The organism is Empedobacter sp. UBA6745 (assembly GCF_002453775.1).
GTDB classification, from domain to species: Bacteria; Bacteroidota; Bacteroidia; order Flavobacteriales; family Weeksellaceae; genus Empedobacter; species Empedobacter falsenii_C.
Genome location: NZ_DKHL01000008.1, coordinates 115344 through 173014, shown reverse-complemented (window position 1 = coordinate 173014; position 57671 = coordinate 115344). Strand labels below are relative to the sequence as shown.

Annotated in this window: 60 protein-coding genes (2 of these 60 cut by a window edge); 34 read left to right on the top strand and 26 right to left on the bottom strand. The window is 29.5% G+C overall.

Translation table 11 applies throughout. The annotated features are described in order from the left end of the window. The 4 genes from B4H69_RS04000 to B4H69_RS03985 all read left to right on the top strand — a co-directional run. Positions 1-1214, top strand: partial view of a dihydrolipoamide acetyltransferase family protein gene (locus B4H69_RS04000; protein WP_180905819.1) — the 3' portion only. 106 nt of this gene lie to the left of the window's left edge; 1214 of the gene's 1320 nt are visible here — the last part of the coding sequence; its start codon lies off the left edge, out of view; it ends in the stop codon at positions 1212-1214. Between the two features lie 95 nt (positions 1215-1309). Next, the gene (locus B4H69_RS03995; protein ID WP_185655194.1) at positions 1310-2506 is read left to right on the top strand and encodes a helix-turn-helix domain-containing protein; all 1197 of its coding nucleotides are present in this window, start codon (positions 1310-1312) and stop codon (positions 2504-2506) included. Beyond that, complete coding sequence (locus B4H69_RS03990; protein WP_180905821.1) at positions 2499-3593, top strand: hypothetical protein; 1095 nt, start codon at positions 2499-2501, stop codon at positions 3591-3593. Before B4H69_RS03995 ends, B4H69_RS03990 begins: the two co-directional genes overlap by 8 nt. 136 nt (positions 3594-3729) lie before the next feature. Then, entirely contained in the window at positions 3730-5766 is a 2037-nt protein-coding gene (locus B4H69_RS03985; RefSeq protein WP_180905822.1) for a T9SS type A sorting domain-containing protein, read from the top strand. Between the two features lie 39 nt (positions 5767-5805). Here the strand turns inward: B4H69_RS03985 and B4H69_RS03980 are convergent, their stop codons facing one another. Further along, positions 5806-6381, bottom strand: coding sequence for a DUF3575 domain-containing protein (locus tag B4H69_RS03980; RefSeq protein WP_038331077.1), 576 nt, complete (start codon positions 6379-6381; stop codon positions 5806-5808). Positions 6382-6481: 100 nt separating this feature from the next. On the opposite strand from B4H69_RS03980, the gene B4H69_RS03975 reads away from it, so the two are divergent. Beyond that, positions 6482-6997, top strand: a complete 516-nt coding sequence (locus B4H69_RS03975) for a hypothetical protein (RefSeq protein ID WP_052217481.1) — start codon at positions 6482-6484, stop codon at positions 6995-6997. Here the strand turns inward: B4H69_RS03975 and B4H69_RS03970 are convergent. The 3 genes from B4H69_RS03970 to B4H69_RS03960 all read right to left on the bottom strand — a co-directional run bounded on the left by B4H69_RS03970 (position 6969) and on the right by B4H69_RS03960 (position 9590). Continuing rightward, complete coding sequence (locus tag B4H69_RS03970) at positions 6969-7451, bottom strand: hypothetical protein (protein WP_280045503.1); 483 nt, start codon at positions 7449-7451, stop codon at positions 6969-6971. The genes B4H69_RS03975 and B4H69_RS03970 overlap by 29 nt on opposite strands. A 66-nt stretch (positions 7452-7517) precedes the next feature. Then, on the bottom strand, positions 7518-7967 hold the full coding sequence (locus B4H69_RS03965) for a hypothetical protein (protein ID WP_280045504.1): 450 nt from the start codon (positions 7965-7967) through the stop codon (positions 7518-7520). Between the two features lie 105 nt (positions 7968-8072). Beyond that, a complete protein-coding gene (locus B4H69_RS03960) occupies positions 8073-9590 on the bottom strand; it encodes a Do family serine endopeptidase (protein WP_280045505.1) in 1518 nt (505 codons plus the stop codon). A 161-nt stretch (positions 9591-9751) separates the two neighbouring features. Between B4H69_RS03960 and dapF the strand changes: the two genes are divergently transcribed. The 3 genes from dapF to B4H69_RS03945 are packed head-to-tail and all read left to right on the top strand — an operon-like array spanning position 9752 to position 12985. Further along, positions 9752-10528, top strand: a complete 777-nt coding sequence (dapF, locus tag B4H69_RS03955) for a diaminopimelate epimerase (protein WP_115001951.1) — start codon at positions 9752-9754, stop codon at positions 10526-10528. A 4-nt stretch (positions 10529-10532) separates the two neighbouring features. Next, positions 10533-11555 carry an endolytic transglycosylase MltG gene (mltG, locus tag B4H69_RS03950; protein ID WP_114998867.1) on the top strand — a complete coding sequence of 341 codons (1023 nt, stop codon included), beginning with the start codon at positions 10533-10535 and terminating at the stop codon, positions 11553-11555. A 29-nt stretch (positions 11556-11584) separates the two neighbouring features. Further along, positions 11585-12985, top strand: a complete 1401-nt coding sequence (locus tag B4H69_RS03945; RefSeq protein WP_291092805.1) for an FAD-dependent oxidoreductase — start codon at positions 11585-11587, stop codon at positions 12983-12985. Positions 12986-13025: 40 nt separating this feature from the next. Here the strand turns inward: B4H69_RS03945 and B4H69_RS03940 are convergent, their stop codons facing one another. The 11 genes from B4H69_RS03940 to panB form a co-directional block, all read right to left on the bottom strand. Then, a complete protein-coding gene (locus B4H69_RS03940; RefSeq protein ID WP_038331085.1) occupies positions 13026-15047 on the bottom strand; it encodes a hypothetical protein in 2022 nt (673 codons plus the stop codon). A 93-nt stretch (positions 15048-15140) separates the two neighbouring features. Beyond that, positions 15141-17888: a TonB-dependent receptor gene (locus B4H69_RS03935; protein WP_038331086.1), complete on the bottom strand. Its 2748-nt coding sequence runs from the start codon at positions 17886-17888 to the stop codon at positions 15141-15143. Positions 17889-17984: 96 nt separating this feature from the next. Continuing rightward, the gene (locus tag B4H69_RS03930; RefSeq protein WP_291092801.1) at positions 17985-18761 is read right to left on the bottom strand and encodes a GLPGLI family protein; all 777 of its coding nucleotides are present in this window, start codon (positions 18759-18761) and stop codon (positions 17985-17987) included. Between the two features lie 140 nt (positions 18762-18901). Further along, positions 18902-19504, bottom strand: coding sequence for a bifunctional nicotinamidase/pyrazinamidase (gene pncA, locus B4H69_RS03925; protein ID WP_280035291.1), 603 nt, complete (start codon positions 19502-19504; stop codon positions 18902-18904). Between the two features lie 98 nt (positions 19505-19602). Then, a complete protein-coding gene (locus B4H69_RS03920; protein WP_291092799.1) occupies positions 19603-20388 on the bottom strand; it encodes a GLPGLI family protein in 786 nt (261 codons plus the stop codon). 70 nt (positions 20389-20458) lie between these two features. Next, positions 20459-21241, bottom strand: coding sequence for a GLPGLI family protein (locus tag B4H69_RS03915; RefSeq protein WP_291092797.1), 783 nt, complete (start codon positions 21239-21241; stop codon positions 20459-20461). 107 nt (positions 21242-21348) lie between these two features. After that, positions 21349-22341 (bottom strand): glycosyltransferase family 2 protein, encoded by a 993-nt coding sequence (locus B4H69_RS03910; protein WP_291092795.1) that lies wholly within the window; start codon positions 22339-22341, stop codon positions 21349-21351. A gap of 12 nt (positions 22342-22353) precedes the next feature. Continuing rightward, complete coding sequence (locus tag B4H69_RS03905; RefSeq protein WP_114998882.1) at positions 22354-23214, bottom strand: lysophospholipid acyltransferase family protein; 861 nt, start codon at positions 23212-23214, stop codon at positions 22354-22356. A gap of 24 nt (positions 23215-23238) precedes the next feature. Then, a complete protein-coding gene (locus tag B4H69_RS03900; protein ID WP_114998884.1) occupies positions 23239-23922 on the bottom strand; it encodes an RluA family pseudouridine synthase in 684 nt (227 codons plus the stop codon). Between the two features lie 57 nt (positions 23923-23979). Further along, positions 23980-24339, bottom strand: coding sequence for a four helix bundle protein (locus tag B4H69_RS03895; protein ID WP_291092793.1), 360 nt, complete (start codon positions 24337-24339; stop codon positions 23980-23982). A gap of 93 nt (positions 24340-24432) precedes the next feature. Further along, positions 24433-25248, bottom strand: coding sequence for a 3-methyl-2-oxobutanoate hydroxymethyltransferase (panB, locus tag B4H69_RS03890; protein ID WP_125349417.1), 816 nt, complete (start codon positions 25246-25248; stop codon positions 24433-24435). A gap of 247 nt (positions 25249-25495) precedes the next feature. Here panB and B4H69_RS03885 point away from each other — a divergent pair, with 247 nt between their 5' ends. The 9 genes from B4H69_RS03885 (at position 25496) to B4H69_RS03845 (ending at position 34513) form a co-directional block, all read left to right on the top strand. Beyond that, positions 25496-26662, top strand: coding sequence for a nucleotide sugar dehydrogenase (locus B4H69_RS03885; protein ID WP_286479103.1), 1167 nt, complete (start codon positions 25496-25498; stop codon positions 26660-26662). Positions 26663-26683: 21 nt separating this feature from the next. Beyond that, complete coding sequence (gene rfbB, locus B4H69_RS03880; RefSeq protein ID WP_280049739.1) at positions 26684-27730, top strand: dTDP-glucose 4,6-dehydratase; 1047 nt, start codon at positions 26684-26686, stop codon at positions 27728-27730. 67 nt (positions 27731-27797) lie between these two features. Next, positions 27798-28643, top strand: coding sequence for an ABC transporter permease (locus B4H69_RS03875; RefSeq protein ID WP_114998892.1), 846 nt, complete (start codon positions 27798-27800; stop codon positions 28641-28643). Position 28644: 1 nt separating this feature from the next. Continuing rightward, a complete protein-coding gene (locus B4H69_RS03870) occupies positions 28645-29826 on the top strand; it encodes a polysaccharide ABC transporter ATP-binding protein (protein WP_114998894.1) in 1182 nt (393 codons plus the stop codon). A gap of 17 nt (positions 29827-29843) precedes the next feature. Continuing rightward, positions 29844-30662 (top strand): FkbM family methyltransferase, encoded by an 819-nt coding sequence (locus B4H69_RS03865; RefSeq protein ID WP_114998895.1) that lies wholly within the window; start codon positions 29844-29846, stop codon positions 30660-30662. After that, on the top strand, positions 30659-31732 hold the full coding sequence (locus B4H69_RS03860; RefSeq protein WP_291092788.1) for a glycoside hydrolase family 99-like domain-containing protein: 1074 nt from the start codon (positions 30659-30661) through the stop codon (positions 31730-31732). Before B4H69_RS03865 ends, B4H69_RS03860 begins: the two co-directional genes overlap by 4 nt. After that, positions 31732-32649, top strand: a complete 918-nt coding sequence (locus tag B4H69_RS03855; RefSeq protein ID WP_125349410.1) for a glycosyltransferase family 2 protein — start codon at positions 31732-31734, stop codon at positions 32647-32649. The genes B4H69_RS03860 and B4H69_RS03855 overlap by 1 nt, the downstream gene beginning before the upstream one ends. A 2-nt stretch (positions 32650-32651) precedes the next feature. After that, positions 32652-33665 (top strand): putative nucleotide-diphospho-sugar transferase, encoded by a 1014-nt coding sequence (locus tag B4H69_RS03850; RefSeq protein ID WP_291092786.1) that lies wholly within the window; start codon positions 32652-32654, stop codon positions 33663-33665. An 8-nt stretch (positions 33666-33673) separates the two neighbouring features. Further along, positions 33674-34513 carry a glycosyltransferase gene (locus B4H69_RS03845; RefSeq protein ID WP_291092784.1) on the top strand — a complete coding sequence of 280 codons (840 nt, stop codon included), beginning with the start codon at positions 33674-33676 and terminating at the stop codon, positions 34511-34513. Between the two features lie 82 nt (positions 34514-34595). Here B4H69_RS03845 and B4H69_RS03840 read toward each other — a convergent pair whose 3' ends face one another. Continuing rightward, entirely contained in the window at positions 34596-34886 is a 291-nt protein-coding gene (locus tag B4H69_RS03840) for a helix-turn-helix transcriptional regulator (protein WP_291092782.1), read from the bottom strand. 174 nt (positions 34887-35060) lie between these two features. Beyond that, the gene (locus tag B4H69_RS03835; RefSeq protein ID WP_291092780.1) at positions 35061-35702 is read right to left on the bottom strand and encodes a DUF6266 family protein; all 642 of its coding nucleotides are present in this window, start codon (positions 35700-35702) and stop codon (positions 35061-35063) included. Positions 35703-35972: 270 nt separating this feature from the next. Here B4H69_RS03835 and B4H69_RS03830 point away from each other — a divergent pair, with 270 nt between their 5' ends. The 12 genes from B4H69_RS03830 (at position 35973) to B4H69_RS03775 (ending at position 44981) form a co-directional block, all read left to right on the top strand. Then, positions 35973-36830 carry a glycosyltransferase family 2 protein gene (locus tag B4H69_RS03830; protein WP_291092778.1) on the top strand — a complete coding sequence of 286 codons (858 nt, stop codon included), beginning with the start codon at positions 35973-35975 and terminating at the stop codon, positions 36828-36830. Positions 36831-36839: 9 nt separating this feature from the next. Continuing rightward, positions 36840-37772 (top strand): glycosyltransferase family 2 protein, encoded by a 933-nt coding sequence (locus B4H69_RS03825; RefSeq protein ID WP_180905847.1) that lies wholly within the window; start codon positions 36840-36842, stop codon positions 37770-37772. Beyond that, a complete protein-coding gene (locus tag B4H69_RS03820) occupies positions 37765-38244 on the top strand; it encodes a glycosyltransferase family 2 protein (RefSeq protein ID WP_291092775.1) in 480 nt (159 codons plus the stop codon). The genes B4H69_RS03825 and B4H69_RS03820 overlap by 8 nt, the downstream gene beginning before the upstream one ends. A gap of 59 nt (positions 38245-38303) precedes the next feature. Then, on the top strand, positions 38304-38591 hold the full coding sequence (locus B4H69_RS03815) for a hypothetical protein (RefSeq protein WP_291092773.1): 288 nt from the start codon (positions 38304-38306) through the stop codon (positions 38589-38591). Between the two features lies 1 nt (position 38592). Further along, a complete protein-coding gene (locus B4H69_RS03810; RefSeq protein WP_291092770.1) occupies positions 38593-39159 on the top strand; it encodes a glycosyltransferase family 2 protein in 567 nt (188 codons plus the stop codon). 73 nt (positions 39160-39232) lie between these two features. Next, complete coding sequence (locus B4H69_RS03805; RefSeq protein WP_291092767.1) at positions 39233-39559, top strand: hypothetical protein; 327 nt, start codon at positions 39233-39235, stop codon at positions 39557-39559. Positions 39560-39561: 2 nt separating this feature from the next. Next, positions 39562-40752 carry a hypothetical protein gene (locus B4H69_RS03800; RefSeq protein WP_180905850.1) on the top strand — a complete coding sequence of 397 codons (1191 nt, stop codon included), beginning with the start codon at positions 39562-39564 and terminating at the stop codon, positions 40750-40752. Continuing rightward, entirely contained in the window at positions 40749-41537 is a 789-nt protein-coding gene (locus tag B4H69_RS03795) for a glycosyltransferase family 32 protein (RefSeq protein WP_038331106.1), read from the top strand. The genes B4H69_RS03800 and B4H69_RS03795 overlap by 4 nt, the downstream gene beginning before the upstream one ends. Continuing rightward, positions 41537-42586: a non-hydrolyzing UDP-N-acetylglucosamine 2-epimerase gene (wecB, locus tag B4H69_RS03790; RefSeq protein WP_180905851.1), complete on the top strand. Its 1050-nt coding sequence runs from the start codon at positions 41537-41539 to the stop codon at positions 42584-42586. The genes B4H69_RS03795 and wecB overlap by 1 nt, the downstream gene beginning before the upstream one ends. Further along, the gene (locus tag B4H69_RS03785; RefSeq protein WP_180905852.1) at positions 42583-43251 is read left to right on the top strand and encodes an NAD-dependent epimerase/dehydratase family protein; all 669 of its coding nucleotides are present in this window, start codon (positions 42583-42585) and stop codon (positions 43249-43251) included. Before wecB ends, B4H69_RS03785 begins: the two co-directional genes overlap by 4 nt. Next, a complete protein-coding gene (locus B4H69_RS03780; protein WP_180905853.1) occupies positions 43252-44130 on the top strand; it encodes a glycosyltransferase family 2 protein in 879 nt (292 codons plus the stop codon). Beyond that, positions 44127-44981 carry a glycosyltransferase gene (locus B4H69_RS03775; RefSeq protein ID WP_052217492.1) on the top strand — a complete coding sequence of 285 codons (855 nt, stop codon included), beginning with the start codon at positions 44127-44129 and terminating at the stop codon, positions 44979-44981. The genes B4H69_RS03780 and B4H69_RS03775 overlap by 4 nt, the downstream gene beginning before the upstream one ends. Here the strand turns inward: B4H69_RS03775 and B4H69_RS03770 are convergent. After that, complete coding sequence (locus B4H69_RS03770) at positions 44959-45918, bottom strand: glycosyltransferase family 32 protein (RefSeq protein ID WP_180905854.1); 960 nt, start codon at positions 45916-45918, stop codon at positions 44959-44961. The genes B4H69_RS03775 and B4H69_RS03770 overlap by 23 nt on opposite strands. Further along, positions 45908-46909, bottom strand: coding sequence for a glycosyltransferase (locus B4H69_RS03765; RefSeq protein ID WP_180905855.1), 1002 nt, complete (start codon positions 46907-46909; stop codon positions 45908-45910). The genes B4H69_RS03770 and B4H69_RS03765 overlap by 11 nt, the downstream gene beginning before the upstream one ends. A 128-nt stretch (positions 46910-47037) precedes the next feature. On the opposite strand from B4H69_RS03765, the gene glf reads away from it, so the two are divergent. Genes glf through B4H69_RS03750 form a run of 3 tightly spaced genes read left to right on the top strand, consistent with a single transcriptional unit; the run spans position 47038 to position 50063 of the window. After that, complete coding sequence (glf, locus tag B4H69_RS03760) at positions 47038-48150, top strand: UDP-galactopyranose mutase (RefSeq protein ID WP_180905856.1); 1113 nt, start codon at positions 47038-47040, stop codon at positions 48148-48150. Between the two features lie 3 nt (positions 48151-48153). Next, a complete protein-coding gene (locus B4H69_RS03755) occupies positions 48154-49047 on the top strand; it encodes a glycosyltransferase family 2 protein (protein WP_180905857.1) in 894 nt (297 codons plus the stop codon). Next, positions 49047-50063 (top strand): glycosyltransferase family 2 protein, encoded by a 1017-nt coding sequence (locus B4H69_RS03750; RefSeq protein ID WP_180905858.1) that lies wholly within the window; start codon positions 49047-49049, stop codon positions 50061-50063. The genes B4H69_RS03755 and B4H69_RS03750 overlap by 1 nt, the downstream gene beginning before the upstream one ends. Before the next feature lie 60 nt (positions 50064-50123). On the opposite strand, the gene B4H69_RS03745 is transcribed toward B4H69_RS03750, so the two are convergent. The 6 genes from B4H69_RS03745 to nusB form a co-directional block, all read right to left on the bottom strand. Next, entirely contained in the window at positions 50124-50819 is a 696-nt protein-coding gene (locus B4H69_RS03745) for a response regulator transcription factor (RefSeq protein WP_019974263.1), read from the bottom strand. A gap of 4 nt (positions 50820-50823) precedes the next feature. Further along, positions 50824-52377, bottom strand: a complete 1554-nt coding sequence (locus tag B4H69_RS03740; RefSeq protein WP_038331121.1) for a sensor histidine kinase — start codon at positions 52375-52377, stop codon at positions 50824-50826. A 72-nt stretch (positions 52378-52449) separates the two neighbouring features. Beyond that, a complete protein-coding gene (coaE, locus tag B4H69_RS03735) occupies positions 52450-53052 on the bottom strand; it encodes a dephospho-CoA kinase (RefSeq protein ID WP_180905859.1) in 603 nt (200 codons plus the stop codon). Positions 53053-53122: 70 nt separating this feature from the next. Beyond that, positions 53123-53479, bottom strand: a complete 357-nt coding sequence (gene yajC, locus B4H69_RS03730) for a preprotein translocase subunit YajC (RefSeq protein ID WP_125350678.1) — start codon at positions 53477-53479, stop codon at positions 53123-53125. 24 nt (positions 53480-53503) lie between these two features. Then, complete coding sequence (locus B4H69_RS03725) at positions 53504-53995, bottom strand: DUF1573 domain-containing protein (RefSeq protein ID WP_114998927.1); 492 nt, start codon at positions 53993-53995, stop codon at positions 53504-53506. Between the two features lie 44 nt (positions 53996-54039). Then, on the bottom strand, positions 54040-55062 hold the full coding sequence (gene nusB / locus B4H69_RS03720; RefSeq protein WP_260442839.1) for a transcription antitermination factor NusB: 1023 nt from the start codon (positions 55060-55062) through the stop codon (positions 54040-54042). Between nusB and B4H69_RS03715 the strand changes: the two genes are divergently transcribed. Both B4H69_RS03715 and B4H69_RS03710 read left to right on the top strand, forming a co-directional pair. Continuing rightward, complete coding sequence (locus B4H69_RS03715; protein ID WP_180905861.1) at positions 55053-56810, top strand: ABC transporter ATP-binding protein; 1758 nt, start codon at positions 55053-55055, stop codon at positions 56808-56810. The two genes, nusB and B4H69_RS03715, sit on opposite strands and share 10 nt — an antisense overlap. A 117-nt stretch (positions 56811-56927) precedes the next feature. Then, positions 56928-57308 carry a PUR family DNA/RNA-binding protein gene (locus B4H69_RS03710; RefSeq protein WP_114998930.1) on the top strand — a complete coding sequence of 127 codons (381 nt, stop codon included), beginning with the start codon at positions 56928-56930 and terminating at the stop codon, positions 57306-57308. A gap of 56 nt (positions 57309-57364) precedes the next feature. Here the strand turns inward: B4H69_RS03710 and B4H69_RS03705 are convergent, their stop codons facing one another. Beyond that, on the bottom strand, positions 57365-57671 hold the 3' portion of the coding sequence (locus tag B4H69_RS03705) for a hypothetical protein (RefSeq protein ID WP_286474944.1). 215 nt of this gene lie beyond the right edge of the window; the window shows 307 of its 522 coding nt (coding positions 216-522); its start codon lies beyond the right edge, outside the window; the stop codon is at positions 57365-57367.

Genomic DNA, 57671 nt, shown 5'->3' with positions numbered 1-57671 from the left:
CGGTTGTAGAAATCGCAACAGATAAAGTAGATTCTGATGTTCCTTCGCCAGTTGCAGGAGTTTTAAAAGAAATCTTAGTTCCGGTAGATGGAATTGCAAAAGTAGGTGAGCCTATCGCAATTTTGTCTGTTGATGGAGTTGTAGAACAAGCTGATTCGGTAGAAGAAGTAGATACAAGTAGCGATCAGGAAATTGCAGATGCAGCAAAATCTATCGAAGCTGAAGTTGCAACAATCAAAACTGAAACGGTTATTACTTCGTCTGATGATAAATTTTATTCTCCTTTAGTAAAATCTATTGCGAAAGAAGAAGGTGTTTCTCAGGCTGAGTTAGATCAAATTTCAGGTTCTGGAAAAGACGGACGTGTAACGAAAGATGATATTTTGGATTTCGTTAAAAATAGAGGAAATCAACCAGCGAAAACAGTTGTTACGACTTCTGTTGCTGCACCAGTTGCTCAACCTCAAGCACCGCAAGTGCAATCTGCGCCAATTTCTGTTGGTGAAGGAGATGAAATTATCGAAATGGATAGAATGCGTAAAATTATTGCGCAAAATATGCTACAAGCAAAACAAATTGCTCCTCACGTAACGTCTTTCGTAGAAGTTGATATGACGAATATTGTGTTGTGGAGAGATAAAAATAAAAATGAGTTTCAGAAGAAACATGGTGAGAAAATTACGTTTATGCCAATTTTTATCGAAGCTGTAGCAAAAGCAATTCAAGATTTCCCAATGATTAATGTTTCGGTTGATGGAGATAAAATCATCAAAAAGAAAAATATAAATATTGGAATGGCAGCAGCTTTACCAAGTGGAAATTTAATTGTTCCTGTTATCAAAAATGCAGATCAATTTAATTTAGCAGGTTTAGCTTCTCAGGTTAATGATTTAGCAAATCGTTCTCGTAACAATAAATTGAAACCAGCAGAAATCCAAGGAGGAACGTATACAATTACAAATATTGGATCTTTCGGAAATACATTAGGAACGCCAATTATTCCTCAACCACAAGTGGCTATTTTAGCTGTTGGGGCAATCGTGAAAAAACCTGCTGTTATCGAAACTCCACAGGGAGATATGATTGCAATTCGTCACAAAATGTACTTATCTCATGCTTACGATCACCGTGTTGTAGATGGCGCTTTAGGAGGTATGTTTGTAAAACGTGTTGCAGAATATCTTGAGGCTTTTGATATGAATACGCCTGTGTAATATTAGAATCATAAAAAAACGTATATAACATCTTAAAAACTCTGATTAAGTCAGAGTTTTTTTTATTTTTACAATTAGGTTTAGTTGTAATGAAGATGAGATTTATCTATCTACTTGTTTTATTTTTTTCTGTATACTGTTTTTCTCAAGATGTTGAGGAGAATAATGCTTTCTATAAAGAAGCTGTGGAGAAATTAAAAATAGATAATTCTAAAAGTATAAAGATATATGAATACTTGATTAACAATTCTGCAAACACCATTCAAAAATTAAATTATCAACTCGATTTAGTAAAAATAAAAGTATACGTTTCTAAAGATACAGAGGCTTTAGATATTTTTTTCGCGATTGAACCAGAAGTTTTAGCATCAAATAATCAAGAATTGAAAGATCGATACTATCTTATAGGATCAGATTTATTTTATTATTTAGGGTTTAAGGAAGAATCGAAGAAACTGTTAAATAAAGTCAAAACAAAAGATAGTACTTGGATAAATGATACTAGAAACAAGTTTATTAATCTTAAATATGATTTATCTTTTAGTCCAATTATATCTAAAAAAATAAATAATTTGAACGAAGCAAATGCTACGATTGACAGTTTGCAGATTGCAAATGAAGTTGAACGATTTATTTTGTTAAAAAGAATTCAAAATTATTTTTTATCTACTAATTCTTTTAAAGAATATGCGATTTATACGAGTCAATTAAATGAATTAGCAGAGCATTTGAATGTTGAAAAGAAAACAACTCAAAATTATTTAGTCAATAAACTTATTGATCAACAAAAATTTCAAAAAGAGATTAAAGAAAAACATTTAAAAACAGCTTCTGTTGTTTTATCTATTGTATTTATATTAATCATTATAACGTTGATTTTTTATAAGAAAAAGAAGCGAATTGAAGAAAATATAGTTAAAACAAATCTAATTTCTGATAAAGTTGAAAGCGAAATTTTAATGAAATTAGAAAATTTTGAGAAAAATAAAGGTTTTCTAAATCCTACGATCACGATTTCAATTTTAGCCAAAGATTTAGATACAAATATTAAGTATTTATCATCTATTTTAAATAATGTAAAACAGAAAAGTTTTAATAATTACATTAATGAATTGCGCATAGATTACATCGTAAAAATATTAAAAGAAGATAAAAAATTTCGGTTATATAAAATTAGTCATTTAGCTAAAGAAAGCGGCTTTATATCTCAGAGTAGTTTTACCACTTTTTTTAAATTAGTAACAGGTGTTACACCTTCTGTTTTTATAAAAAATTTAAATGAAGATGAATAATATAATTTTAACCTTACTTTTTTTATTCGGAACTTCTTTCAGTTTTGCTCAGAAATCAGATAGTGTGAGAATTGCATACGATTATGTTTATTTTAATCCGCAAAAAGCGATTGAAATGGCAAATCGTATTATAAAAACTTCAGAAAATAAAGACGATCAAATTACTGCTCGATTAATCAAAACAAATGCATATAGCTCTTTAGATGATACTTATAATGCGTTGAAATACGCATTTGAAACATATGATTATGTTAAAAAAGAGAAAGATACTTTTAATGAAGCTAGAATTTTAGGAAGAATAGGTGAGCTTTTTCAATTGTATGGATTTAATACTCAATCTCGCTATTATCTCGAAAAATCTGAAAATTTAATTCTTTCGAAAGAATTTTCTGAAGAAAAAAGACCAATGTATTTAGGGAATATTTACGGGATAAAAGGAAATGGATATAAAGATGATTTAGATTGCGATTTTGCTTTAAAATATTACGATAAATCGATCAAATCTTATAAGAGTAGAGAATTAAATCAAAGTACATTAAACAATTTAGCGTTAGTTTATATTGAGAAATCAAATTGTTTAATTGATAAATCGATCTTAGATTCTGCTACATTGTACTTAGATGAAGCTTTTTTTGTTATAAAAAAGAATAATCTAAAAGAATATGATCAGTCTGCCAAAACGAGCTTGGCAAGGATTTATCAAGCAAAAAAAGATTATACATATTCCAATCAACTTTTGAAAGAAGTTTTAAAAGAAATAAAAGCTTCGGAACCTATTAGTGTAAATTTGTATGTATATAGAATTTTGGCACAAAACGCTTTTTATCAACAAGATTATATTGCTTACAAAAAATATATAGATTATATCAAAAAAATAAATTTGCAATTGGAAAAAAGTAATCAAGAAGCAAAAGAGAAAAGCCTAAATTTTTTGTTATATAAAGATCAAGGATTCTGGTATAACTTATCTTTTTTTAAACTACCATTAGTCTTATTACTTGTCATTATTTTTTTACTATTTCTAAAAAATAGTAGAAATCAGAATTTTTTAAATTTAAAATCTATTTTCAGAAATAATAAAGGTTAATTTGCTTATTATTAGTTAATTATATTGTTTTTAGTGTTGATGAATTTAAGTAAAATTCATTTAAATTAGAGCTAATTCAATTTCATATTCAATAATTATTTTTTTCATTTGAAAAAATTAAATAACACATTGAATTATGAAGAAGACTTTTATTCTATTGGCAACAATTTTTGGGTTATGCTCAACTACTTATGCGCAAACAATTTTCGAAAAATCGAATACAACTCTTATAAAAAATAATAAATCTAAGTCAAATTCTTTAGATAAATTAAATAGAAGTTTTGATTGGACAACTCATAATAGAGGAAAAGATGCAAATGCTTTTGCTAATTTTGAGGAAACAGCAGGACTAAATACTAAAAATGGATCTGAAAAAAATACTTTAACTCCTTTCGGAAGTATAAATGCACAACGATGGACCTATGGAACAAATGTAGATACAAATGAAACTGTAATGTTTTCTATTGATTCTAAATACGGAGCAAATGCATCTTTAACTTTTAAGACATACACAGATGACCTAAAAGTTGATAAACAGTTTACAATTAGTATTCCAGAATCAGCTAATAGAGCAGAACCTATTGGAGATTTTTCTTCTAAAATACTTGATAATAACAACAAATTGATTGTAGCTGTATATGTTCACTTTTTCGAAGGAGGACAAGGGCCAGCTTTTCAAAAACATCAAATTTGGTTTGTAAATGAATCTGGAGAAATATTAAATAAAGTTGATGCATCTTCGGCTGAAATTTTAAAAGATTCTAAAGGAAAACTTAACGTCTATACTTATCATAGTGACGAAGATTATGTTACTGTAAAAAAAGTAGATTTAAATAATAGTACAAATACTTTAGAATATAAAGTTCCTTTTGATTTAGTAAATTTCTACGTAGGACTTCCATTAGCACATAAAAATTTGAATGGAAAAGATTATTTAGTTTTTTCTCATTATACAGAAAAGTTATTAGATAATAGTACATTAGAATTTAATACAAATGCAAAATTTGCTTTGGATTTTATAGATGCTGAAACTTTTAAATTAGAGAAGACATATAATTTACCAGTGATAGGATTTGATGAAGAAAATCCGTACACAATTCCAATGACTACTTTTGGATTGTTTTATAATACAGATAAATATGACATTTCTTCTAATGTTTATAATGCAGATAGTAAGTTAGAGTTTACTTATGGTGCTTTATTTTATGATATGCCTAATGATCGCGAATGGTTTAATTATTATGTTGTAAATGAGGATGGAACAGTTCTTAAAACATTGAATGAAGATATCGCAAATGGAGGTATAGAAACCGGGATTGAATTAACTGAATTAGCAAATCAAAAAGATCAAGTTGTTATGCTGATTGATAACGGTGAAGGAATATCTAACATCAAGGTTTATAATTTGCCTGAACTAGAATTAGCTCAAGATTTTCCAGCAGTTCATAATGATGATTTATTGTCTTTAAATTTTAATAGAATTGCGAATGGTAATACATTCAACTATGTCGTAGGACTTAATTTTGGTGAAGTAGAAGGAGATAAGGCATTTGGTATTGTAAAACATTATGATACGAAAGGTGTAGAAGTAAAAAAAGTAAGATTACCTATAACTTTGGAAACAGAATTGTTCGCCCCTTTCCTTAATGCATTAACTTTGAATCCAACTATTGTTAACGATGACGATAAAATTGAATATGTGTATGCTTATCAAGATAGAGTAAATAATAAGGCTGCAAATACTTATAGTATTGCACAAGATGAGAATAATCTTTTAGCAAGTTTCTCTGGAAGAACTGAAAAAGGAAATATTACAATGTCTGGTTATGGAACAAAAAGAAATGGAGAATATGACCGTTTGTATGTTTATTATGGAAGCGATTATTCTGCTACATCATTTATAACAGATTTCTATAAATTTCCTTTTGAAAGTTTAGCAGTTAATGATATTCAAAAAAATAAACAATCAATAAAATATTTGAGTAATGTAAAAGAAATCCGAGTTGATTATGAATACGCAACATATCAAGTATTTAATATGAACGGTAATTTAATTTCTTCAGGAAATTCTTCTAAAACAATTTTTACAAACGGATGGAATAAAGGAGTTTATATCATCAAAACGTTAGACAAGCAAGGTAAAGCTAATACAGCAAAAATCTTAGTTTTCTAATTCTAATTAACACTAATTATGAAAGAAATCCAACTAATTTTAGTTGGATTTTTTTCGTTTAAATTTATAAGTTAGCATTACACCGCCTTTGTACAGAATCCATTCACCACTTTTGTTAAATGATTTCGCAGAATCATATCTTCCGAAATTAGGAGAGTCTTCTTTATAATAACCTTTGTAATTTCCTTGTGAATGCCCTCCACCAACAAAAACATCTAATCCCCAATGTTCGTTGATCTTAACTTGATAACCAATTGTAGCACCAGTTAAAATTGCTACTCCTCTTTGGTATTTATCAGTGTTCCAATAATTCCATTTTTGAATATCAAAGAAACCGACTCCAATGTTTGGACCTATATAAAATTTACTAAAAGATTTATCAAAGTAATACCTACCTTCACCAAAAGCCATATACATTTGTAAATGATTTCCTGCAAATGATTTCCAAGGAGAGATAAATCCGTCAGCTTGTAAAGTTATTCTATCTGTAAGTGCATGCTCTACACCAAGATTTATCATTGCAAGAGGCATAGTTAAGGCATTTGCTTTGATTTGTGTTTCGCCTTTTTGAGCAAAGATTGTGGCGGGAAATAACAACCAAATTAATTTATTCATTCGTAATTTTTATCAGTTTGCTAGGCTAAGGTAAAAAAAGCAGTTTATTTATATGTTAATTCAAGCTTTTTTATAACTTTACTTAACATTTAAGTACATTATGGCACCAATCATATCAATCCTAATTATATTTTTGATTTTCGGAATTTTTGTTTCGATATTCTTTGTTATTGCCGTATCTGATGCGAAAGTCAGAGAGAAAAATGAACAACATACACTGAAAAGTTTACCAGATCAGGTAGACTTAAAAGCTGTTGTACGTTACAATATTGGACGTCCGCAAGGGAGATTTCTTAAAATGAAATCTTTTCAGGGAAGTGGTGTATTATATGTACAAGGAGATCAATTAATTTTCAAAGATATTTTGGGCAATGAAGATCATATTTTTGATTTGAAAACATGCAAATTATCTTGGGTTGAGAACAAGATTAATGGGATTACAAACGCTTTTAAAGTTGCTGATCACGAAGCAATTATTTTCTTTTATATCGATAAAGGTGTCTTTATTTTTAATGCGATTGAAGAAAATGCGTCGACTTCAGATTTATATATTCGTCTGAAAGAATTGCGTAAAAGTATTAGAAATGCTAAAAAAGCTGAGTCGGCAAGTGAATAGTTAATCCAGCTCGGAAACCGCTCATATCTTTAAAATTCTTATTTTCTCTAAACTCGAAAGAATAACCAGCATTTAACTCTACAATGCTCAAAACTGCAATACCAGCTTTTGGAGTAATTGTCCATGGAGAAACTTCGGCGCGAATAACATAAAAAGCAGAGCTAAAATTTGAACTATAAGGATCACCTGGATTGTTGTGAAAATTGAACATATATCCAGCTCCAACTTCAGGAATTACACGAAATTTATCTTTCATATAACCCAAATTTGCATTGGCGCTAAACGTCAAAATATTGTTGTTATCTTGTACTAAGAACAAATCTGTTCCAACTTTTCCGTAATTTCCATTCCAATATTCATAACCAAGATTAATCGTAAAATAATCGGTTAAGTTTCGTTGTGCTTTCGCTTGAAAACTAATGATAAAAACAAAGATTGCGATGAACTTTTTCATGTGATAAAATTAATGAATTATTTAGTTTTCTTCCAAAAAAATAAATTTTCGTCGTTTTTACTTTCTCTAATTCCAATTGAAAGGAATATTAATTCCAGCAGAAAATTGAAAACCTTTTATCGGTTTGAAATTATCTTTTTCATTAATTTTAAATCCATATCCAATTCCAAAATCGATCAAAGTCATAAATGTTAATCCAACTTTTGGAGTAATGGTATAAGGAGTAAATTCGCTTTCCACAAAAGGAAAAATGTATGATCCACTCGAAGCAAGAAATCCTGTAACGCCAATTTCTGGAATGACATGGAAATTATCTCGCATATAAGCCATGTTGACGTTGGCGTCTATTCGTGGAGTAAGAAATGTGTCCCCTAATCCAAATGTGTAAAACAGACCTAGTTTGGCAAAGTTCCCAGATTGATTAGAATAACTTCCTGAAACGCCAAATAAGTTTTGACTGAATGCAAAAGAGGAGAATAAAAGAATGAAGATTGTACTGATTTTCTTTAAAGTCATACGTTTGGTTTTGAAATTAAACTTAGTGTAAAGATAAATAGCTACAACTTATCTTGTTGTAGCTATTTATAATGATTTATTAAAATTTAAAATCGACTCAAAATTTTAATCCATCGTGAATCCTTTTGTATAGATTCGTCCGTAATAATCTGCAAATTTAATTGATACGCGTCCTTTATAATTTTTTAAGATTTTCTCGATATCGTCTTGTGAACTAACATTTTTATCATTAATCGATAAGATAATAAATTCTTCTTGAACACCTGCTGCAGCTAATTTTCCTGCATTATCAAGATGTTTTACCATCACACCATAATTAATTCCGAAACTATCTTTTTGACGTTCTGTTAATGGCTCAAATTCTGCACCAAGAACTTCAGTTGGCGTTAAGTCAGATTTGCTTCTCACTTTTGTGCTTCCTTTAGCATCTTTCAATGTAATGTTGTACGTTTTCTCAGAGTTTCCACGTCTTACAGTAAGCGCAACATTGTCACCAGGACGTTTGCTGCCTACGATGAATGATAACGATGAGAAAGATGTAATTGGTTTTCCATCTACAGCTGTAATGATGTCGCCTTCTTCGATTCCAGAATCAATTGCAGATCCTTTCGCAACCAATTCAGTTACCATTACTCCATTATCGGTTTTAATATTTTTCTTGAATTGTTTGTTGTATTGTTTTACAGCATCTTCATTCGATAAGTCAAAACCTTTGATACCTAAATATCCACGTTGTACAATTCCGTATGATTTGATATCCTCCACAACTTTTTTCACCAAGTTTGCAGGAACAGCAAATCCATAACCAGAATAAGCTCCTGTTGGCGAAGAAATAGCTGTATTGATACCAATTAAATCTCCGTTAGCATTCACCAAAGCACCACCAGAGTTTCCTGGATTAATCGCTGCATCGGTTTGAATAAACGATTCGATTGGTGATTCAGAGTTTTTACCTAAAATATTAATGCTACGACCTTTTGCCGAAACAATACCAGCTGTAACAGTAGAAGTCAGTCCGAATGGATTACCAACTGCTAAAACCCAATCTCCAACATTAATGGCATCAGAATCGACAAATTTTGTGAATGGTAAACCTTTTTCACTAATTTTCAATAAGGCAATATCTGTACTTGGATCAGTTCCAACTAATTCAGCAATATAACTTTTTTGATTATTCAATGTCACCTCAATTTTAGAAGCACCTTGTATCACGTGATTATTTGTAACTATATATCCATCTTGAGAAATAATTACACCAGAACCCATTCCAGATGGTTGATCTTGATCTGGTTGCTGTTGTTGTCTTCCTCTTTGTTGTTGCTCTGGTTGACCAAAAAAGAAATCAAAAGGATCGAACATTTGTTGCTGTTGTTGCTGTCTTTGATTCGAATAATTTTTGATACTCACAACCGTATGTACTGCTTTGTTAGAAGCCTGTACAAAGTTTGGTGCATCATACCCATAATTTCCTTTATAATTTACAAACTCAAAGTCTCCGTTTTTCTGATTACTCGCATTTGTAATAAATGGATTACTTCCACTTTCGTTCATCAAATAAAAACCTCCCATAGTTGTCATAGAGCTCACTAATCCAACTAATAAGTATCCTGTATATTTTTTCATCTTTATTATATAAGTTTTTAATGTTTTAGATTAAATCAAATTTAAGACCAAAATTTTAACATTTCAAACCGTTTAACGCATGTTAACACTATATTATAAATCTTTTATAACATTAGTTAAGAGTGACAAAAATGTCTTTACTTTGTTTAAAATTAAAGAAGTTGAAATTAAAATTTTATAAATATCAAGGAGCTGGGAATGACTTTGTCATGATTGATGATCGAGAAAAAACGTTTCCAATCTCTACAGAATTGATTAATAGGCTATGTGATCGTAATTTTGGGATAGGAGCTGATGGTTTGATTTTGTTACAAAATGATGAAAATTCAGACTTCAGAATGGTGTATTTCAATTCGGATGGAAATGAAAGTACAATGTGCGGAAACGGAGGACGTTGTATTATTCGATTTGCAAATGATTTGGATGTTGCCAATGACAAAATGACATTTAATGCGATTGATGGTTTGCATCATGGGATAGTAGATCAAGAAGTTATTCGTTTACAGATGATTGATGTAAATGAAGTGGAAGATCACGACAAATATTTGTTTATGAACACAGGTTCGCCGCATCACGTAGAATTTGTGGAGAATGTAAAAGATATTAATGTTTACAAAAAAGGAAAAGCAATTCGTAACGGTGCGCCTTATTTTGAGAAAGGTTCTAACGTAAATTTTGTTGAAGTTATGCCAGATAATAGTCTTACAATTCGTACTTATGAGCGTGGAGTAGAGGACGAAACTTTAGCTTGCGGAACAGGAATTACGGCTGCAGCGATTTCTGCTTATGTCAAAAATTTGGTAGACAAAAAAGATATCAAAGTAAAAGCGATGGGTGGAGATTTATCTGTAAATTTTGAGGAAAATAATCATAACTTTGTCAATGTTTGGTTAAATGGACCAGCAGTAAAAGTTTTTGAAGGTGAAATTGAAATTTAATTCAATGAAAAAATTAAATTTAGTATTAATATTAATCTGTTCATTCGCATTTGTAGGATGTACATTTATAGATGGTTTCAAAGGGAATGCAACCAAAGATGGTTATATCTATATTTCTCGTGGAGCTAAATTTGAACAAGTTTTAGATTCTTTAAAACCATTTTTGAAGGATGAAAAATTGTTCAAACAATATGCAGAAGATGCAGATTATCCAGCAACGATAAAATCTGGAAAATATAAAATCTCAAGCTCAGATTCTAACCGCGATATTATTGATCGTTTGCAAGGAGGAGAGCAAGAAGAAGTGAAGCTTCGTATCAAAAATGAACCGACAATTTATCATTTAGCAGGATCAGTTTCCAAGCAAATTGATATGGATTCTATCGAAGTTTTGACGGCTATTCGCGATTTTGTGAAAGAAAAAAACGATACAACGTTAAACGACGAAACAGTTAAGCAATATTTTATTCCAGAAACGTATTTCGTATATTGGGGATTAACACCAGAAAAGTTTGTGGACAAAATGGTGGCACAACACGACAAAGTGTGGAATGCAGATCGCTTGGCAAAAGCAAAAGCGCTCAACATGACACCTTTGCAAGTGACAACTTTGGCGTCTATTGTGCAATTGGAATCGTCTGATAATATGGATGAACAACAAAAAGTTGCACGTGCATATATGAATCGTTTGGCGAAAGATATGCGTTTAGAGGCCGATCCAACTTCTATTTATGCGTACAAAATGGAAAATGGTTGGGATCAAAAAGTACAACGTGTGTACAAAAAATGGACGTGGTCTTCGAATGCATACAACACTTATCGTAACAAAGGTTTACCGCCAGCACCAATTTGTTTACCAAATTTAGGAGCAATTGATGCGGTTTTATCACCAGCAAATCACGATTTTATTTTCTTTGTTGCAGATCCTAAAAAACCAGGTTACCACATTTATACCAATGATTATCAGGAACATTTGAAAAATGCTGAGAATTATAGAAACTGGTTAAAAGAGAATAATATCAAATAGTTGTATCTTTAGCTAAACCAATTTTAGCGATGAAACAACCAAATTATACAAAAAGAGAATTCCTAAAACTACTTGGTACAGGTAGTTTAGGGATTTTTTTTATGTCTTTTTATTCGTTTGATGATTTTTTGGATGATGATTTAATAATCTTGACAAAAGATGATGAAAAGTATAATCAATACAGAAAATCATTCAATAAAAGAATTGAGAAATTTCCTAAGATTATAGCAGTTTGTAAATCAGAAACTGGAATAAAAAAAGCAATTGCATTAGCAAACGAAAAGAAACTAAAAATTGCAATTCGAAGTGGAGGGCATAGTTTTGAAGGTTTTTCGAATGTTGATAACGGATTGTTGATTCATCTTGGATTGATGAACAAAATTACGTGGTTGCAAGAGAATAAAGTAAAATTACAACCAGCTTGTTTGTTGCAAGAAATTTATGCGAATTTTTTACCTAAGAAAAGAATTATTCCAGCTGGATCATGTGGAACTGTGGCTATTGGTGGTTTGACTTTGGGCGGTGGCTATGGTTTTTTTAGCCGAAAATATGGGTTGACCTGTGATAATCTGCTTCGTGTAAAAATGATCGATTACAAAGGAAATACAATCGACTCTGATAAAGATCCCGATTTACTTTGGGCGTGTAAAGGCGGCGGAAATGGAAATTTTGGCGTTGTAACGGAATTACATTTCAAAACTTATCCAGTCCCACAATCTTTCAGCGGATATCGTATGAAGTTTACAAATCTAACATCAGATAAATTTGTCAAATTAATTCGACTTTGGTTCCAAGCAACGGAAAAATTACCTAAAGAAGCTTTTTCTGCTTTTGTGTTGAATGGAAAGTTTTTGACCATTTTATTTACCAATTTTGCAGTAAATCAAACAGATTTTGAGAAAATATTTTCGAGTTTAATTCCATTATCGAATGATTATAAACCGATGAAAAATAGAAATCTGGCTGCTGCGCTCAAAAATTATTATGGCGTAACAGAGCCGATTTATTTCAAAAATTCTTCTGCTGGTTTGTACACAGGAATTGAAGATATTGAGAAAGGTTTGGAAGATATTTTTGCAAAAGTTGTCGCTTCTAAAGGAATGATTTATCAGATAAATACTTTGGGTGGAAAAATCAATGAAGTCAAAGCTTCAGATTCTGCTTATCCACATCGCGATATTAATTATTTGAGCGAGTTACAAGCGTATTGGGATTTGCCTTCGCAAGAAGAAAAGTTGACAAAATCATTTGAAGAAATACAACAATTATTAAGAAATATTGGGAATATAAAACAATACCGAAATTACCCGGATATTAATTTTCCTGATGCAAATAATGCTTATTTCGGAAATAATTTGGTTCGTTTGCAAAAGTTGAAAAAGAAATATGATCCAAATAATTTGTTTGATTATCCACAAGTGATTAAATAAAAAAACTCCTGAAAATTATTTTTCAGGAGTTTTTGATTGATTATTTGAAAGCTTTTTTCATCTTAAATTTTAGCATATTCATTAATCCTGATTCGATAATATCAATACCTAAACCGTAATTACTATCTGCAATTGTGTAATGATTATTTCGGAATTCCTCGAAATTTTCCATCGTAATTTCATGATTTGTCGAAGGATTGTATTCAATGTAAGCACTTCCTCCACTTGCTGTAATTTTCTTTCTACTTGAGTAGGTGAAATATTTATCATTAATCGTCGATTCTTGAATCGTATACTTTTCTTTTGTATCAATTTTTTGATCGGTTGATAAGTTGATTTCATACTTTTCACTATCGAAATTATGCCAAAAACTTGCGTCTTCGTGAATAAAATCTCTCACATTATTCTTCGGGATATTTCGATCAAAGAACATCAAGAAGCGTTCATTTGTCACTTTATCTTTAAAATATGGATTCTCGATTCGTGCTTTATATTTTATCGTTAATTCGTTCAGCTTTTTATCATCCGAAACAATTTCAATAGAAGTGTCTTTAAAAATTTCTCTCAAATCCATTTCAGGGCGATCTGCACTATAATTTAACGCATAATAAAAGAAACTATTCCAACTATCAATAATTTCTCGCTTGTTGGTATTCTTGAAATATCGGCGCATATTATTTGCACGATTGTAACGATAAATCGATTCAGATTCTAAATAACCTTCGTTTCCTTTTGCCGCTACACTGACTTTTTCATCTATACAAAACTTAGGAAATTTGTAAGGTTCGCGAATTTGTAAGGTCTGATTTGGTTTAATTTCTAAATAATGCGCAAAATAAATAAAGCTTCTATTTTCTAAGTAACCATACTCATTACGCATTGTTGCATCAACGTAATATGTCTCATTATTATGTTTCACTTTTACAATCACATGATTGAAAGCCAACAACGATGGGAGATAATATTTGAAATAGAAATCAGTATTATAATTCAGTAAAATGATTGAAGATTCTAATCCTAGATAATCAAAAATAACTTTCAATAAAATAGATTTTGCCTTGCAATCTCCTTGTTTATTCGCATAAGTTACTTCTGCTTCTTGAGGTTTGTGACCGCTCATTTCATCAGCATTGTAGATATAATAAATATGGTTTTGAACATATTCTATCGCATATTCAATTTTATCTTCGATGTCAGAAAATTCATTTAATTTCTCAATCAGATTTGGTGCGAAACTTTCAAGATTTGCTTTGTTAAGCACTTCTTCGTAATAAGGCGAAATAAAGTTTGAAAGCTTTTCCCAGGTGCTTTTTGTTGCAAAATCGATGTAAGGAAAAATCTCGCGATTTGGATCTGTTGGATTAAGATAATTTACTAACTCAAAAACGAAAGAACCGCCAGAAGGAATTGTTCCTGTTTCTGCTTCGATTACATTTCCATTTTCGTCACGGAAGAAGTTTTTCTTGTAAACAAATTCATCATCACGCTCATTGATTAATTCGAACGTATAATTTCCATATGCCCAATACGAATCAGGGCTAACCCATAAATAACGGCTGTATTCTTTGCGGACAAAATCTTTGTCAGTAAATATTTTTTCTCTTGCATCTTCCAATACAAGAATATCATATAAACGCAAATCTTTGATCGAAATATTAATTTTTTTGCTTTTGTTGATTACGCCAGAACCGCTATCATTTTCGTTATCCAAAACTTTTATAGTGATATCTGCTAATTTATTAATTAATTCTCCATCACGAATCACAGAAATTCTATGAATCAAATAAATTTCGTTTTCTTCGACAATTGTATCGAATGTAGAAGCTTTTTCTAAATTTGCAGGATCAGTTAAGGTGTAAGACATGTTAACATACTCGATATGTTTTTCACGTGTTACATAAAATTTTTTGTCCAAAAAGTAACAATAATCTCGTCCTTCATCTAAAATATTTTTCGAGAAATCAGTTTCTTTAGAAAGTTCAATAATTTGTTCGTCTGTTAAACTCTTTGTCCAATTTTCTGGTTGAATAATTTTATAAATTTCGGTAGTATGGTTTTCCATCTATTTATTTTTAGTTGATTAGATTAAAAGTACAAAAATTATTTATAAAAAAACGCGTCTACTTTGTAGACGCGTTCAGATAAATTTTATGATTTAGAACTTATATCGTAAACTCACGATAAAATATCTTCCCAAAACATTTTTAGTTGTAGTTTCAATATAGTTATTACTAAATCCATTCGAAACAATTACGTTGTTTCCTAATAAGTTTCCACCTGTAAGAGTTAAATAAGTTTTCTTCGCAATATTATATCGTGCAGAAGCATTCCACTCTTTTGCTGTGTTTATTTCTACTCCATCACGGTATTGTAAACGATAAGAGAAATCGGTCTGAATTAATAATTTACTTGTAGCGGACCAAGCGGCTTCCCCATATGGACGCCAGTTCGTAAATTTCTGTTCAGATAATGATTGATATTTACTAAGGTTTAAATTAACCCCAGCCTTCAATTCAAATTTCTTTTTGAATGTAAATGAGTTCTCTAAATTATAAGTTTGATTAAAACTTTTATTGTTAACATCCTTCAAATCATCATTTTTAACAACTCCATTTTCATATTCAATATTTCGTGTAATGGTATAATAATTAGAAGTAGAAATATTTCCTGTTAATCGTGCATTGTACCATTTAGCAAAACGTTTTCCAATCATGAAATATCCTGAATAAGTTTCTTGGTTACTACCAGAATTAATCAAGGTATTGAACTGATAGTTATTTACAATTGTATCGTTTCCAGAGATGATAAAATCACGGTTTAAAACAGATTGTGTTTGTATACTTTTTTCTTGTAACGTATAACTCAAATTCGCAAAAATATTAAAGAATGTGAACGAGTTAAAATGACTAAAATTAAGACTTGCTGTATGTGTCAAAGCTTGTCTTAAGTTTCTATTTCCATAGAAAATCGATTGATAACTTTGAATGGTATACGAGTCATTAAAATCTTTTGTGTACGGATAGCTATAGTTTTGTGTATAACTTGCGCGAACATTTGTTGCATTGTTGAACTTGTATTGCAAATTCAGGTGAGGTAAAAATTTCGTTTCCGAACGATTTAGTTTTTCACCATCTTGGTATTTCGATTTTTCATTAAAGAATGAAACTCCAGCTCCCGCATCTACTTGAAAGTTTCCTAGTTTCTTTGTCAACGTTACATCAGCAAAGGTCTCGTTGTAATCTAAATCTGTATTACTAATTAATGAATTATCATTCATTAATTTTTGAAAATCATAGATTTTATTCTCAAAATCTTGCGTACTAAAATTTGTTCCAACTTTTACTTTAAGGTTAGATGTATTTGTCAACAAGTGATTGTAGATTCCATATAATTGAACAGTATTCAAAACAAAGTTTTGATCTTGATTGATATTATATTGATTATTTACTTGAGATAAATTTTTGAACAAATTAAAAGATGAGAACGGATTTGCTGTTGATAAAACATTGTAATCTGGCGTATCTTTTTGATATTGATGACGGAAATATAAACCAACATTATCATCGCGTCCAACTTTACGGATGTAAGATAAAGTTTGTGATAAAGAGTAATTCTTCTGTTCAGAATTTACATTTCTAAAGCTATTTTTTTGATCGTTATAATAGCTATCAACCAATTGCTCGTTTTCGCTATCCAAATAATTAAAATTTAAGCGATATTTAATTTGTCCTTTATCATTCGGATTATAATCTAAACGCAAACGCGACATTCCCATCAAAATATTGCTCTTATTTTGTTCCTGATCGACGGTTGTATAAGGTGTTTCGATGTTATTATAATAACGTTCTGATTTAGAATTGTAACGAATATTATTGGTGTTAAGTAAACCAAAACCAGAGATTTTTAATTTCTTATTTGGTTCAACACCAAAATGCACAGCACCATTATAGGTATTCATACTCGGCGCATCATTTTTTGTCATCAGGTTTAGATTGTTCGAATTTCCTCTTAATGAATAAATACTTCCTTCAGAATTAAATTCAGAATATCCACCAAAGAAGCTCATATAATCATCTTGATCAAAAACTTGTTTTCCGAATGTATTAAAATCATTGATTAAAGTTCCGTCCGTTTTTTCTGAGAAATAGAAAATTTTTGCTTGCGCATCTGTATGTTTGTCCGCATCTCCACCTAACGTCACATTACCAAATGCAAGACGTTTCATATCATCTTTTAGTTCGATGTTTAACGAGAATTGTTCGTCATCTTCTTGTAATGAAGAAGCAAAAGGATTTGATTTGAACTTTGTATTTAATTGAATTTTAGAAACCGCATCCGAAGGTAAATTTTTGTTCAATAATTTTTCGTTACCACCCAAAACTTCACGTCCACCAACTGTTACTTGCGACATAGGTTTACCTTTGTACATTACCTTTCCATTTTGAACTTCAATTCCAGGTAATTTTTTAAGAATATCTTCTAATGTTTCCTCATTTCCAACTTTGAAAGAATCTGCATCAAACTCAATTGTATCACCTTTTACTTTGATTGCTTGTTGAGCTTTTACAATTGTTTCTTTTAAAGAAATTTCTTTTCCTTGTTTAAGCTTTATTTTTTTGTTGACATTTTCAGTCAAATCAACATTTTCTACATATGTTTCGTAACCAGCTTGCTCAATTTCGATATCATATTTTTGTCCACATGGCAATTTGAATTCAAATTCACCCATGTTACTTGTAAAAACAAAACCTTTTCCTTCGTTTTTACTATCAAAAATAGAGACAGAAGCATCTGTAACAGGAATTCCAGCATCATTTGCAACAGATCCTTTCAATTTACATTCTTGTGCAAATGAGATTTGAGCAGCAGAAGTAAATAAAATTAGATAGAGTAATTTCTTCATATGTATTTTTTAGTTGATGACTCAAAATAGAGTTTTTTGTAAAACACATCTATTTATGTGTTAGAAACAGATGTGTTTTATATTTTGTTTAATGAATTATTGGGTGTCTACACCGCTATTCATCATTTCTTTCATCTTTTTCTGCATATCTTCCATAATTTTCATGAATTGATTATGCGTTACAGTTTCACCTTTTGTAGGAATGTTAACTTTTAATTCTTTATCCGAAAGTTTTAATTCTTTTAATGTGAAAATCATTGTTGTTCCTTGGTAATCAAATTGAGCTTTTATAATCAAACCTGGCAATCCAGCTAAAGAAGTTGGTCCATCTTTTATTGGAATTTCTGGCGCAAACCAAGCTGTTACTGGAATAGAATCCATCATAACGCCTTCTGCTTTTGTTGCTTTGTATCCTGCAATATCAGTTTTCTCACGAGAAATTTTCCATTTGTAATCAGGAATTTGGTCTTTAATCAAATATTGTTTTGCCCCCATATCAACTTCTTTGTAATACAAATTTGGAGTTACTGTAAAGTCTTTATAAGTTGGTTTATTATCGAATGATGCCATTTGTTGAGCAATCATTCCTCCTTGAGATTGAGCATTTCCTACTTTTTGTTCTAATACAAAAGTTGATTGTTTTGAATTACTTTTTAAGAAATAGTTCATGAAAACACCAGCATCAATTTCAGCTTTCAACATTGGACCAACTTGTGAGCGATATTGTTGAGGAACTTGTGCCATTGTTTTGTCATAATCCAATTTCATTTCGCAAACATAAGTTGCATCGATATTTTGTGTTTTATTGTCTTGTGCGATAGAAACTGTAGTTGCGATAATTCCTAAGGCAAATGTTAAGATTGCTTTTTTCATAATTGTTGTATTTGTCTAATTAGTCTGCTTTTGTAGACTAATGTTACAGATAATTTTTGAATTTATTTAAAAAATAAAATGTCATTCAAAAAGTTAAGGATTTTCAAATGACATTTTTATCTAGCGATTTATTGATAATATTATAATAAATACGTCGAGACATTTCCTCCTTTTTTGATAAAATCTTCTTTCAATTCATCAAAAAGTTCTTGGTTAATAGCCTTTGTTGTTCCTTCTAAAATATATGTTGTATATCCCAATGCTAAAGCATCTTTTGCTGTGTAATATACACAATAATCTGCTGCTAAGCCGCAAATGTATACACTCGTTATATTATGATCTTTTAAGAATCCATTTAGCCCTGTTGGATTCTTTTTATTCACATCAAAAAAAGCACTATACGAATCAACTTCTGGATTCATACCTTTTCGGATGATTGCACTTATTTTATTTTGCTTGATATCTTTGTGTATTTCAGCTCCTTTAGTGCCTTGTACACAATGATCTGGCCACAAAACTTGACGATTTCCACCTAATTCGATTACATCAAAAGGTTGTTTATCTGTGTGTTGAGAAGCAAAACTTTTGTGATTTGCCGGATGCCAATCTTGTGTTGCCACAACAACATCATACTTTTCTTGCAATTTATTTATGCGTTCGATAATTTTATCTCCATCATTCACAGCCAACGAACCTCCTGGTAAAAAATCGTACTGCATATCTACGATGATTAAAGCTTTCATAGTATTTTATTTCTTAAGATTAATTTAGAATTAAATATAAGTTTTATAATATGAAATTGAACCAATTTTTATGAAAATTAATCGAATTTTAAGAAACCTTAATCTCGTTTATTTACGCCAGAATTTCTCATTTCTTCGAAACGTGAGCGTTGTTCTTGCATCAATTTATCAAATTCTGTTTGCGAAATAGCACCTTTATCTTTTGGTTTTTCGATTGGTTTTGTATTTGTTGATGTTTTGATATCTGTCAAAGAAATAATTTTAGAACCTTTAAACATTCCTCTGTTAATCTCTGTTTGTACTTCTGCGATTAAACCTGGTAATCCCCAATAATTTTCTGGACCAGTTTTATATTTCAACGTTGGAATGTACCAAACTGTTGTTTGAACACTATCAATAATAGCAGTTGCTTTTTTGGCTTCGTTGCCTAAGATTGTTTTTGTTTCTCGTGTTAATTTCCAATCATAATTTTGCAAAGAATCTTTTACAACATAGTTTTTTCCCATCATGCTTTGCTCTTTTAATAGCAAATGATTTGTACTATTTTTATAAATATTATCTCCATTCATCGACATCATTCGCATCCCGCCACCACGTGGACCTCGTAATCCTTGACTTTGATCATTTGATATTTTTTCAACCATTTTATACAAGGATTCGTCTCCCAAAATAGTCAACTTAGCTTCTTGCGGCTCTTGAATATTTTTCTTGAATTGCTCTTGCATTTCTTTTGGCATCGTACGTCCATTGCCACCTCCCGGAGGTTGAAACGTAAAATCGTCTGGCAAAATAATACGCGTTGTGTACGAAATTTCTACTTTTTCTTGTTGCGCAAATGCAGAAAAACTAAATAGTAAAATAAAAACTGAAATTATTTTTTTCATTTTAAATATGCTTATAGCTTTTAGACAAGAAATTGTATGAAATGTTTAATGAAGGATGAAAATATTTTCTTTAATCCTTACTTACTCCTTCAGAGCTCATCTGTTTTAGCCTTTCCATTGCTTTTTCATTCAACGCTTTATATTCTTCGTTGGTGATTGTATTTTTATCTTTTGGCTTTTCAATTGGTTTTAGATTTGGCACTTCTTTGACTTCTGTTGCACGAATAGTACTACTTTCGATTCCTTTATTTTTTGAGTTTTTAATTTCTACTTCTAATATCAAGCCTGGCAAACCATTGTAAATTCCAGGTCCATCTTTTATCGCAATACTTGGAGCATACCACGCAGTTACAGTTGTTGTGCTATCCACAATAGCAGTTGCTTTTTTGACATTAAAACCAATTAATTTTTTTGTTTCGCGTGTTAATTGCCATTTGTATTCGGTTAATTTATCTTTTATTGTATAAGTTTTGTCAAATGATTTTACACTTTTCAAATAATCTTTTGTAGTTAAATTTTTGAATAAACCATTTCCTGAATCTCCAAAACTCATCGAAACTCTCATTCCATTTCCTCCTTGTTGATTATCTATTTTTTCAACTTTATTGTAAGACGATTCGTTTTCATTGATTGTTAAGATAAAATCTTTTGGTTCTTGCATATTCTTAATCATGTCATTGTAGACATCAGTCGGAATTTGGCTTTCTTTACCATTTGTAGAAAATTTTACAGAACCTTTAAATTCTTCTGCATTTACTTTTACAATTTCTTGATAATTCACTTCAAGTTTTTGTGCAAAAGACGAAGTTGTAAGTAGAACGCAATATGTAAATAATGTAAATAATTTTTTCATTGTAGTTTGATTTGTTGTACAATGATAGTAATATTTTTATATTCTACAATAATAGAATTAAAAAAATTATAGAAATTTTAAGAAATGATTTAATATTTGATGACTGATTATTTCAAATCCTTAAAGTATTGACGTTTTTTGATAAAATACTGAAAAGGCAATAATTCTTTATCAGAATAGTTTTTAATTTGATGCTTTTGACGTTTTTTATACATTTTTATAAAGCCAAAATAAAAATGCATATGCGATAAGAAAACGGCCCAAACATGTGGAAGTCCTTGTTTTGGTAAAAAGGCAACAGCGGCAATTCCATCCATGGAAAGACGTGTGAAAAGCATTGGAAAAAGTTTGTTTGCAGGTAGATTTTTAAGCATCATCCACAAACTATTTCGGTAATTTAGATACCATTTTTTTGGATTGGCTTTATCCAAAGTTGCACCGCCCAAATGATAAACAGTCGATTCTCCACAATAATAAATTTTTCGTCCAGTATTGTTTAATCGCCAACACAAGTCGATTTCTTCCATGTGTGCAAAGAATTCTTCGTCAAAACCATTTTGTTCAAAGAAATCTTTTTTTCGAATAAATAAGCTTGCGCCAGTTGCCCAAAAAATTTGTGTGGTGTCGTTGTATTGCCCATTGTCTTTTTCTAAAGTTGAAAAAACACGTCCTCGACAAAATGGATAACCAAATTTATCAATGAAACCTCCTCCAGCACCGGCATATTCAAAATACTCTTTGTTTTTGTAGTCTAATATTTTGGGTTGAATTGCGGCGATGTCAAGATTGTTGTCAAACAATTTTTCAATTGGTTCTATCCAATTTTCAGTTACTTCGACATCCGAATTTAATAAACAGAAATATTCTGCATCAATTTCTTTTAAACCTTCGTTATAGCCTTGTGCAAAGCCATAATTTCCCTTGTTCTGAATGATTTTGACAGAAGGGAATTGAGTTGTCAACAATTCGATTGAGTTGTCAGTCGACGCATTATCAATTACATAAATTGTTGCGTTTTTAGAATTGTTAATAACCGAAGGTAAAAATTGAGGCAATAATTTTTCGCCATTCCAATTTAGGATTGCAATTGCTGTTTTCATGAATATTTAAAATTACAAATCGGCATATTTCCAACGTTTGTGGCTCCAAAGCCAATTATCTGGATGTTGTTGAATGGTTTGTTCTAAATGATGAAAAAATTGATGAACAATTTCATTTTCTTCAAATTTTTCTTGTTGAGGTTGTAGTCGAATAAAAGTTGTGTGATAATGACCGCGTTTTATCTTTTCGGTTTGACAAAAGACAACAGCCATATCTTTGCGGCGTGCAATTTTATCAAAACCATTAAAAACAGGCGTTCTCTGATTGAGGAAATCAATAAAATAATGAACTGCTGATTGTTTTGGACTTTGATCTGCGACAAATAAATAGGCTAACTCTCCATCATTTGGAGCTTTCATCATAAAACGCAACACATCTTTCATATCCAAGGCTTTTGTCCCGAAACGCCCACGCATAGCGTTGATTTTATCGTTCCAAAAAGGATTTCGAATTTTATGATAAACAGCTGCACTTTCTTTTGTTGGTAAATGTTTCACCGTTCCAATAAACCATTCCCAGTTAAAAATATGCCCACACATCATCATGACATCTCGTTTTTCAGTTTTTATTTCATTAAAAACGTCGAGATTAGAATATGTAAATCGTTTGTCCAATTCTTCTTGAGAAATAGAAAAACTTTTTAAAGTTTCGACCAAATAATCACAAAAATTAGCATAAAATTTCTTGTGGATTGCTTTGATTTCTTCCTGAGATTTTTCAGGAAAAGAGTTTTCTAAATTTGTTCTAATGACACGTCTTCTATAACCAATAACCGTGTACAGCAGAAAGAACAGAAAGTCCGAAAATCTGTATAAAACCGAAAGAGGTAAACGTGAGATTTGATAAATTATGAAATAAAAAATGCTGTTCATTTGACAAACAAATAAGCGACAAATTTACGAATTAAATTTGTTCGTTGCTTGCCAAATTGCATCTTTCGGAACTGGAGCTACAATTGTCATTTCTTCTTTTTTGACAGGATGTTCAAATGTAATGCGATGAGCGTGCAAACAAATGCTTCCGTCAGGATTAGAACGTTTAGCGCCGTATTTCAAATCGCCTTTGATAGGAGAACCAACAGAAGAAAGTTGCGCGCGAATTTGATGTGAACGACCTGTAAATAACTTCACTTCGACACAATGAAAAGAATCTAAAGCGCCTAAATAAGTGTATTCTAAAATTGCTTTTTTTGCATCAGCAGTAGGTTTAGAATAAACTGTTGTTTTATTATTTTTAGGATTTTTCTTTAGATAATGTTCTAAACGTTCAAAATCTTTTGGCGGTTTGCTTTGTACAATAGCACGGTAAACTTTGTCAATATTTCGTTTCTGAAACATTTCGTTCATTCGTGTTAAAGCTTTCGAAGTTTTAGCAAAAATCAACACACCAGAAGTTGGACGATCCAAGCGATGCACCAACCCTAAGAAAACATTTCCAGGTTTGTTATCGCGTTCTTTTATATAGTCCTTTAGACTATCGATAAGTGGAATGTCGCCTGTTTCGTCTCCTTGTGCTAATTCACCCGCTTTTTTGTTGATGATTAACAAATGATTATCTTCGAATAAAATTTCTGGATTCATGTTATTGAGAATAAGGTTAAGACTTAGGAAAAGTCAACCTAATTAATTAGAGTTTATTTAATTTTTTAAAGCTTTTTTGAGTTTATTAATCTCAAAAATTGTAGAATTTAATTCTTCAAGAAGAAGATTTATTGTGTTTTCGTTAAAATATCCAACTTTCTGTCCATAATACAAATGAGATTTTGTTTCGAAAGCCGAACCTTTTGCGATTTCATAATATTTAACTTTATCATTAATACTAGATTTGCCAAAACCTTCAGCAATATTTGCTGAAATACTTTCTGCAGAACGTCTTATTTGTGATGTTAACCCATAATCTTCTGTTCGAGGTAAATTTGAACTTAACTCAAAAACTTGAACAGCGATATTCATTGCTTTTATCCAAATTGGCATTTCTGTGAAATCGTGATAAGGCATGTGGTAAGTTTAAGGTTTAGACTAAGATTAAGTTTAGAAAGAGGTTAAGATTGAGTTTTGTCTTTTCCTCAATCTCAACCTTAACCTTAATTTCTAATATTGTTCATTCGCATTTGGAAAGTCGCCCGATTTTACATCCGCAACATATTGTCCAATTGCTTGGTGAATTTGATCTTCTAAGTTTAAATATTTACGAACAAATTTTGGTTTGAATTCGTTGTTTAATCCCAACATATCATGTACAACTAAAACTTGTCCGTCGCAACCAGCTCCTGCTCCAATTCCAATTGTAGGGATATTAACAGAGGCTGTTACTTTAGCAGCTAAATCAGCTGGGATTTTCTCCATTACTAATGAAAAACATCCTAATTCTTCTAATAATTTAGCATCGCTAATTAATTTTTCTGCTTCTGCATCTTCCTTTGCACGCACTTTATATGAACCAAATTGATAGATAGACTGAGGAGTTAAACCTAAGTGTCCCATAACAGGAATACCAGCATTTACGATACGACGAATAGATTCTTCGATTTCTTTCCCTCCTTCTAATTTGATTGCATGTGCACCAGATTCTTTCATGATTCGAACTGAAGATTCTAAAGCTTTTTGTGGGTCAGATTGATAAGTACCAAAAGGTAAATCAACTACAACTAAAGCGCGTTTTGCTCCACGAACGACACATTGTGCATGGTATATCATTTGATCCAAAGTAATTGGCAAAGTAGTTTCGTGACCAGCCATTACATTAGCCGCAGAATCACCAACTAAAATAACTTCAGTTCCAGCCGCATCTACAAGCGAAGCGATTGTAAAATCGTAAGCCGTTAACATCGAAATTTTTTCTCCGGTAAATTTCATGTTACGCACAGTTTCGGTAGTGATACGTTTGATTTCTTTATTTACAGACATTACGTTTATATTTTTAACTTTTGTAAAGTTAATTTGAATATTAAAACAGAACTAATTTTGACTGATATTTTTTCCAGTTTGACAAATGAAGAACAAGATAAACGGTTCGTTGAAAATGAAATAACAATTTTTACAATTTTATAAACGTAAATATACTTGTCTATTTGCTCATTTTTAGTAAATTGGTATTCGAATTGAGAGAATTTCACTAAATTTGTTCTCTTAAACTAATTTTAAATAACCATAAATGAAAATAGCAATAGTGGGAACAGGCTACGTTGGTCTGTCTAACGCAATTTTATTAGCTCAGCATAATGAGGTAGTGGCGTTAGATGTTGTTCCAGAAAAGATTGCAATGCTCAATGCAAAAAAATCTCCAATTGAAGATAAAGAAATTATAGATTTTTTGCAGAATAAGGAGCTTAATTTTCTTGCGACTTTAGACAAAGAAACTGCGTATGCAAATGCAGAATATGTGATTGTTGCAACGCCTACGGACTATGATCCAAAAACAAATTATTTTAATACATCAAGTGTAGAATCGGTTATAAAGGATGTCAAGCAATATAATCCGAATGCTGTAGTTATTATAAAATCGACTGTTCCGGTTGGTTTTGTTGAAGATTTAAAATCACGATTAGAATATCAAAATATTATTTTTTCTCCTGAATTTTTGCGAGAAGGAAAAGCTTTATACGACAATTTGTATCCATCAAGAATTATTATTGGTGAGCAAAGCGAAAGAGCAGAAGTTTTTGCTAATTTGTTGAAAGAAGGAGCAATTAAGAAAGATATTCCGACGTTGTTTACACATTCAACAGAAGCTGAAGCAATCAAATTATTTTCGAATACCTATTTAGCATTGCGTGTCGCTTATTTTAATGAGTTAGATAGTTATGCGCAAACATTCAATTTAGATAGTAAACAAATTATCGAAGGGGTTGGTTTGGATCCTCGTATCGGTTCGCATTACAACAATCCATCGTTTGGTTATGGTGGATATTGTTTGCCAAAAGATACGAAGCAATTATTGGCTAATTATGATGCAGTTCCGAATAATATTATTCAAGCAATTGTTGATGCAAACAGAACGCGAAAAGATTTTATTGCAGATTCTATCATCGCAAAAAATCCTAAAAAAGTTGGTGTTTATCGCTTGATTATGAAATCAGGTTCGGATAATTTTAGAGCATCTGCGATTCAAGGAGTAATGAAACGTATTAAAGCAAAAGGAATTGAAGTGGTGGTTTATGAACCGGTTCTGAAAGAAGATTCTTTCTTTGGATCGAAGGTGATGAATGATTTTGAAGCTTTTAAACAAGAGTGTGATGTGATTATCTCGAATCGAAATGCACCTGAATTGGCTGACGTGAAAGAGAAAGTTTATACGCGCGATTTGTTTGGAAACGATTAAAAATAACAACTATAAAATACTATGAAAACTATTTTAATTACAGGTGGAGCTGGATTTATCGGTTCTCACGTTGTAAGAGAATTTGTCTTAAAATATCCTGAAACGAAGATTATCAACCTTGATGCGTTGACGTATGCTGGAAATTTAGAGAATTTGAAAGATATCGAAAGTAAATCAAATTACGAATTCGTAAAAGCTGATATTACTGACGCAAAACATATATTAGAGGTTTTTGAAAAACATCAGCCAGATGGTGTTATTCATTTAGCTGCCGAATCTCACGTGGATCGTTCTATTACAAATCCGTTGGATTTTGTGATGACGAATGTGATTGGAACAGTAAACTTATTGAATGCTGCAAAAACGATTTGGAACAATAATTTCGAAGGAAAACGTTTTCATCATGTTTCAACAGATGAGGTTTTTGGCGCTTTGGGTGATGAAGGTTTTTTTACGGAAGAAACTTCTTATGATCCGCATTCGCCATATTCGGCTTCAAAAGCATCTTCAGATCATTTTGTGAGAGCTTATCATGATACGTACGGTTTACCAATTGTGATGACAAATTGTTCAAATAATTACGGACCAAATCATTTTCCAGAAAAATTGATTCCGTTATGTATTCATAATATTTTGAACGGAAATCCACTTCCAATTTACGGAGATGGAAAATATACACGCGATTGGTTATTTGTGATCGATCATGCTAAAGCGATTGATTTAGTTTTCCATGAAGGAAAAAATGGAGGTTCTTACAATGTAGGAGGTTTCAACGAGTGGAAAAATATCGATTTGGTAAAAGAATTGTGTAAACAAATGGACGAAAAATTAGGGAAAGAAGCAGGAACTTCAGAACAATTAATCACATTTGTGAAAGATCGTCCAGGACATGATTTACGTTATGCAATTGATGCAACAAAAATTAACGAAGAATTAGGTTGGAAACCAAGTGTGACGTTTGAGCAAGGTTTGAGTCTAACAATTGATTGGTTTTTATCCAACAAAGAATGGCTAGACAATGTAACATCTGGCGATTACCAAAATTATTACGAAAAACAATATAATTAAAAAAGGGTTTTATAGGTTGATGAAGAAATTAATCTATAAACTTAAAACCTTAACCTAAAAAGTTTCTATGAGTTTAAAAACAGTAGTTTACTCTTCTGACAAAAAAACACATTTCCTCAAGGAATTAAAAAATATATTTAAAGATATATCAAATTCTCACTTTTTAGCTTATCAGATGGCTAAAAGGGACATACAAGCACAGTATAGACAGTCTTATTTGGGTATTTTTTGGGCATTTGCTCCAGTTATTATTAACTCATTAGTGTGGCTGTTTTTAAATGGATCAGGTGTTGTTTCAGTACAAGGAGTTGGTATTCCTTATCCTTTGTTTGTTGTGATTGGTACAACTTTATGGAGTGTATTTGCTGATACAGTTCAAAGCCCTATGGTTTCTGTAAACGCAGGAAAGGGAATTATGTCTAAAATTAATTTCCCTAAAGAAGCGCTTCTAATGGCTGGTATGTATAAAATATTTTTCAATCTAGGATTGAAACTTATTTTGTTAGTGGTCTTTTTAATTTATTTCGGTGTTAATTTAGATATTAATTTTCTCTACTTTCCATTTCTATTGGTGGTACTTTTAATTTTTTCTTTCTCTTTAGGATTATTAATAACTCCAATAGGACTAATTTATACAGATATTGCGAAAATAATTAATACAGGAATATCATTTTTGATGTATCTAACACCTGTAGTATATGCAATGCCTAAAGGAGGTTTTTTTGGACTCTTATTTAAACTGAATCCTCTAACTTATTTAATTAATGATACAAGAAATTCGATTACCAATCAGCCTATCGAATCAATGTTTCTAAATTTATTAATACTTATCATTAGTATATTCATAAGTTTAATAGGATTAGTTGTTTTCAGAAAATCAATGCCAATCATTATCGAAAAAATATCTGGATAATATGGAAAAAGAAATATTAGTAGAAGTTCAAAATGTATCAAAGAAATTTTCTTTAGATCTCAAAACTTCTTTAAAGTATGGAGCAACAGATATTATTCGAAGTAGTTTTGGATTAAAATCTTCAAAAGAACTTCGCAAAGGAGAATTTTGGGCAGTACAAGATATAAGTTTTAAACTAAGAAGAGGAGAATGTATTGGTTTGATTGGTCATAATGGAGCTGGGAAAAGTACGCTGTTAAAAGTTTTGAACGGACTTTATACGCCTGATAAAGGACAAATTGTAATGCGTGGTAAAATAGGTGCGCTTATTGAATTAGGTGCTGGTTTTAACCCTATTTTAACGGGACGTGAGAATATTTACAATAATGCAGCAATTTTAGGATTTACAAAAGAAGAAGTAAATCAAAAAATACAATCTATTATAGATTTCTCTGAAATAGAAAAATTTATAGATATGCCTGTTCAAAATTATTCATCAGGAATGAAAGTTCGCTTAGGATTTGCTGTAGCAGCACATTTAGAACCAGATGTTTTAATTATTGATGAGGTATTGGCAGTAGGTGATTTAGGATTTGTTATCAAATGTTTTAGTAAGATTGATGAATTATTACCTAATACTGCAATCATATTTGTATCACATACAATGAATATGATTTCTAGAATATGTACAGAAATAATATTAATGAATCATGGTGTTGCTCAATATCAAGGAAAAGATATTGGTAAAGGAATTCAAGAATATTATAATTTATTTTCAGTAGAACAGTCCTCTAAAGTATTTGATAATGGGTATTTTAAATTATTAGATAAAAGAATTATTATACCAAATGATGTTGTTGAAAGAGGCGTAAGTTTTACAATAGTTTTGAGGTTTAAAGTTTTACAAAATAATGTGATAAATTATCCTCATTTATATATGTTGATAAAAAATAAGGAGCAAATTCAAGTAGCAGGAGTATTTGTAAATGAGCAAAAGAAGATTAAAAACAAAATTATTGAATATTCATTAATTATAAAAAATCCACTATTAACATTAGGTAGATATAATATAGATTTTGGGATTAATGATTTCGATACTAATCTACCTTATTTAAGAATTAATAATATATTAGAATTTTTAGTTAAAGGAGAGAAGGAGTCTTGGGTTTCGATTGAATTTGAATCAGAAAATATATTAACTTAAACTTAGTAAACGATTTTATGAAAAACTACATAAGTAAATTGATAAAATTCAAATCATTTAATTCTAAATTAGGATTGAATTTTAAGGATTATTATCATATGTCCAAATATTCTAGTGATACTTATTTAAAAGGTAACGTTAATCTATTTAATAAAAATATTTTATTCAGTAATCCTTTTTGGTTATTACATAGTTTAGAAGAGATATTTGTCGATGAAGTATATCTGTTTGAAAAATCTGATAATGAGGTTTTAATTTTAGACTGTGGAGCAAATATTGGGTTAAGTATGATTTATTTAAAGAAACTTTTTAAAAATGCAAAATTTATAGCATTTGAACCTGATAAGAAGATTTTTCAACAATTAGAGACAAATATCAAAACCTTTGAAATAAATCAAGATGTTGAGTTAATTAATGCAGCAGTGTGGATAAATGCAGATGATTTGACTTTTTTTTCAGAAGGAAGTTTGGGGGGTAAAATTATTAATCAAGATGACCATCATCCAAATAATACTGTTGTAAAAGCAGTTAGACTTAAAGATTATATTATAAATAAACCTGTGTTTTTTCTTAAAATAGATATAGAAGGAGCAGAATATACAGTCTTAAAAGATATTAAAGATGACTTAAAAAATGTAGAAAATCTTTTTATTGAATTTCATAATACAATTGATGAAAAAGATACATTATCAGAGATTTTATTATGGGTATCTGAGGCTGGGTTTAAATACTATATAAAAGAGGCATGGGATAATATGCCGCATCCATTTACACAAGTTAATATTGGTGGTGGTTTTCACATGCAGTTAAATATTTTTTGTTTTAGAGAAAAATGATTAGACCAGTAGCTATATATTTGCCACAATTTCACCCTTTCGATGAAAATGATGTTTGGTGGGGTAAAGGATTTACTGAATGGACTAATGTTACAAATGCCAACCCATATTTTAAAGGACATTACCAACCGCAACTTCCAAGTGACTTAGGTTTTTATGATTTAAGATTAAAGGAGGCAAGACTTGAGCAAATAAAATTAGCAAAAGAATATGGTATACACGGTTTTTGTTATTATTATTATTGGTTCAATGGGAAAAGGTTAATGAATGAACCATTAGATAGAATGCTATCTAATAAAGAAGAAGATTTCCCTTTTATGTATTGTTGGGCAAATGAAAATTGGACGAGAAGATGGGATGGATTAGATCAAGAAGTTCTTATTAAACAAAACTATTCAGATGAAGATGATCTCAACCATATTAGATATTTATGTGAAAATGTTTTTTCTGATAATCGCTATATAAAAGTTGATAACAAACCATTTTTTGTTATTTATAGACCAGCGTTACTTCCTGATATCAAAAGAACCGTTCAAAAATGGAGGAATATTGCACTTCAGGAATATGGAATTGAGTTGTATATAGGATATATGACTAACTTTAGTTATTCAGATGACGATAACATTTTTGATGCGGTAATTAATTTTGAACCTGATTTTTCTAATATGCCTACCAGAAAAGTCCATTCAAAATTAGATTTATTTAAAGGTAAATATTTTAATAAAAAATTACCTTTAAATGATCATTATGTCTATGATTATTCTGAATATATCATTAAAGCTAAAAAGAAACTAAAAATTAATAATACTACTTTTCCATCTATTACTCCAAGTTGGGATAATAGTGCAAGAAGAAAAATTGGAGCAACTATAATTGATAATTCTGCACCGGAATTATATGGAAATTGGTTGAAGTATATTATTGAAGAGTATAAAAAAGTTGATACAAAAAATAAATATATTTTTATTAATGCTTGGAATGAGTGGGCAGAAGGAAATCATTTAGAGCCTTGCCAAAAATGGGGAAGAAAATATTTAGAAGAAACAAAAAAAGCATTTGAAAATCAATAATGCCAAAAGTATCTGTCATCATACCAAATTACAACCATGAATCTTATCTAAAAGAAAGAATAGATTCTGTTTTGGGACAAAGTTACCAAGATTATGAAGTCATAATTTTAGATGATTGTTCTACAGATAATAGTCATGAGGTCATAGAACTATATAGACATCACCCAAAAATTTCTCATATAGTTTATAATAAAGTTAATTCTGGTTCTACATTTATACAATGGCAAAAAGGAATAGAGTTAGCAAAAGGAGAATGGATTTGGTTAGCAGAAAGTGATGATGTAGCACAACCTTTTTTTTTAGAAAAACTATGTGCTACAATAGAAAATTGTAAAGATGTTGTTTTAGCATATTCGGCGTCAAATCTTATTGATGAAAACTCTAATAAAATAGGAAAATTAGATTGGGGATATATAGGAGCAAGAAATTGGGAAAATAATTATTGCGAAAATGGACAAATAGAAATAGAAAATTATTTATTTCATAGAAATACTTTACCAAATGCCAGTGGGATAATTTTTAAGAAAAATAAAATACAAGATGAAACATATAAGATTGTTTCAAGTATGAAGTATGCTGGTGATTGGTATTTTTGGGTAAAATTATTAGAAAAAGGAAAATTGTCCTTTATTTCTGAACAATTGAATAATTTTAGACAACATCAACAAACTACAAGAACAGCCAAAAGTACTAAAGAGGAAATAAGAAGATTTAAAGAATATTTTATTGTTTTAAACTATATTCATAAAACGTATAATATAAACTGGAAAATTTCTTCTCATCAATGGATATTAGATAGTTTTATGGCAAAGTATAGGTTAAATCAAATTTTCAGAAAACCTGAATTATTAAAAAACTTTCCAACTACTTACAAGTATTATCTTTTAAAAAAACTAATATCAAAACGTATTAATTAACAATGGCAATTAAAGCATTTACAATTATTAGTGAAAACTATTTACCTCAAGCTAAAACTTTAGCTGATAATTTTATTCAATTACACCCTGATATAGAGTTCTATATTTGTCTTTTTGGAGAAAATACGAATGATGAGTTTCATAAAATCAAGTCTGATTTGTTCTCAGGATATAACTATATTTTATCAAATGAGCTGAATCAAGGCGATTATGCAGTAATGAGAAATCAATATGATAATTTCTCAATGGCTTGTGCATTGAAACCCTATTTTGCTGAATTAATTTTAGAAAAAGATAAACCAAATGGATTGATTTATTTAGATGCAGACTTGTATTTTTTCACACCTTTGACAGATGTTCAAACATTATTAAATAACAAAGAACAACGATCATCTATTATATTAACACCTCATAATGTTTCGATTAAAGAATTTAATCAAGAAATCGAACGAAATATTTCCTTCTTAACATACGGTACATTTAATGCAGGTTTTTTTGCAATAAAAAATAATCAGTATTCCAAACAATTTATTGATTGGTGGAAACGAATGTTAAACGAACATTGTATCGTCGATTTACAAAACGGCTTATATTGTGATCAAACATGGTTAAATCTTGTTCCAACATTATTCACTAATAGTCTACACATATTAAAGCATTTGGGTTATAATGCAGCTTATTGGAATATTGATGCTGAAAGAAAAATATCAATTAATCCACAGAATAAATATATCGTCAATAATAAAGATTTTTTAGTTTTTTATCACTTTGCAAGATTCAGATATTTTGACACTGAAAATATCATACCTAATGTTAATTTTAGTCAAGTTCTCAATGGAAACATTATTCAAGATTTATATATTCAATATAGAGAATTATTAAAAATAAATAGTTTTGAAACCTTTCAAAGAGATATTGATACTATTCAAGAAAGTAAAGTAGAAAAAGAGTCTAAAATAATTCAGTTGAAAAATAAAATCAAATGGAAGATTATAAGAATAATACAAAAGATGTAGAAAATGTAATGTTTTCTATTTTAATTGCTCACTACAATAATTATAATTTTTTTATTAACTGTTATGAAAGTATATTAAATCAAACTTTTCAAACTTTTGAAGTCATTATTCTTGATGATTTCTCTGAAAAAGTCCAGTACAATTCAATTCTTGAATTAGTTAAAAATGATAAAAGATTTAAAATTTATCGTAATGAATCTAATAAAGGAGTTGGCTACACAAAACGAAAATTAGCTGAATTAGCTAATGGCGAGATTTGTGGATTTCTAGACCCAGATGATACAATAGAATCAAATGCCATTGAAGTGATGGTGTCACATCATGAAAATAATCCAAATGCATCAATAATCAACTCGAATTTAAATTTTTGTAATGAAAAACTTGTAAAAATAAGTTCAACTAATATTGAACAAATTCATCAAAAAAATGAATTCTTTTTTAATTTTAGAGGAAGCATTAGCCATTTTGCTACATTCAAGAAAAAATTTTATAACAAGACAACAGGAATTGATCCATATTTTAGAATAGCTGAAGATCAAGATTTATATTTAAAATTGTATGAAGTAGGAGAAAGTAAACAACTAGATGACGTTTTATATAACTATAGAGTTAACCCTGCAAGTTTAACAAATTCCTCAAAACAAGAAATTTCAACTTATTGGCATTGGGTAGCAGCAATAAAAGCAGCGGAAAGAAGAAATGTAAATATTGAAAATTTATTTGTTGATAAATTTGTCAATAGGAAAGATTATAACAATATTTCAATTAAATTGGATTTATTAAAAAAATCAAGATTACTTAAGCTGTTGAATAAATTAGGATTATTTAAAGCATATAATTATTTATAAGAATAAATCACTTATTCCTCTATTGTCTTTCATTTTATTTATTATGTATAGATAAGTCTGTTCATTGCATAATTAAGGGCGTTTATTCATCGTCATCATGATCTAATGGAATTTGATAAAGCTGCAGTAAATCTAAGTATAAAAACAGGCGAATGTAGTAGTATCTTCCACCTATCTTAATGTATTGTAAAAGTCCTTTTTTACGGTAATCGAAGAGGCTTCTTTTCGAAATTTTCAGTATTTTCATTACTTCTTCATCACTTAAAATATCATCATCGGTAAAGATGAGTTGATCTATATTTTTTCGGATCAATTTTTTTGTGGTTTTTCGTAGCGCATACAAATAATGTTGTGAATAAGTAGAATTTTTCATTTTTTTAAGTTTTAGATTATTGAATATTTATTCGGACATTTTTTATTTTTTTTAAATTTATGTAGTTAAGGTAGTGATAATCAATGAGTATTCAAAATGTAATATACTTATTTTGGTTATATTCAAAATCAGCATTGATGTTATCATCGTATCAATGCTGATTTGAAGAAAGCTTTAGGTTGTTAAAGAACCTGCATAAAACGTATTGGAAACATCTTTGTTGTCTTCTGATCTAAAAGAGAACCAAAGGTGTACAGTATTTCCACTTGCCATAGGGGGGATGAATGCAGTGTAAGTTTCGTTATTGCGTGTTGCTACATTTTCTAAGAAGATGGTATTTTGTTGATCTTCTATTCCAATTAGCACTTGTAGCCAATCATTTTCACGTTCAGTAATTGATCCAGCGTTGTTTTGCCAATTGATTTCTAAAGAATCTGTAGATGGCATATTAAATGTAACGCCAATAATACCTAATAGGTTTCCTCTTGCAAAACTTATTGCTGGATAATTGATGTTGAAACTTTGGTTCGCATGATTAATTACAAAATTTTCGAGTAGATTGGTCATTGCCAAATTGTAGCAAGATGTCATACCAACTCTTCTGCCAAAATGATTACATGCAAACGAACGATATGAGGCCATAAATTCTGCACATTTTTTCATACGTTGTTGAATCATCTGCTGTTTTAGAGAAGGTTTTTTGCTTCTTTTTCGAGGTCTAATTTTAGAAATTTCATTTCCAAAAACATTGGCTACTACGATACGCCCTGTGCGTCCTGATGTGCCTGATAATAATGAATCATTTACTTTTCCCATAATGGTGAATTTTTTGTTAATGTCTCAAAGTTGCTTTAACTTTTGATTGTAAGCTAATCTGCTTCCGAAATTTGCCTAGTTTTGCATCATTTTGCCTATTGTCGTGTTTTTTATAGTAATTAAAAGTCTTTTCTATATGGTTTCTAAGCTTGTTGTATATCCATTTTATATCCACTGTATATCCACTGAAAGTCTTTTCTATAGTTTTTGAGCATGAATAATTATCTGATAATGAATATTGATTATATTTGTACCTAACAATTTACCTAAATGAACCAACCACTTATATCCGTTATTGTTCCATGCTACAATCAAGCACAATATATGGACGAATGTCTGCAATCAGTCTTAGATCAAACCTATCAAAATTGGGAATGTATTATTGTAAATGACGGCTCACCAGACAATACAGAAGAAGTTGCTAGAAGATGGTTAAATAAAGATTCTCGATTCAGACACTTTTATAAAGATAATGGAGGAGCAGGTTCAGCAAGGAATCTAGGATTAAAAAAATCGAATGGAACATGGATTCAATTTCTTGATGGAGATGATTTTATAAATAAAGATAAGTTGTCTTTAGTTGAAAAAGTAGAGCTTAAGATTAATTTTATTTATACAGATTTTAATTTGTATAGTAATGGTGAAATTTTGCCTCCATTTTGTGATTTGTCAAGGTATCAATTAACTATTTCAAATTTAATTACCTATTGGGACAATGGATTTAATATTCCTATTCATTGTCCAATAATAAAACGTGAATTAATTGGTGATTTACGTTTTATAGATGAATTTAAATTACATGAAGATTGGTTGTTTTGGATAATGTTATTTAATGATAAAGATGTTAATGTGAAATTCGATAATAACGCTTATGCTTTTTATAGAGATCCTACATTGAATACTACAAAAGATCAAAATAAACTTGAATTAAATTCAAATAAAGTCTATAATTATGCATACAATACTGTTCTTAATTCTGAAAATAAAGCTATTTTATTTGCTTCAATTGTTTCAAAATATACAATCTCCAGAAGTCAATTATTTATAAATATTAAAGAACTAGATAAATTAAGAAATAATAAATATTTTAGAATGAGGAGGTTTTTATATAAAATATTAAAATTTTAATATAGAATTATGCTAAAAGTATCTGTAATTATCCCAAATTATAATCATTCTTCTTACCTTAAAGAGCGTATAGATTCAGTGTTAAATCAAACTTTTCAAGATTTTGAAGTTATTATTTTGGATGATTGTTCAACTGATAATAGTAAAGAAATTATTGAAGCATATAGAAATCATCCTAAAATTTCTCATATAGTTTATAATGAGAAAAATTCAGGTTCTACTTTCAAACAATGGAAAAAAGGAATAGAATTGTCAAAAGGAGAATGGATTTGGATAGCAGAAAGTGATGATTGGTGTAATTCATTATTTTTAGAAACTTTAATAAGTGATACCGATGATAATCTATCAGTCATATATTGTCAAAGCGTTACTTATTTGCCTAATAATTTACAATTAATTAGACACGATTTACATCCATATGTAATAGATATTGATTCAGATAAATTTATTAATGAATATCTATTAAAAGGAAATGTAATATATAATGCTAGTATGGCTATTTTTAAAAAATCAAAATTTTTAAAAATTACATCAGATGAATATACTAAATATAAATTTTGTGGAGATTGGATTTTTTGGTCAGAATTAGCGTTTTTGGGAAAAGTTAGGAGATATAATCGTTTATTAAATAATTTTAGAAAAACAGATGATAACAACGTAACTTCAAGAACAGTTAAATTGGGAAATAATTATATTGAAGATGTTAATGCTTTACATTATTTTAAAAATAAATATAATTGTAACCATGTAATTTATATAAAAGAACTTAAAAAATATTATTTTAAATCTAAAGAAATAAATTTAGAAAATCCTATTAAAAATAAAATTAAGGATAATTTTATTGAGATATTGGGTAACAAAAAAATTCTATTTTGGGATTTAAAGTATTTTAAAAATAAATTAATTACTAATATTTATAAAAAAATTAAAGAAAATGTTTGATTTATCAATAATTATAGCAAATTATAATAATGGACATTTCTTTAATGACTGTTATAAAAGTTTAATTAATCAAACTCATAAAGATTTTGAAGTAATTATAATTGATGATTGTTCGACAGACAATTCAATTCAAGTAATAGAAGAATTGGTTAAAGGGGATTCAAGATTTAAGCTTTACAAGAATGAAATAAATTTAGGATATCAAAAAACACTTATAAAGGCAATAGATTTATGTACAACAAATCTTTTTGGAAGATTGGATCCTGATGATGCATTAATTAATACTGCAATTGAAAAAAGTATAGATGCACATATAAAAAATCCATCATGTGGTTTGGTGTATTCTAACACAATTCATTGCGACCATATGTTAAAACCTTTAGAGGTAATTAAGGGTAAGCAAATTACCGATTTAATATTTTTAAATGGTGAAATTTCACATTTTGCAACGTTCAAAAAAAATATTATTTAGAAACAGATGGTATTGATATTCATAATAAAAGAGCGGAAGATCAAGATATTTATATGAAAATGTGTGAAGTATCTCAAGTGTTTTATCTTGATGAAGATTTATACTTATATAGAATTCATAATAATGGTGCATCAACAAATAAAAATAGAAATAAAGCTTTGTTTTGGTATTGGGTAGCCATTATTAAAGCTGCTGAAAGGAGAAATATAAATGTAGAAGATGATTTTATAAGCAATTATGTGAGAATGTACAAATATCAAGATTTATATAATAAGTATAATAAATTATTAAATAATCGTTGGATAAAATTGGGTTTTAAATTGGGCTTAATTAAAAAATATAAATAAAATGAATACACCCTTTTTTTCTATAATTATACCTGTATATAATGTAGAAAAATATATTTATAGATGCGTAGAGAGTGTACTTAACCAATCTTTTTTAGATTTTGAAGTCATAATTGTAGATGATGATTCTCCAGATTATTCTATTAAAATTATTAATGAAAATTTTAGTGATAATCGTATTAAAATTATTTCTAAAAATAATGGAGGATTAAGTGATGCTAGAAATTTTGGCTTAGAGCATGCTTGTGGTGTGTATGTGTGGTTTATTGATAGTGATGATTATATTACAATAAATGCTTTAGAAAAGATATATAGTACTCTGAAATTAAATATCAATATAGATATAATAACTTTCAATATGAAAGTTTGTTTTGAAAATAAAAATAGAGAAACATATGTACTAGAAAATGCACCAGAGAATACAGAATTAATGAGTTCATATAACTATATACAAAAATATAATATATTTCCTTATAATGCGACATTACAATGTTATAAAAGATCATTTTTAATAACTAAAAATTATAAATTTACTAAAGGTATTTATTTTNNACTTAGATATTTATAAAGAAGGCGCCTCTATTATAGGCATAAAAGAAGTTTTATATACATATTATAGGAGAGAGGATTCAATAACTTCAATGAGAATAAACGAAAATCATTTGATTTCTCAAATGAAGGTTTTAAAAAAAGTATATAACTTTTATATTCAAAATGATACACCTAAAAAATATTTCAAAGAACGACTAATAATTGAATACAATAGAATAAAAGCTCTTTATAATAATAATTTTTTAGATATAGATTATGGAATTATAAAGAATATTGAAATTCCTTCAGATAATAATAAGAGTATAGCTAATAAATTAGAAAGGTTATTTTTTTACTATTTTCCACTTTTTGTATTAAAATATCAAGTGTTATTTAGAAAAATGAATACGCTTGAAAATATATTATTTAAGAAATAATAATGAAAACTATTTATAGATACTTAGTTAATTTTATTTGTCTATTTTATTCTAATAATATTCGCCGTAAAAAGCGAAAAGAATTTTTACAAATTCCTTCTATTCTTAGAAAAGATTTTAAGACAAAAAAAAATATTAAAAAAATTATTAATTCCGAGGTAGCTGAAAAGTCTATTCTTATTGTAGAGCCTAATCCTTATCATTTTGAAATACAACCAGGTTATTGTAAATATTTTCAAGATTTAGGCTATGAGGTTGATGTTATAGCGCAACCAAATTTAAGAGAAGATTTTGCATATCAATATTATCCAAAAGTACCAAAGATTTATTATTTATCTCTGAAGTATCAGAAAAAAGCATTGAAACTATCAAAAATTAAAAATTATGATTTTGTCTTTTTTGCTACTTCTGTAATATCTTCTGATAACCTTAGGACGTCTTATGTCAATTGGCTTGGATTTGAACCGCAAGCAAAACATGGAATTTTTATGGTAGAACATAATGTAATCCCTTTTGTAAAAGACTATGGTCATGAAAAATACATAGAACAAAATAGAAGTTTTACATTGGCTGGTCAATACAATATTCCTATGCTAAATCCTCATTATTTTGGAAATATTAAACCAACTACACTATCGGGGAATAATATTTTTGTAGCAATTGTTAATGAAAATCAAAATATAGAACTATTATTTAATGCATGTAAGAATTTGATTAATCAAAATATTACGAATTTTAGTGTAATTATCGCTGGAAGATCTGTGGTTGATGAAATACCAGATAATTTACAAAATTATATCAGTAGGACAGGAATCATTAATTTTACAAAACTATGGGAAATTTATAATAATGCTGATTTTATTATTCCAATGTTAAATCCTGAAATAGACAATCAGTTAAGATTTAAAGATGGTTCAGTTACTGGAAGCTGGCAAATTATACTAGGTTTTTCGAAACCAGCTATAATTCATAAAGACTTTTCAAATTTTTATAGATTAAACAAAAATAATGCTTTGATATTTGAATCTAATTCTGAACTTTCAGTAATAATGAACAAAGCAATTAATATTAACTCATACAAATACAAATCGTTACAGAGTAATATAAAGGAATTATCTGATATTATTTATAATGAATCTATAAATAATCTTAAATTAAGTATCGATAATATAAGAAATAACTATCCTAAATGATCCCAAAAATAATCCATTACTGTTGGTTTGGAGGTAATCCAAAGCCAGAATCTTTTTATATCTGTCTTGATAGTTGGAAGAAAATCTTACCCGATTATGAAATAATTGAGTGGAACGAAACCAATTTCGATATCAATTGTTGTGAATATGTAAAGTTAGCTGCTGAATCAAAGAAATGGGCATTTGTTTCTGATTATGCCCGTGCATTAGCTTTGTATGAAATGGGAGGGATTTATATGGATATTGATGTAGAAGTCAAGTTTTCATTAGACGAATTTTTAGTTCATCGCGCATTTTCAGGGTTTGAAATCAAAGGTTCGCCTTTTACAGCATTATGGGCTACAGAAAAAGGACATCCATGGGCTAAACGTGTAATAGATTTTTACAATGAAAAAACAAGTTTTGATTTAACAACTAATACTGTGTTTGTATCAGATTTGTTAGTAAAAGAATATGGCATTGATCCAAATCGAGATGAATTACAAGAAGGTAAAGATGGAATCGTAATTTATCCTTCTACCTATTTTTGTTTGGATTTACCTAAGAATTATGCATCTCATCATTTTGTAGGAACTTGGCATGATAGAGATTATCCAAACCCTTTCAAAGATTATGTCCATGCGTACTATAAAACTAGAGTTTTTTCAGAAATAGAGAATGGGAAAAAGGAAGTACATAATGTAATTTTTAATCATAAAATGATTGAGGTTGATAAAGTATTAAATCAAATACCTTTTAGAATGATCGTTAGGTATGTATTAAATAATCTTTTTAGTAAACGATAATGATTGCAATAATTTACGGCACAAGACCAGAGTTTCTAAAAGTTTATCCATTAATATTAGAAGCCCAGAAACGAAAAATTGACTTTATTACAATTAATACAGGTCAGCATACATCTATGCTAACAGAGATGGAAGATTTGTTTAATTTTAAGGCAAATTATAATCTAAAAGTTCAATCTAGTGAATTTTCAAATTCAAACCTTTTAGCTAAATTAATTAATGATATAGCAGAAGTAGTAAAAGAGGAATCTATTGAAAAAATTATAGCACAAGGAGATACTTTTACTGTTTTAGCATCGTCTGTAGTTGCATTTGTAGAGAAAAGGAAATTTTACCATATAGAAGCTGGACTGAGAACTGATGATATACACTTCCCGTTTCCAGAAGAATATAATCGACGAGTAGTTTCATTAACATCGGATCTTAATTTCGCTCCAACAAGTTTAGCAGCTAATAATTTATTGGCAGAGAACATTAACGAATCTAAAGTTGTAATAACAGGAAATACAATTATTGATTTGTTACACTATGTTTTAGACAAAGAAAATGTCAATTTAGAGTATGGTAATGATGTTTTTATAACAGCCCATAGAAGAGAAAACATAGGAGAGAATATGTATTCGATTTGTAGTGCAATTAGAGAATTAGCGGAAGAAAACCCTGAAATAATTTTTCATTGGAGTCTTCACCCAAATCCAAATACTAGGAAATTTATTTTTGAAGCTTTTAAAGAGATCCCAGACAATATTAATTTTATAGAACCTCTAAATTATATTGATGCTGTAAAACTTATGGCAAAATCAAGATTATTAATCTCAGACTCAGGAGGAATACAAGAGGAAGCCCCAACTTTACAAAAAAGAATCATTATTCTTAGAGACGAAACCGAACGACCAGAAGTATTAGATTGTGGTTGTGGTATATTAGTGGGAGCTGATAAGGATAAAATAAAGAAAGAGTTTTACAAAGAATTAAATAGAAGTTCTAATACTTTTATTAATCCTTTTGGGAATGGTTGTGCTTCTCAATTAATATTTGATAGGATATGATTGTTGGAAAAGGATTGATCGCAAATTTATTTACAGAAGTAGATTTGGATGAGGTTGTTTTCTTTGCTTCAGGCGTTTCTAATTCTTCTGAAACTAGAAAGGGTGAATTTTTACGTGAACAAAATTTAGTTGAGGATACATTAGCAAATAATCCTGAAAAGTTGTTTGTTTATTTTAGTACATGCTCTATATACGACTCTTCAAAATACAATTCTTTGTACGTTTTACATAAATTGCATATCGAGGAAATCATCAAACAAAAAGCAAAACATTTTCTTATTTTAAGAGTTAGTAACGCTGTTGGAAGAGGAGGAAATCCTAATTTGCTAATGAATTATATATCTCGTCAAATTTTGAATGACCAAGAATTAGTTGTTCATCAACAAGCAACACGGAATTTAATAGACGTAGAAGATGTAAAAAATATTACGATGAAATATATTGCTTCAAAAGATTGGAATAAGATCATCAATGTGGCATACACAGAGAATTTTAATATCCTAGAAATAATAGAGGTTTTTGAACAAATTCTATTTAAAAAAGCAAATAAAAATATTGAGAATAAAGGAGAACATTACTCAATAGATGTACATGAGTTGGATTATGTATTTGATTTGAGTGATAAAACTGATTATTTACATCAATTAATAGAAAAATATTATTAAATGAATTCTTCAAACAAATTAGCCATTGTTATACCTCTTTTTAAAAGAGATTTTTTTGAAGAGACACTTGACACTCTTTTCAACCAAACAGATAAAAGATTTAATCTTTATATTGGAAACGATGCAAGTCCTGAAAATTTTGATGATATTTTAGGAAAATACAAAAATAATTTCGATTTCAAATATCATTTTTTTGAAGAGAATCTTGGAGGAGAAGGTAAGTTAGTTGAACAATGGGAAAGATGTATTTCTCTTACACAAAATGAAGATTATATACAGATATTAGGTGATGATGATTATGTAAGCAACAATTTTGTTGAAACTTTTTATAAAATTCTTGATGAAAAAAAGAAGTTTGATTTGTTAAGATTCAAAATGCTAAAAGTTTCAGCAAAAAGTGAAATTTTACAAGAGTTTCCTCAGATTGAAAATCTCAATTCAACAGAGCATCTTCTGAATGATCTTAATCAAGTATATTGGATTTCAATTTCTGAAAATATTTTTTCGCGAAGTGTTTATAACCAACTTGGTATAAAAAAATATCCATTAGCATGGCGAAGTGATGCAATGTTAGTTTTTGAATTTGGAATGGAAAATATAGAAGTATCAAATAATGCGTTTGTAGCGATAAGAAGGAGCCAAATTCAATTAACAATGAATATAAGCCCAAAAGTATCAAAATTTAAGAAAATAGCAATGAGCTATTTTTACAATGATTTACTTGAAAAACATGAAGCAAGGTTCAAAAAAAAAGATAGAAAAAACTTGGTGAAAAAATTAGTGTATTATACAAGTAATATCAATTCAAGTCAAAAAGAAATATTAAGAAAAAACCTTAGTTTTTTTGAGATGATTCAATTTTATTTATTTAAAAAATGAAAGAAAAAATTTTATTATTAACAAGGAAAAAGCTCAAGATTTTTTATTACTTTTTTATAAAACTTAGAACTGTATACAGAGCTAATTATCATAAAATAGTCCCTTATGTTTATAATGATAATAAGTATAAAAATCATTTTCTAAATAATCAATTAGAAATAAAAAATCAGGAAAACTTTGTAGATAAAATTGATAGAGTTGTTTACTGTTTTTGGACAGGGAACAATGAAGTAACAAAAAATAGAGTAGAGAGCTTAGAGATTTTAAGAAATAATTTAGGAGTTGAAGTAAAGTTAATAACAATATTTAATTTAGATAATTATATTTTATCTGATTATCCTCTACATCCTGCTTATCAATATCTTTCTTTAGTTCATAAATCTGATTATTTGAGATGCTATTTTATGTATCATTACGGAGGGGGCTACAGTGATATTAAAAGAAATAATAGTAATTGGCAGCCTATATTTGAAAGCTTGGAAGCTGATCCTAGCAAAATGATTGCTGGTTATCCTGAGTTTGATCCTACGAAAATGGGAGGTAAAGATCTTAATAAAGAATTGAATAAAGATATATTTAAGTATTATAAATTATGTATTGGAAATTGTGGTTTTATATGTAAACCTTATTCACCTTATGTTGCAGAATGGTACCAAGAGTTGCATAAAAGATTAGATTACTATCATGAAGAATTAATAAAAAATCCAGGTATAGATAGAGGCTTTAATAAAGGGTATCCAATAGAATGGTTTGAAATTTTATCTAGAATAATGGTTCCTCTATCTTTAAAATATCATAACCAGATTATTTATGATAAAAGATTAATGCCTAATTTTGACGATTATTTATAATTCCATATTTATAAAAAATAGAATATTTTGAATAGATTCTTTGTCGTATAAAATCATTTAATTTTATACGGTCTCCACCTGTTATTTTAATTACAGGAGGTAGCTGAATGAAATTTCTAATTAATAAACTCGAGCAATAATCAACTCTATTTTTTGAAGAGTAATTAAAGAAAAGTCCATCATCTTCAGCGTTTATTAGATAATATGAATAGGCGTTATTAGAATACAATATTTTTTGGGCCGAAAGATGCATAGTAAAAGTTCGATCAAAAGGAGTGTTAATATTTTGTCTTATTTTTTCAAAGTCAGCATCTTTTTGATAATATTGTCTAGGATTTTGGCTGTAAAGAGCATTTAGAAATTCATTTAGCCAATTCTGTATAAATAAGGAATTTTTTGTTGAAGCCATAAACCAATTTTCTATCATGGGCATACTATTATCACTAATCATCATATTAGGGTTATAATATCCTACATATTCAATTTTATATTTTTGTTGTATTTCAATAATCCATTCTAATGATTTTGTTAATATAGTTGTTATATCAATCCAAATTCCACCAAATTTATTTAATAACATCAAACGTATTAAATCAGCTTTATGTTGAACACTAGGGAAATTAATATCTTTCGGAAAATCAGGTATGTATTCATAAAGATTAATCTCGTTTACGACAATATATTTAAAGTTTGAATTAATCTTACGATTTGATTCAACATAATTTATTATTTCAGAAGGAATATCGGTGTTGTTCCAATATGACCATATATACTTTTCAATATAATCATTAGTTTCTCCAATTTTTATTTTTTTCTTGTATAAAGAATTATGGCTGATTATTTTTTTATCACCAATATACTTTAATTTGATAAGGTTTATTTTATAAAAAAGTATCCATTGGATTGTTTTAAGTTTATCAATGTAATTACCCTTCATAACGCTTTTTAAAAATTTTAAATCCAATATTAGTAGGAAGATTTAATAACAAATTTTCCTTTTTTTGTTCTTTAGAAAAGTCTGAGCTTAAATAGTCTGAAAATGTAAGAGATGGAGCTTTCTTCATTCTATTATAGTTTATTTTATAATACTCCTCATCTTTTAACACCTTCCATTGCATTTGAATAATTAGTTTTTTAAAATTAACAATCCAACCTCGTATTAATTTTTTACGATTAGAATCAGAAGTATTTCTATACGATTTAACAATCCATTCTAATATTGTCTGATGATTTTCTGAGTTTCTCTTTGTTCGATTAAATATAACAGAATTAGCATGCAAATAATAATTGTAAGTAATATTATCTATAATCGATAATGAATTGATTTTTTCCATACAATGAAACATCCACAATTCATCTTGAGCATATAATCCTGGAATAAAATAAATTTTGTTTTGCTTAATGAAATCTAAATCAACCAATTTATTCCACGAAGAAACAGGGAAAAAACCTTTACAATAAGCTTCAAAAATTTCTGAGTTAGTTTCATAAACTTTCTTTTTTGATAAAGTAGGAAATCCAAAATCTTTAATAGATTGATCGAATGTATTAATCCATCTATTTTGAGAAATAACCATTTCTGTATTATTTATAAGAACATTTTCTACTAATTTCTCAATACAATCGACTATGATATCATCATCACTATCCAAAAAATAAATGTACTTACCTATAGATTCTTCAATTCCACGATTCCTAACAACAGATAGCCCTTGATTCGATTCTAAATGAATAATCTTAATAGTTAGATTTGGGTTTGATTCAGAAAATTTTTCAATTAGTTGAACACTGTTATCAGGTGTACAATCATTAACCAAAATAATTTCTAAATGTTGATATGTTTGGTTTTTTACTGATTCTAAGCATCTAATAATGTAGTTTTCGCATTTATAAACTGGAATATTGATACTAACTAAAGGAGTGTTCATCTGATAGGTTTTATGAAACAAATTTAATAAAAAGAGATGAATGTTTTTTTACAATTTAGTATTCTTGTAATAAAGTAGTTAATAGATGTAAAATTTGTAGATTTGTAAATCAAATCAAACTAAATTCTATGAATAATCAATATGATTATCTTATTATCGGAGCAGGAATTTTTGGAGCTGTTTCGGCTTATGAATTAACAAAGAAGGGCTATAAATGTCTTGTAATAGAGAAAAGAAGTCACATTGCTGGGAATTGTTTTACAGAAAATATAGAAGGAATTAATGTCCATAAATATGGCGCACATATTTTTCATACAAATGATAAATCGATTTGGGATTATGTGAATCAATTTGCAGAATTTAATCGATATACAAATTCGCCAATAGCAAATTATAAAGGAGAAATCTACAATCTACCGTTTAATATGAATACGTTCCATCAACTATGGAATGTAAAAACTCCTGATGAAGCAAGAGCAATTATTGCTCAACAAGCGAACGAATTTGGAGTTGAAAATCCATCAAATTTAGAAGAACAAGCAATTTCTTTAGTTGGGTTTGATATTTATAATAAATTAATTAAAGAGTATACAGAGAAACAATGGGGAACAGAAGCTACTAATTTACCAGCTTTTATTATAAAACGTTTACCAGTTCGTTTTACATACGATAACAATTATTTTAACGATAAATACCAAGGAATTCCGATTGGTGGCTATACTCAAATTTTTGAAAAATTATTAGAAGGAGTAGAAGTTCGGTTAGAAACTGATTATTTTCAAAATAGAGAAGATTGGAATAATATTGCTGAAAATATAATCTATACAGGTCCAATTGATGCCTTTTTTGATTATAAATTTGGACAATTGAATTATAGAAGTTTACGTTTTGAAAATGAAATACTTGATCAAGAAAATTATCAAGGAGTAGCAGTTGTGAATTATACTTCTCACGACGAAAAGTATACACGTATTATTGAACATAAGCACTTTGAGTACGGTACTCAACCAAACACCTATATCACCAAAGAATATTCTGATGATTGGAACTTGGACAAAGAGCCTTATTATCCTATCAATAATAAAGAAAATGATGCTATTTTCTCAGAGTATAAAACATTAAGTAAAGAATTATCAAATGTAATTTTTGGAGGTCGACTTGCTGAGTATAAATATTACGATATGCATCAAGTTTTTGGTTCTGCCTTGGTCAAAATGAAGAATATTCCTAATAAAAACTAAATCATGTCCGAAAATAAACCTGCGATTACCTTATTAATGTGTAATTACAATAATGCACATTATTTGAGAAAAGGAATAGAAAGTGTATTAGCTCAAACATTCGAAAATTTTGAGTTGTTAATTTTAGATGACTGTTCAACGGATGAATCTGTAGAAATTATTAAAGAATATGTTCCGAAAGATGAACGTATATCATTCTATCAACAGAAACAGAATGGTGGTTATGGACAAGCTATTTATGATGCAATTAATCTTGCAAAAGCAGATTATGTAGGTATTATTGATCCTGATGATGCGTTGGTGCCAGAAGCATTAGAAGTAATGTTATCTCGTTTACAAGAAAAACCAAATTTAGCTGGTTTATATTCTCAACATTGGATTTGTGATAAAGATCTTAATCCTGTAGAAGTTTGTAAAACAAGTACTAAAATTCCAAATGGAATTACTTATTTAGAATATGGAAAGTCTGCAATGACTCATTTTTTTGTGTTTAATAGATTGAAGTTTATCGAAAATGGTAACATTGACAGAACGATGAGAAATGCTTTAGATCAAGATTGGTATTATAAAGTAGAGGAAGTAGGTGAAGTAGATTTCGTAGAGCAACCACTTTATTTTTATCGTATCTCTCCGACTGGAATTTCTCAAGGATTTAAAAAAAGTTATATCACTTACCGCGATCATCATATCATAAAAGAGAGAGCGTTGGATCGTCGAAAAATTTATGGACAAAAAAGAAAGGAAATCTTAGGGAAATCTAGATCAGAAGTGATGTATAAAAAGTTTAATTATTTATTAAATGAAAAAAATCCTGCTTTTTTAATTCCATTGGCTGAATGTTTTTTTAGAAGTCCAGTTTCAACATTTCAAGCGATTATTTATAAATTGAAAAATTAATGGATATAATTATAAAGTCATATAATCGTCCATACTATTTGCATCGCTGTTTACAATCAATTAAAGAGAATGTCCTAGGAAACTATAAAGTAATCATTGTTGATGATGGTACTCCTCAGAAGTATTTAGATAAAATATCCTCTTTATACGAAGTAGAAATTTTTAAAACAGAAAATTACGAGAAAAAATCGTTTAACATCGGAAATAATTTGATAAACGACGGATTCAATATTCCTACTGAATCATGGAGAAAGGCTGTAGAAAATGCATCAGACTATTTTTTGATTACAGAAGATGATGTTTGGTTTACCAAAGAAATTAATTGTGATGAGTTAGTTGGTTATATGAAATTACATAATATTCATCTAACAAAACTTGGAATTTTAGGTATCTACTCAGATGATAATTATTCTGAAGTTTTATCTCTTTCTAATGAATTAGAAACAACTTACCCCTTAAAAACATTTACTTCTAATCAATTTATTATGAACTTATTTATGTTCAATAAATTCAAATTTTTTACGATTCTTTATAAATTAGGTTTAGTTGATAATCATACAAGAAGAAAATATTGGATTTTGAACTCTATTCTAATGGGAGTTTATAAAAAAGATTATTGGTTGTACATGTGGAAAGACTCTATTAATCACTTGGATGAAAAAATTCAACTGAAAAATGCTGCAGTATGGTTTGGAAAAAATAAGAAAAATAGAAACCTGGTCACTCGAACAAAAGATGAAAAAATGAAGACCACTTTTAAGTCATCTGCATCTGGACAATACCATGATTATAATATTAATTTATCAATAGATAAAGTAAACTCAATTCTAAACGAAGCTTGGTTAAATAAAGAGTTTGACGCCATGCAAAATTATCCAAAAGATTTTTCTGATGATTATATCAAATTTTTTTTAGATAAAGAAAATCATCCTGATGCACAATATGATGAATGGTTTAAATGGGCTGAAAATTTTCGCCAACAATACAGAAATTTAGGAGCAGAAGTCGATAATTAAAAATATAATACCATAAAAAAACCTCAACGTAGTTGAGGTTTTTTTCTATAAAGATTAATCTTATTCCTGAATTAAAAGTCGGAATCCTTCACCGTGAATATTCACGATTTCTACTGCTGGATCTTTCTTCAAATACTTACGTAATTTCGCAATATATACGTCCATAGAACGTGATGTAAAGTAATTATCATCGTGCCAAATACGTGTTAAGGCAATCTCACGAGGCATTAAATCATTTTTGTAAACTGCCAATAAACGTAATAATTCGTTTTCTTTTGGCGAAAGTTTTTGAGATTTACCATCGTAAATTAATTGTCTCAATTTTGCATTGAACGTAAACTTACCAATTTTGAAATCTTCTTGTTCAAATTTTTCTTCTTCGCCAGAATTACGTTGTAAAACAGCTTTTATTTTGTACAATAAAACTTCCGAATCAAATGGTTTTAAGACATAATCGTCTGCTCCAATTTTGTAACCATTCAAAACATCCTCGCGCATGTTTTTCGCTGTTAAAAATATAATTGGTTGTTCACTTTTTAGTTCTTTGATCTCTTTTCCTAATGTAAAACCATCTTTTTTAGGCATCATTACATCAAGGATGCATAGATCATAATCACTTTCTTTAAATTTGGCAAGACCATCCTCACCGTCGATTGCGTGCGTTACGTCAAAATCGTTTATAACCAAATAATCCTTTAATACACTTCCGAAGCTTGGATCATCTTCTACTAAAAGTAATCGTTGTTTATCACTCATTGATCTATGATTTTAGAGGAATTTTAATGAAAAAAGTACTTCCTTTTCCTGCTGAACTTTCTGCCCAAACTTGTCCGCCGTGAAGCTGAACGATTTTTTTGACATAAGCCAACCCAAGTCCATGACCTTTTACATTGTGTATATTTCCCGTTTCTTCTCTATAAAATTGTTCAAATATTTTTTTTAGAACGTTTTGCGACATACCCATTCCTTTATCAGAAATTTCAATTAAAAAATTGTTGTCTTTGTTGTATGTTTTTACTCTAATCTCCGGTGTGTTTGGAGAGTATTTTCGAGCATTATCCAATACATTAATAACGATATTCTCTAAATGGAACGGATCTCCTTTTACAAATGATTGTTCTGCATTGTATTCTTCAAATATTGTACCATTTCTTTCTTCTACAATAAATCTTATCGGCTCAACACTTTTTTGTACAATGCCATTCAAATTTACTTCCTGAAAATTCATATCCATTTGATTGCGATCAAGCTTCGACATTCGTAAGACCATCTCAACGTGAGCATTCATACGTTTGTTTTCTTGTTTGATCAAATCGGCATAATATTTCACCTTTTCGGGATCAGTAAATATTTTTTCGTTGCGCAATGCATCAGACGCAATATTAATGGTTGCAATAGGCGTTTTGAATTCGTGCGTCATATTATTGATGAAATCTGTCTTGATTTCTGAACTTTTGCGTTGCAATTGCATGTAATAAATTGACAAGGAGAAAACCGTAATAATAATCATGGTTAAGATAAATGTCAACGAAATAACTGGAACTGTTGGCGCAACAATGGCTAAATTTCGGTTAACAAAATTCGCTGCTAGATAATATTCGATATGGTCCTTTCTATCCAAAAATAGCGGAACCATAAACTCTATTTTATTGCGATCGAAATCTTTTGATTTGACATTTGTTTCTGTCGAATCTTTTTTCAAAACTGCCAAAATTGGCATTGCTTGATGAATTCCTCTGTTACGTAATTCATTTTTCAAAATCGAATCTAACATCGCATAATTCACACGTTTGTCGATTGGCGTAGAACCAGCATCCCAACGCGCAGCACTTTCCAACGTAAATGTTCCGTCTTGTAAAGCGTGCTCAAAATTCAGATTAAGATTCGGAATTCCTCTTGCAGAAGAATCTTTGTCTATTTTGAAAACGCGTTCTTGCGAATAAATATTTGCTTTCGTTAAGCTGTCATTGTATTTTCCAGATGATGGCAACATCGATTTTTCGACCACATAGCGCGTTACATAAGCGTACGTTACACCAAGCGAATCTTTGATGACTTGATTGGTTACAACTTGCGGTTTATCTTTATTTGATTTTAAATCAGATTGTATATTATTGAATTTCTTATAATAACGCTCTAATTCATTTTTATTTATTTTCTCAGTTGTATAATTCATCGCTTGGTACACATTGTTGTTAAAACTGTCTGTACCATTCTGAATTGTCAAGTTTAGCCAATAGAATTGAATAATTATCAATCCTATAAGCGCAACACTCATGATAACGATTAAGATTTTATAAAATCCTTTTTTCATTTATTTTTTATTGAATGATTAAAAATAGTTTAATCTTTTCTAATTTCTATCTTTTTGTTAAAATTTGGACGATTAAATCATTTTTTTGATTTTGATAAACGTTTGTTCCACTTCATTTTTCAAGTGAGCTAAATCTCCATTATTATCAATAATAAAATCTGATTTAGCGATTCGTTCTTCGTCCGAAATCTGATTGTTTATTCTTGCAAGAATTTCTTCTCGTGATAAACCATCTCTTTCTATAGTTCGTGCAATTCGCGTTTCTATATCGACCACTACACTTATCACAACATCGCAATCTTTGTAACTACCACTTTCTATTAAAATGGCAGCTTCTTTCATTACAATGTCCGATTTTTGAGCTTTTTTCCAATCTTCAAAATCTTGGAAAACTGCTGGATGAACAATTGAATTTAATAGCTTCAATTTTTCATTATTTTGAAAAACTTGTTTTGAAATAAATGGTTTATTCAAACCATTTTCATTGTACGCTTCTTCACCAAAAGTTGCAATAATTTTAACTTTTACTTCAGAGTTTTCATTCTGAATTGTTTTCGCTCTTGTGTCAGAATTATATACCGGAATACCTAATTCTTCGAAGAATTTTGCTGCTGTACTTTTGCCAGAGCCTATTCCGCCAGTAATTCCTGCTACAAAAGGTTGGTTGTTTTTCATGGTTTGAAGTTAAAAAAATGCCGAAGAATAATTCCTTCGGCAATCAGTTAAATATATGTTAACCTTAAACTTAGTTTTTTTCTTCAACTGCTTTTTCTGATTTCTCAGCTTTGTCAGTCGTTTTTGAATAACGTGCAGCAGTTAATTCGCGAGAAATTGCAGCCTTTTCAAATTTAATTTTTCCAGCTCCAGTTTCGATGATAACAGCGTCGTCATAAATTTCGTTGATTTTCCCGTGAATTCCAGAAGTTGTTACAACTTGATCACCACGTTTGATATCCGTTTGAAATTGTTTTTCTTGTTTCGCTTTCTTTTGTTGAGGACGAATCATGAAAAAGTACATAATTACGAACATCCCTCCGAACATCAAAAGCATAGACATTCCTCCGCCTTGTGCACCAGCTTGTAAAAAGATTGTTTGAATCATTTTTATATTTTATCGATTTAATACTTATTGTCCAAATGCTTGTTGCGCATTTTGATCATTTGCAGTAGCTCCAACAACGTTTGCAGAAATATCAAATTTCTCATGACCATTTGTTGTATTAGTTACTAAAGTTACTGTTTTTTGTTGCTTTCCGTTCATGTTTCCAGCTGTGTACACAACTTTGATAGAATCTGTAGCTCCTACTGCAATTGGAGTAGAAGGGAATTCAGGAACAGTACAACCACAAGTTGCAGACGCGTCGCGAATAACTAATGGAGATTTACCATCGTTTTTGAACTTGATATATGTTTCTACTTTATTGTTAGCTTTTACATCTCCAAAATCGTGATTCGCTTCTGCTAATGTTAAAACTGGAGCTGTAGCTGGATCTACAACATTTTCAGCTTGTTGAGCTGTTTCTTCTGCTGTAAAATTGTCGCTAGCTTTTTTCTCTCCACAAGAGCTGATTGCGAATGATAATGCAAATGCACCTAATATAAATAATTTACTTTTCATTTTTATAATTATTTGTCTTAGTCAAAATTAAGAAAAAATAGTGATTATAATAAACCTCTACCGTATTTTGGTAAATTATTATTGTCTTTTAACTCTTTTAATGTTTTATCTAAGATTCCGTTAACAAAAACACGCGATTTTTCTGTCGAATAACTTTTCGCTAATTCCACATATTCGTTGATTGTAACTTTTGCAGGAATGTTTGAGAAATATAAAAATTCTGTCAAAGCCATTTCCAAAATAATCAAATCGATTGTTGCAATACGATCTAATTCCCAGTTTTGAGCTTTTTCGTCAATGATTTTTCTAGTTTCTGCTTGGTGACGAATAGTTTTACGGAATAATTCTTCAGTAAATTTTTTGTCATCTAAATCTTTGTAAACTTTGAACAAAGAAATCAACGGAGAACTGTTTTGACGGAACGATTTTATCGTTGTATGCACCATCGCATTTGCAATATGTACATCGTCTGCCCACGTGATTTGAATTCCTTCTAAGTAATCGTGCAAATCTTCATACTCAGCAATAAACTCTACGAAAAAGTTCAAGATAAATTCTTTGTCTTCCTCAAAAGAATGTTTGTCACTGCTCATGTACGTTTTGTACAATTCGCTTTCTGTCAAATTTTTAAAGATATTGTTTGGATAAGAGTCATAAATATCCCAAAGTAAAAATTTGTTGTCAGTTGAATAACGAGTTAATTCAAGATTTTGTTCAATAATTTTGAATATTTTATTCTGAACAAATTTTAAATTTGGATTTAAATCTTCTTGGGTTGGAAAGTTTTTTGATTTTGCAAGTTCAATTTTATGCTCTGCAATGTCCTTTTGAACTTTGATCAAATTTAGGAGATAAATGTACAAATCGTAGATTTGATCGATACTTTTCATCATATTTTTCTCGACCGCTCTTTCTTCGCCTTCAGTTCCTAAACTATTGTAAGCATAGATATTCTGCATTACTTTTTCGCGTAGTTGTCTTCTTCCCAACATAATTTCAATGATATAACGTCTAATAAATTGATGCAAAGGTAAAAAAAAGAATGTAATTTTGTTTTGTGAAATCATTACAAAAGTTAAATAAATTTTTATGGAAGTATAAATGGAGAATATTTTTGGGCTTCATTTTTACGATTTGTGCCAATTGGGTGCAGGTTTATTCCGTTACATATATTAGAGAAGCAATCAATACAGTTGAAGAATTGCTACGAAATTTTAAGAAAGAAGGAACAGATAACCTCGATCTTTTGAAAGATGGTTTGATGTATGCAAGTTTGGCGTTTTTCTTTTTTAAAGTTTTGGGAGGAGTTTTGACGGTTGGTACTCGACAAATGATTATTGTGGCATCGCGTTATATTGAGTTCGATTTGAAAAATGTGATTTACGATAAATATCAAAAATTATCGTTGTCCTTTTACAAAAAACACAAAACGGGCGATTTGATGAATCGTATTACCGAAGATGTCGGATTGGTGCGTATGTATCTTGGACCTGGAATTATGTATCCGATTGATTTGGTATCGCGAGTTGTGATTATTGCGTATTTTATGTTGCAAATTGATCAACAATTAACGCTTTATACATTGGCTCCTTTGCCGATTTTATCATTGTTAATCTATAATGTTGCACGAAATATTAACAAGAAAAGTAAGCGAGTACAAGAACAACAATCTACGATTTCGTCATCTGTACAAGATACTTTTGCTGGAATTCGCGTGATAAAATCATTCAATTCAGAAGAATTTATAAAATCTAAATACGAAGTAGAAGCAGACGAATATCAGAAACGTGCGCTTAATTTAGCTCAAATTCAGGCAGCTTTTGGACCATTGATGGTTGTTGTAGTTGGAGTGAGTAATCTGGTGATTTTGTATTTGGGAGGAGTAAAATATATAGAAGGAACAATGGATATTGGTTCTATTGCTCAATTTTTCCTTTACCTAAATATGTTAATTTGGCCATTTACTTCCTTAGGTTGGATTACGATGGTTGTACAACGTGCAGAAGCATCAATGTCTCGTATCAACGAGTTTTTGAATGCAGAAACTGATGTAAAAGAAAAACAATTAGTGAATCACGAAGTAGAAGGAACAATCGAATTTAAAAATGTGACGTATATCTACGAAAACACTGGAATTAAAGCGTTGGATAATGTTTCGTTCAAAATTAATAAAGGTGAAACTTTAGCGATTCTTGGAAAAACAGGTTCAGGAAAATCGACAATTGCTTTGTTAGTTGCGCGTTCGTTGGAACCAACTTCTGGTGAAATTTTGATTGATGGTAAAAATATTCATGATATTAATGTAGAATCTATTCGAGAAGAAATTGGTTATGTACCGCAAGAAGCTTTCCTTTTCTCGGATTCGCTAACCAATAATATTTTGTTTGGTTCTGATGATACAGATGAGCAAACGGCCGAAATTTTTGCGAAAAAAGCGGTTGTTCATGACAATATTGATCGATTTAAAGAACGTTACGAAACAGTTGTTGGAGAACGTGGCGTGACGCTTTCTGGAGGTCAAAAACAACGTGTTTCTATAGCTCGTGCATTGGTAAATGATCCACAAATATTAATCTTTGATGATAGTTTATCAGCTGTAGACACCGAAACCGAAGAACAAATCTTAAATAATTTATCTTCTGAAATTAATGGTAAAACAACCATCATTATTACGCATCGTGTGTCTTCTGCAAAGCGCGCTGATCAGATTTTGGTTTTAGAAGATGGTCATGTTTTAGAAAATGGTTCCAACGGCGAATTATTAAATAAGCATGGTTATTATTATGAATTGTACAATAAACAACTGCTAGATTAAGTTTATTTATAGAGATTTAATAAAATAATAGAAAATAATTGTTTAAAATGTTGTTGTTTTCTTAATTTTTTTTAGATTTGTTAGGAAACATTTAACAATTAAACTCTATTTAGACTTATGAATGATTTTGAAAACCAAGAAAAGGTGGATGCAGAAGGAGTCTTTTCAAAGGTATTAAGGGCTGGAAGAAGAACTTATTTCTTCGATGTTCGCGAAACAAGAGCAGGGGATTATTACTTGACGATTACAGAAAGTAAAAAAAATACGCAGGACGATGGAAATGTGTATTACAAAAAACATAAAATCTACTTGTACAAAGAAGATTTTGAAAGTTTCAAAGATATGTTAGACGAAACGACGGATTTTGTTTTTGCACAAAAAGGACAAGAGGTAATTTCGGAAAGACATCAGAAAGATTTTGATCCAAAAAATAAAGTTGTGAGTAAAGAAGAAACGCAAGTTGAATCTTTTACCAATATCGATTTTGACGATATATAGACTTTACTAAATATGCGTAAAAAGAAACCTCCGCTCAAATTATTGAGCGGAGGTTTTTATTTATTTAATTTTTTATAAATCTCAAAAGAAAAATTTCTATAAAAATCTTCTGTTAAAAATTGATTAAGCCCATATTGTTCATAGATATTTTTATTCAAATCTAATGGCAAGCCTAATTGATGCCCATAATACAAATGAAAATCTTTTATTTTATTATTTTCAATCATATAATCAATATACTTATCAGTTTCATCGTATTTATTTGATTCTTCTTTTATTCGTATTAAATTCAAAACAGAATTTTCTTCATAAAATGTAATTTTAACTTCTGCTTTACTTTTTTTGAAATAATTTGTAGCTTCA

Coding starts and splice junctions, on each gene's coding strand:
- B4H69_RS03885 (WP_286479103.1), top strand. CDS start 25,496: ATGAAAATAGCAATAGTGGGAACAGGCTACGTTGGTCTGTCTAACGCA.
- B4H69_RS03995 (WP_185655194.1), top strand. CDS start 1,310: ATGAGATTTATCTATCTACTTGTTTTATTTTTTTCTGTATACTGTTTT.
- glf (WP_180905856.1), top strand. CDS start 47,038: ATGAATAATCAATATGATTATCTTATTATCGGAGCAGGAATTTTTGGA.
- B4H69_RS03820 (WP_291092775.1), top strand. CDS start 37,765: ATGTTTGATTTATCAATAATTATAGCAAATTATAATAATGGACATTTC.
- pncA (WP_280035291.1), bottom strand. CDS start 19,504: ATGAAAGCTTTAATCATCGTAGATATGCAGTACGATTTTTTACCAGGA.
- B4H69_RS03725 (WP_114998927.1), bottom strand. CDS start 53,995: ATGAAAAGTAAATTATTTATATTAGGTGCATTTGCATTATCATTCGCA.
- B4H69_RS03800 (WP_180905850.1), top strand. CDS start 39,562: ATGAAAACTATTTATAGATACTTAGTTAATTTTATTTGTCTATTTTAT.
- B4H69_RS03780 (WP_180905853.1), top strand. CDS start 43,252: ATGAATTCTTCAAACAAATTAGCCATTGTTATACCTCTTTTTAAAAGA.
- B4H69_RS03935 (WP_038331086.1), bottom strand. CDS start 17,888: ATGAAGAAATTACTCTATCTAATTTTATTTACTTCTGCTGCTCAAATC.
- B4H69_RS03920 (WP_291092799.1), bottom strand. CDS start 20,388: ATGAAAAAAATAATTTCAGTTTTTATTTTACTATTTAGTTTTTCTGCA.
- B4H69_RS03905 (WP_114998882.1), bottom strand. CDS start 23,214: ATGAACAGCATTTTTTATTTCATAATTTATCAAATCTCACGTTTACCT.
- B4H69_RS03975 (WP_052217481.1), top strand. CDS start 6,482: ATGGCACCAATCATATCAATCCTAATTATATTTTTGATTTTCGGAATT.
- B4H69_RS03840 (WP_291092782.1), bottom strand. CDS start 34,886: ATGAAAAATTCTACTTATTCACAACATTATTTGTATGCGCTACGAAAA.
- B4H69_RS03755 (WP_180905857.1), top strand. CDS start 48,154: ATGTCCGAAAATAAACCTGCGATTACCTTATTAATGTGTAATTACAAT.
- B4H69_RS03765 (WP_180905855.1), bottom strand. CDS start 46,909: ATGAACACTCCTTTAGTTAGTATCAATATTCCAGTTTATAAATGCGAA.
- B4H69_RS03805 (WP_291092767.1), top strand. CDS start 39,233: ATGAGAATAAACGAAAATCATTTGATTTCTCAAATGAAGGTTTTAAAA.
- wecB (WP_180905851.1), top strand. CDS start 41,537: ATGATTGCAATAATTTACGGCACAAGACCAGAGTTTCTAAAAGTTTAT.
- B4H69_RS03850 (WP_291092786.1), top strand. CDS start 32,652: ATGGCAATTAAAGCATTTACAATTATTAGTGAAAACTATTTACCTCAA.
- B4H69_RS03875 (WP_114998892.1), top strand. CDS start 27,798: ATGAGTTTAAAAACAGTAGTTTACTCTTCTGACAAAAAAACACATTTC.
- B4H69_RS03915 (WP_291092797.1), bottom strand. CDS start 21,241: ATGAAAAAATTATTTACATTATTTACATATTGCGTTCTACTTACAACT.
- B4H69_RS03855 (WP_125349410.1), top strand. CDS start 31,732: ATGCCAAAAGTATCTGTCATCATACCAAATTACAACCATGAATCTTAT.
- B4H69_RS03910 (WP_291092795.1), bottom strand. CDS start 22,341: ATGAAAACAGCAATTGCAATCCTAAATTGGAATGGCGAAAAATTATTG.
- B4H69_RS03895 (WP_291092793.1), bottom strand. CDS start 24,339: ATGCCTTATCACGATTTCACAGAAATGCCAATTTGGATAAAAGCAATG.
- B4H69_RS03980 (WP_038331077.1), bottom strand. CDS start 6,381: ATGAATAAATTAATTTGGTTGTTATTTCCCGCCACAATCTTTGCTCAA.
- B4H69_RS03945 (WP_291092805.1), top strand. CDS start 11,585: ATGAAACAACCAAATTATACAAAAAGAGAATTCCTAAAACTACTTGGT.
- rfbB (WP_280049739.1), top strand. CDS start 26,684: ATGAAAACTATTTTAATTACAGGTGGAGCTGGATTTATCGGTTCTCAC.
- B4H69_RS03835 (WP_291092780.1), bottom strand. CDS start 35,702: ATGGGAAAAGTAAATGATTCATTATTATCAGGCACATCAGGACGCACA.
- B4H69_RS03785 (WP_180905852.1), top strand. CDS start 42,583: ATGATTGTTGGAAAAGGATTGATCGCAAATTTATTTACAGAAGTAGAT.
- B4H69_RS03740 (WP_038331121.1), bottom strand. CDS start 52,377: ATGAAAAAAGGATTTTATAAAATCTTAATCGTTATCATGAGTGTTGCG.
- B4H69_RS03745 (WP_019974263.1), bottom strand. CDS start 50,819: ATGAGTGATAAACAACGATTACTTTTAGTAGAAGATGATCCAAGCTTC.
- panB (WP_125349417.1), bottom strand. CDS start 25,248: ATGTCTGTAAATAAAGAAATCAAACGTATCACTACCGAAACTGTGCGT.
- B4H69_RS03795 (WP_038331106.1), top strand. CDS start 40,749: ATGATCCCAAAAATAATCCATTACTGTTGGTTTGGAGGTAATCCAAAG.
- B4H69_RS03865 (WP_114998895.1), top strand. CDS start 29,844: ATGAAAAACTACATAAGTAAATTGATAAAATTCAAATCATTTAATTCT.
- B4H69_RS03990 (WP_180905821.1), top strand. CDS start 2,499: ATGAATAATATAATTTTAACCTTACTTTTTTTATTCGGAACTTCTTTC.
- B4H69_RS03960 (WP_280045505.1), bottom strand. CDS start 9,590: ATGAAAAAATATACAGGATACTTATTAGTTGGATTAGTGAGCTCTATG.
- B4H69_RS03830 (WP_291092778.1), top strand. CDS start 35,973: ATGAACCAACCACTTATATCCGTTATTGTTCCATGCTACAATCAAGCA.
- B4H69_RS03970 (WP_280045503.1), bottom strand. CDS start 7,451: ATGAAAAAGTTCATCGCAATCTTTGTTTTTATCATTAGTTTTCAAGCG.
- yajC (WP_125350678.1), bottom strand. CDS start 53,479: ATGATTCAAACAATCTTTTTACAAGCTGGTGCACAAGGCGGAGGAATG.
- B4H69_RS03815 (WP_291092773.1), top strand. CDS start 38,304: ATGTGTGAAGTATCTCAAGTGTTTTATCTTGATGAAGATTTATACTTA.
- B4H69_RS03775 (WP_052217492.1), top strand. CDS start 44,127: ATGAAAGAAAAAATTTTATTATTAACAAGGAAAAAGCTCAAGATTTTT.
- nusB (WP_260442839.1), bottom strand. CDS start 55,062: ATGATTTCACAAAACAAAATTACATTCTTTTTTTTACCTTTGCATCAA.
- B4H69_RS03900 (WP_114998884.1), bottom strand. CDS start 23,922: ATGAATCCAGAAATTTTATTCGAAGATAATCATTTGTTAATCATCAAC.
- B4H69_RS03825 (WP_180905847.1), top strand. CDS start 36,840: ATGCTAAAAGTATCTGTAATTATCCCAAATTATAATCATTCTTCTTAC.
- coaE (WP_180905859.1), bottom strand. CDS start 53,052: ATGAAAAACAACCAACCTTTTGTAGCAGGAATTACTGGCGGAATAGGC.
- B4H69_RS03930 (WP_291092801.1), bottom strand. CDS start 18,761: ATGAAAAAAGCAATCTTAACATTTGCCTTAGGAATTATCGCAACTACA.
- B4H69_RS03965 (WP_280045504.1), bottom strand. CDS start 7,967: ATGACTTTAAAGAAAATCAGTACAATCTTCATTCTTTTATTCTCCTCT.
- B4H69_RS03845 (WP_291092784.1), top strand. CDS start 33,674: ATGTTTTCTATTTTAATTGCTCACTACAATAATTATAATTTTTTTATT.
- B4H69_RS03940 (WP_038331085.1), bottom strand. CDS start 15,047: ATGGAAAACCATACTACCGAAATTTATAAAATTATTCAACCAGAAAAT.
- mltG (WP_114998867.1), top strand. CDS start 10,533: ATGAAAAAATTAAATTTAGTATTAATATTAATCTGTTCATTCGCATTT.
- B4H69_RS03750 (WP_180905858.1), top strand. CDS start 49,047: ATGGATATAATTATAAAGTCATATAATCGTCCATACTATTTGCATCGC.
- B4H69_RS03770 (WP_180905854.1), bottom strand. CDS start 45,918: ATGAAGGGTAATTACATTGATAAACTTAAAACAATCCAATGGATACTT.
- B4H69_RS03710 (WP_114998930.1), top strand. CDS start 56,928: ATGAATGATTTTGAAAACCAAGAAAAGGTGGATGCAGAAGGAGTCTTT.
- B4H69_RS03985 (WP_180905822.1), top strand. CDS start 3,730: ATGAAGAAGACTTTTATTCTATTGGCAACAATTTTTGGGTTATGCTCA.
- B4H69_RS03870 (WP_114998894.1), top strand. CDS start 28,645: ATGGAAAAAGAAATATTAGTAGAAGTTCAAAATGTATCAAAGAAATTT.
- B4H69_RS03860 (WP_291092788.1), top strand. CDS start 30,659: ATGATTAGACCAGTAGCTATATATTTGCCACAATTTCACCCTTTCGAT.